Source organism: Pseudomonas reactans, from assembly GCF_013387025.1.
Classification (GTDB): domain Bacteria; phylum Pseudomonadota; class Gammaproteobacteria; order Pseudomonadales; family Pseudomonadaceae; genus Aquipseudomonas; species Aquipseudomonas reactans.
Genome location: NZ_JACAQP010000042.1, coordinates 114,574 through 170,294 on the forward strand (window position 1 = coordinate 114,574; position 55,721 = coordinate 170,294).

At 59.9% G+C, this 55,721-nt stretch carries 54 protein-coding genes and 1 pseudogene (1 of these 55 running past the window's edge); 23 read left to right on the plus strand and 32 right to left on the minus strand.

Going from position 1 to position 55,721, the window contains the following annotated elements; all coding sequences use genetic code 11:
* The 12 genes from atpE to rpmH form a co-directional block, all read right to left on the minus strand.
* Window positions 1–174, minus strand: the 5' portion of a protein-coding gene (atpE, locus tag HX793_RS28575) for a F0F1 ATP synthase subunit C (protein ID WP_002555987.1). It extends 84 nt beyond the left edge of the window; the window shows 174 of its 258 coding nt (coding positions 1–174); the start codon lies at window positions 172–174; its stop codon lies beyond the left edge, outside the window.
* A 134-nt stretch (window positions 175–308) separates the two neighbouring features.
* Entirely contained in the window at window positions 309–1,178 is an 870-nt protein-coding gene (atpB, locus tag HX793_RS28580) for a F0F1 ATP synthase subunit A (protein ID WP_016978714.1), read from the minus strand.
* Window positions 1,179–1,194: 16 nt separating this feature from the next.
* Window positions 1,195–1,602 (minus strand): F0F1 ATP synthase subunit I, encoded by a 408-nt coding sequence (locus HX793_RS28585; RefSeq protein WP_010565865.1) that lies wholly within the window; start codon window positions 1,600–1,602, stop codon window positions 1,195–1,197.
* A gap of 148 nt (window positions 1,603–1,750) precedes the next feature.
* Window positions 1,751–2,623, minus strand: a complete 873-nt coding sequence (locus HX793_RS28590; RefSeq protein ID WP_016970690.1) for a ParB/RepB/Spo0J family partition protein — start codon at window positions 2,621–2,623, stop codon at window positions 1,751–1,753.
* A gap of 9 nt (window positions 2,624–2,632) precedes the next feature.
* Entirely contained in the window at window positions 2,633–3,430 is a 798-nt protein-coding gene (locus HX793_RS28595; RefSeq protein WP_016978715.1) for a ParA family protein, read from the minus strand.
* A gap of 18 nt (window positions 3,431–3,448) precedes the next feature.
* Window positions 3,449–4,093, minus strand: coding sequence for a 16S rRNA (guanine(527)-N(7))-methyltransferase RsmG (rsmG, locus tag HX793_RS28600; protein ID WP_177096654.1), 645 nt, complete (start codon window positions 4,091–4,093; stop codon window positions 3,449–3,451).
* Window positions 4,090–5,982, minus strand: coding sequence for a tRNA uridine-5-carboxymethylaminomethyl(34) synthesis enzyme MnmG (gene mnmG, locus HX793_RS28605; RefSeq protein ID WP_177096656.1), 1,893 nt, complete (start codon window positions 5,980–5,982; stop codon window positions 4,090–4,092). Before mnmG ends, rsmG begins: the two co-directional genes overlap by 4 nt.
* A 551-nt stretch (window positions 5,983–6,533) precedes the next feature.
* The gene (mnmE, locus tag HX793_RS28610; RefSeq protein WP_177053913.1) at window positions 6,534–7,904 is read right to left on the minus strand and encodes a tRNA uridine-5-carboxymethylaminomethyl(34) synthesis GTPase MnmE; all 1,371 of its coding nucleotides are present in this window, start codon (window positions 7,902–7,904) and stop codon (window positions 6,534–6,536) included.
* A gap of 79 nt (window positions 7,905–7,983) precedes the next feature.
* Window positions 7,984–9,666: a membrane protein insertase YidC gene (gene yidC, locus HX793_RS28615; RefSeq protein ID WP_016978719.1), complete on the minus strand. Its 1,683-nt coding sequence runs from the start codon at window positions 9,664–9,666 to the stop codon at window positions 7,984–7,986.
* A 2-nt stretch (window positions 9,667–9,668) separates the two neighbouring features.
* Window positions 9,669–9,914 carry a membrane protein insertion efficiency factor YidD gene (yidD, locus tag HX793_RS28620; RefSeq protein WP_003213574.1) on the minus strand — a complete coding sequence of 82 codons (246 nt, stop codon included), beginning with the start codon at window positions 9,912–9,914 and terminating at the stop codon, window positions 9,669–9,671.
* Window positions 9,907–10,311, minus strand: a complete 405-nt coding sequence (rnpA, locus tag HX793_RS28625; protein WP_016978720.1) for a ribonuclease P protein component — start codon at window positions 10,309–10,311, stop codon at window positions 9,907–9,909. Before rnpA ends, yidD begins: the two co-directional genes overlap by 8 nt.
* A gap of 16 nt (window positions 10,312–10,327) precedes the next feature.
* The gene (gene rpmH, locus HX793_RS28630; protein WP_003213577.1) at window positions 10,328–10,462 is read right to left on the minus strand and encodes a 50S ribosomal protein L34; all 135 of its coding nucleotides are present in this window, start codon (window positions 10,460–10,462) and stop codon (window positions 10,328–10,330) included.
* 584 nt (window positions 10,463–11,046) lie between these two features.
* Here rpmH and dnaA point away from each other — a divergent pair.
* From dnaA to gyrB, 4 genes are read left to right on the plus strand one after another with little or no spacing between them, the layout of a single operon-like run.
* Window positions 11,047–12,564 (plus strand): chromosomal replication initiator protein DnaA, encoded by a 1,518-nt coding sequence (dnaA, locus tag HX793_RS28635; RefSeq protein ID WP_177096658.1) that lies wholly within the window; start codon window positions 11,047–11,049, stop codon window positions 12,562–12,564.
* Between the two features lie 38 nt (window positions 12,565–12,602).
* Window positions 12,603–13,706 carry a DNA polymerase III subunit beta gene (gene dnaN, locus HX793_RS28640; protein WP_016970682.1) on the plus strand — a complete coding sequence of 368 codons (1,104 nt, stop codon included), beginning with the start codon at window positions 12,603–12,605 and terminating at the stop codon, window positions 13,704–13,706.
* A 20-nt stretch (window positions 13,707–13,726) separates the two neighbouring features.
* A complete protein-coding gene (gene recF / locus HX793_RS28645) occupies window positions 13,727–14,830 on the plus strand; it encodes a DNA replication/repair protein RecF (protein ID WP_012721452.1) in 1,104 nt (367 codons plus the stop codon).
* Window positions 14,831–14,834: 4 nt separating this feature from the next.
* A complete protein-coding gene (gyrB, locus tag HX793_RS28650) occupies window positions 14,835–17,252 on the plus strand; it encodes a DNA topoisomerase (ATP-hydrolyzing) subunit B (protein ID WP_016978723.1) in 2,418 nt (805 codons plus the stop codon).
* 106 nt (window positions 17,253–17,358) lie between these two features.
* On the opposite strand, the gene HX793_RS28655 is transcribed toward gyrB, so the two are convergent.
* Complete coding sequence (locus HX793_RS28655) at window positions 17,359–18,081, minus strand: response regulator transcription factor (protein WP_016978724.1); 723 nt, start codon at window positions 18,079–18,081, stop codon at window positions 17,359–17,361.
* A gap of 257 nt (window positions 18,082–18,338) precedes the next feature.
* On the opposite strand from HX793_RS28655, the pseudogene HX793_RS31470 reads away from it, so the two are divergent.
* A pseudogene (locus tag HX793_RS31470) lies at window positions 18,339–18,519 on the plus strand (hypothetical protein); the annotation flags it as partial.
* Window positions 18,520–18,522: 3 nt separating this feature from the next.
* Window positions 18,523–20,802 carry a CHASE2 domain-containing protein gene (locus tag HX793_RS28660; RefSeq protein WP_177053912.1) on the plus strand — a complete coding sequence of 760 codons (2,280 nt, stop codon included), beginning with the start codon at window positions 18,523–18,525 and terminating at the stop codon, window positions 20,800–20,802.
* Between the two features lie 180 nt (window positions 20,803–20,982).
* Here the strand turns inward: HX793_RS28660 and HX793_RS28665 are convergent, their stop codons facing one another.
* The 4 genes from HX793_RS28665 to glyQ form a co-directional block, all read right to left on the minus strand.
* Window positions 20,983–21,753, minus strand: a complete 771-nt coding sequence (locus HX793_RS28665; protein WP_016978726.1) for a lysophospholipid acyltransferase family protein — start codon at window positions 21,751–21,753, stop codon at window positions 20,983–20,985.
* A gap of 82 nt (window positions 21,754–21,835) precedes the next feature.
* A complete protein-coding gene (gmhB, locus tag HX793_RS28670) occupies window positions 21,836–22,372 on the minus strand; it encodes a D-glycero-beta-D-manno-heptose 1,7-bisphosphate 7-phosphatase (protein ID WP_177053911.1) in 537 nt (178 codons plus the stop codon).
* 2 nt (window positions 22,373–22,374) lie between these two features.
* Window positions 22,375–24,429, minus strand: a complete 2,055-nt coding sequence (glyS, locus tag HX793_RS28675) for a glycine--tRNA ligase subunit beta (protein WP_177096660.1) — start codon at window positions 24,427–24,429, stop codon at window positions 22,375–22,377.
* Entirely contained in the window at window positions 24,426–25,379 is a 954-nt protein-coding gene (gene glyQ / locus HX793_RS28680) for a glycine--tRNA ligase subunit alpha (protein WP_003213601.1), read from the minus strand. Before glyQ ends, glyS begins: the two co-directional genes overlap by 4 nt.
* An 81-nt stretch (window positions 25,380–25,460) precedes the next feature.
* On the opposite strand from glyQ, the gene HX793_RS28685 reads away from it, so the two are divergent.
* Both HX793_RS28685 and HX793_RS28690 read left to right on the plus strand, forming a co-directional pair.
* Window positions 25,461–26,018 carry a DNA-3-methyladenine glycosylase I gene (locus tag HX793_RS28685; RefSeq protein ID WP_177096662.1) on the plus strand — a complete coding sequence of 186 codons (558 nt, stop codon included), beginning with the start codon at window positions 25,461–25,463 and terminating at the stop codon, window positions 26,016–26,018.
* Window positions 26,019–26,058: 40 nt separating this feature from the next.
* Window positions 26,059–26,946, plus strand: a complete 888-nt coding sequence (locus HX793_RS28690) for a lysophospholipid acyltransferase (protein WP_010207733.1) — start codon at window positions 26,059–26,061, stop codon at window positions 26,944–26,946.
* A 110-nt stretch (window positions 26,947–27,056) separates the two neighbouring features.
* Here HX793_RS28690 and HX793_RS28695 read toward each other — a convergent pair whose 3' ends face one another.
* The 5 genes from HX793_RS28695 to def form a co-directional block, all read right to left on the minus strand.
* On the minus strand, window positions 27,057–27,368 hold the full coding sequence (locus tag HX793_RS28695) for a tetratricopeptide repeat protein (protein ID WP_016978731.1): 312 nt from the start codon (window positions 27,366–27,368) through the stop codon (window positions 27,057–27,059).
* Between the two features lie 19 nt (window positions 27,369–27,387).
* Window positions 27,388–28,761, minus strand: a complete 1,374-nt coding sequence (trkA, locus tag HX793_RS28700) for a Trk system potassium transporter TrkA (RefSeq protein WP_177058390.1) — start codon at window positions 28,759–28,761, stop codon at window positions 27,388–27,390.
* Between the two features lie 22 nt (window positions 28,762–28,783).
* Window positions 28,784–30,094, minus strand: a complete 1,311-nt coding sequence (rsmB, locus tag HX793_RS28705; protein ID WP_177053909.1) for a 16S rRNA (cytosine(967)-C(5))-methyltransferase RsmB — start codon at window positions 30,092–30,094, stop codon at window positions 28,784–28,786.
* Complete coding sequence (fmt, locus tag HX793_RS28710) at window positions 30,091–31,041, minus strand: methionyl-tRNA formyltransferase (protein ID WP_095014097.1); 951 nt, start codon at window positions 31,039–31,041, stop codon at window positions 30,091–30,093. The genes rsmB and fmt overlap by 4 nt, the downstream gene beginning before the upstream one ends.
* 68 nt (window positions 31,042–31,109) lie before the next feature.
* Window positions 31,110–31,616, minus strand: coding sequence for a peptide deformylase (def, locus tag HX793_RS28715; protein WP_016978734.1), 507 nt, complete (start codon window positions 31,614–31,616; stop codon window positions 31,110–31,112).
* Between the two features lie 135 nt (window positions 31,617–31,751).
* Between def and HX793_RS28720 the strand changes: the two genes are divergently transcribed.
* The 3 genes from HX793_RS28720 (at window position 31,752) to tsaC (ending at window position 34,295) form a co-directional block, all read left to right on the plus strand.
* Window positions 31,752–32,525 carry a hypothetical protein gene (locus tag HX793_RS28720; protein WP_016978735.1) on the plus strand — a complete coding sequence of 258 codons (774 nt, stop codon included), beginning with the start codon at window positions 31,752–31,754 and terminating at the stop codon, window positions 32,523–32,525.
* 63 nt (window positions 32,526–32,588) lie between these two features.
* On the plus strand, window positions 32,589–33,683 hold the full coding sequence (dprA, locus tag HX793_RS28725; RefSeq protein WP_177096672.1) for a DNA-processing protein DprA: 1,095 nt from the start codon (window positions 32,589–32,591) through the stop codon (window positions 33,681–33,683).
* A gap of 54 nt (window positions 33,684–33,737) precedes the next feature.
* Entirely contained in the window at window positions 33,738–34,295 is a 558-nt protein-coding gene (gene tsaC, locus HX793_RS28730; RefSeq protein ID WP_003170728.1) for an L-threonylcarbamoyladenylate synthase type 1 TsaC, read from the plus strand.
* A 72-nt stretch (window positions 34,296–34,367) separates the two neighbouring features.
* On the opposite strand, the gene HX793_RS28735 is transcribed toward tsaC, so the two are convergent.
* Window positions 34,368–35,345 carry an NADPH:quinone reductase gene (locus HX793_RS28735; protein ID WP_177096673.1) on the minus strand — a complete coding sequence of 326 codons (978 nt, stop codon included), beginning with the start codon at window positions 35,343–35,345 and terminating at the stop codon, window positions 34,368–34,370.
* Between the two features lie 159 nt (window positions 35,346–35,504).
* Between HX793_RS28735 and hemF the strand changes: the two genes are divergently transcribed.
* Both hemF and aroE read left to right on the plus strand, forming a co-directional pair.
* Window positions 35,505–36,437: an oxygen-dependent coproporphyrinogen oxidase gene (gene hemF / locus HX793_RS28740; protein WP_177096674.1), complete on the plus strand. Its 933-nt coding sequence runs from the start codon at window positions 35,505–35,507 to the stop codon at window positions 36,435–36,437.
* Window positions 36,437–37,255, plus strand: coding sequence for a shikimate dehydrogenase (gene aroE / locus HX793_RS28745; RefSeq protein WP_177053904.1), 819 nt, complete (start codon window positions 36,437–36,439; stop codon window positions 37,253–37,255). Before hemF ends, aroE begins: the two co-directional genes overlap by 1 nt.
* Before the next feature lie 114 nt (window positions 37,256–37,369).
* Here the strand turns inward: aroE and HX793_RS28750 are convergent, their stop codons facing one another.
* From HX793_RS28750 to betC, 3 genes are all read right to left on the minus strand, one after another.
* Window positions 37,370–38,938, minus strand: coding sequence for a SulP family inorganic anion transporter (locus HX793_RS28750; protein WP_177053903.1), 1,569 nt, complete (start codon window positions 38,936–38,938; stop codon window positions 37,370–37,372).
* Window positions 38,939–39,070: 132 nt separating this feature from the next.
* The gene (gene choX / locus HX793_RS28755; protein ID WP_177096675.1) at window positions 39,071–39,985 is read right to left on the minus strand and encodes a choline ABC transporter substrate-binding protein; all 915 of its coding nucleotides are present in this window, start codon (window positions 39,983–39,985) and stop codon (window positions 39,071–39,073) included.
* A 15-nt stretch (window positions 39,986–40,000) separates the two neighbouring features.
* Window positions 40,001–41,515 carry a choline-sulfatase gene (gene betC / locus HX793_RS28760; protein ID WP_177096676.1) on the minus strand — a complete coding sequence of 505 codons (1,515 nt, stop codon included), beginning with the start codon at window positions 41,513–41,515 and terminating at the stop codon, window positions 40,001–40,003.
* A gap of 103 nt (window positions 41,516–41,618) precedes the next feature.
* Between betC and HX793_RS28765 the strand changes: the two genes are divergently transcribed.
* The 6 genes from HX793_RS28765 to HX793_RS28790 all read left to right on the plus strand — a co-directional run bounded on the left by HX793_RS28765 (window position 41,619) and on the right by HX793_RS28790 (window position 47,288).
* Window positions 41,619–42,569 (plus strand): choline sulfate utilization transcriptional regulator, encoded by a 951-nt coding sequence (locus HX793_RS28765; protein ID WP_177058379.1) that lies wholly within the window; start codon window positions 41,619–41,621, stop codon window positions 42,567–42,569.
* Window positions 42,570–42,600: 31 nt separating this feature from the next.
* Window positions 42,601–42,930, plus strand: a complete 330-nt coding sequence (locus HX793_RS28770; RefSeq protein ID WP_025999921.1) for a DOPA 4,5-dioxygenase family protein — start codon at window positions 42,601–42,603, stop codon at window positions 42,928–42,930.
* 96 nt (window positions 42,931–43,026) lie between these two features.
* Window positions 43,027–43,986, plus strand: coding sequence for a 2-dehydro-3-deoxygalactonokinase (locus tag HX793_RS28775; protein WP_177058378.1), 960 nt, complete (start codon window positions 43,027–43,029; stop codon window positions 43,984–43,986).
* 1 nt (window position 43,987) lies between these two features.
* Window positions 43,988–44,608, plus strand: coding sequence for a 2-dehydro-3-deoxy-6-phosphogalactonate aldolase (locus HX793_RS28780; RefSeq protein WP_016978746.1), 621 nt, complete (start codon window positions 43,988–43,990; stop codon window positions 44,606–44,608).
* Window positions 44,609–44,656: 48 nt separating this feature from the next.
* Window positions 44,657–45,805 (plus strand): galactonate dehydratase, encoded by a 1,149-nt coding sequence (dgoD, locus tag HX793_RS28785; protein WP_003170741.1) that lies wholly within the window; start codon window positions 44,657–44,659, stop codon window positions 45,803–45,805.
* Between the two features lie 178 nt (window positions 45,806–45,983).
* Window positions 45,984–47,288 carry an MFS transporter gene (locus HX793_RS28790; protein WP_177058377.1) on the plus strand — a complete coding sequence of 435 codons (1,305 nt, stop codon included), beginning with the start codon at window positions 45,984–45,986 and terminating at the stop codon, window positions 47,286–47,288.
* 37 nt (window positions 47,289–47,325) lie between these two features.
* On the opposite strand, the gene HX793_RS28795 is transcribed toward HX793_RS28790, so the two are convergent.
* From HX793_RS28795 to trpB, 4 genes are all read right to left on the minus strand, one after another.
* A complete protein-coding gene (locus HX793_RS28795) occupies window positions 47,326–48,984 on the minus strand; it encodes an FAD-binding oxidoreductase (RefSeq protein WP_177096677.1) in 1,659 nt (552 codons plus the stop codon).
* A gap of 153 nt (window positions 48,985–49,137) precedes the next feature.
* Window positions 49,138–49,578, minus strand: a complete 441-nt coding sequence (locus tag HX793_RS28800) for an anti-virulence regulator CigR family protein (protein ID WP_177053896.1) — start codon at window positions 49,576–49,578, stop codon at window positions 49,138–49,140.
* A 135-nt stretch (window positions 49,579–49,713) separates the two neighbouring features.
* Complete coding sequence (gene trpA / locus HX793_RS28805) at window positions 49,714–50,523, minus strand: tryptophan synthase subunit alpha (RefSeq protein WP_177058375.1); 810 nt, start codon at window positions 50,521–50,523, stop codon at window positions 49,714–49,716.
* A complete protein-coding gene (gene trpB / locus HX793_RS28810; RefSeq protein WP_016978751.1) occupies window positions 50,523–51,749 on the minus strand; it encodes a tryptophan synthase subunit beta in 1,227 nt (408 codons plus the stop codon). The genes trpA and trpB overlap by 1 nt, the downstream gene beginning before the upstream one ends.
* 110 nt (window positions 51,750–51,859) lie before the next feature.
* On the opposite strand from trpB, the gene HX793_RS28815 reads away from it, so the two are divergent.
* Window positions 51,860–52,756 (plus strand): LysR family transcriptional regulator, encoded by an 897-nt coding sequence (locus tag HX793_RS28815; protein ID WP_177096678.1) that lies wholly within the window; start codon window positions 51,860–51,862, stop codon window positions 52,754–52,756.
* On the opposite strand, the gene HX793_RS28820 is transcribed toward HX793_RS28815, so the two are convergent.
* On the minus strand, window positions 52,753–53,079 hold the full coding sequence (locus tag HX793_RS28820; RefSeq protein WP_003170746.1) for an ElaB/YgaM/YqjD family protein: 327 nt from the start codon (window positions 53,077–53,079) through the stop codon (window positions 52,753–52,755). The two genes, HX793_RS28815 and HX793_RS28820, sit on opposite strands and share 4 nt — an antisense overlap.
* 156 nt (window positions 53,080–53,235) lie before the next feature.
* Here HX793_RS28820 and HX793_RS28825 point away from each other — a divergent pair, with 156 nt between their 5' ends.
* The gene (locus tag HX793_RS28825; RefSeq protein ID WP_007953919.1) at window positions 53,236–53,451 is read left to right on the plus strand and encodes a dodecin; all 216 of its coding nucleotides are present in this window, start codon (window positions 53,236–53,238) and stop codon (window positions 53,449–53,451) included.
* 115 nt (window positions 53,452–53,566) lie between these two features.
* Window positions 53,567–53,794: a DUF1161 domain-containing protein gene (locus HX793_RS28830; RefSeq protein WP_177053894.1), complete on the plus strand. Its 228-nt coding sequence runs from the start codon at window positions 53,567–53,569 to the stop codon at window positions 53,792–53,794.
* Between the two features lie 186 nt (window positions 53,795–53,980).
* Here HX793_RS28830 and HX793_RS28835 read toward each other — a convergent pair whose 3' ends face one another.
* Window positions 53,981–54,982, minus strand: coding sequence for an LLM class flavin-dependent oxidoreductase (locus HX793_RS28835; protein WP_016978754.1), 1,002 nt, complete (start codon window positions 54,980–54,982; stop codon window positions 53,981–53,983).
* 217 nt (window positions 54,983–55,199) lie between these two features.
* Here HX793_RS28835 and HX793_RS28840 point away from each other — a divergent pair, with 217 nt between their 5' ends.
* Complete coding sequence (locus HX793_RS28840) at window positions 55,200–55,631, plus strand: OsmC family protein (protein ID WP_016978755.1); 432 nt, start codon at window positions 55,200–55,202, stop codon at window positions 55,629–55,631.
* Window positions 55,632–55,721 lie beyond the last annotated feature (90 nt).

Here is a 55,721-nt window from a genome sequence, read left to right on the forward strand (position 1 = left end):
CAGGCCGGCGACGATGAACATTTTAACTTGCAGCATTGGAACCATTTCTGGCTGACGCGCTGCGCCTTCCAGGAACTTGCCGCCCAGCAGGCCGAAACCAATGGCAGTACCCAGGGCGCCCAGGCCGATCAACAGTGCAACAGCGATAGCGGTTAGACCAACTACAGTTTCCATCTTTCCTCCCGACTTTTACGTCGTATGGTTTAGGTTTTTTAGATTTTAAAGCGGTAAAACAAATCGTTTCATAGCCCGGTAGGGCCTACCTTCCCGTTTGACCGGGAAGGACATCAGACTAGTCGAGACTGGTCTTAATGGTTCTCTTCGTGCGCCATCGACAGGTAGACGATGGTCAGCATCATGAAGATGAAGGCCTGCAGGGTGATGATCAGGATGTGGAACACAGCCCACGCCCACTGCAGAACAATGCCCAGGCCGCTAAGCCAGAGCAGGCCGCTGCCGAACATCACAGCGATCAGAATGAACACCAGCTCGCCGGCATACATGTTGCCGAACAGTCGCAGAGCCAGGGAAATCGGCTTGGCGATCAGGGTCACGAATTCCAGCAGGAAGTTCACCGGGATCAGCAGGGCTTGAACGAAGATGTTCTTGCTGCCGAACGGGTGCAGGGTCAGTTCACCGATGAAGCCGCCGATGCCCTTGATCTTGATGCTGTAGAAAATGATCAACGCGAAGACCGACAGGGCCATGCCCAGGGTAGCGTTCGGGTCAGTGGTCGATACGGCACGGAATGGAATGTGCGGGTCGCCGCTGATCGCCATGGCCAGCTGAGGAATCCAGTCAACCGGGATCAGGTCGACGGCGTTCATCAGGAATACCCAGACGAAGATGGTCAGTGCCAGCGGTGCGATCACCGGGCTACGGCCATGGAAGCTGTCTTTCACGCTGCCATCGACGAATTCGACCAGTACTTCAACGAAGTTCTGCAAAGCACCTGGTTGACCGGACGTCGCCTTCTTTGCCGCCATGCGGAAAATGAAGACGAAGATCAGACCCAATGCGACCGACCAGCCCAGAGTATCCAGGTGGAAAGCCCAGAAGCCCATCTCTTTGGCCTCTGCTGCGGAGTGGGCAAAGCCCCAGCCGCCATTAGGAAGCTGACCGAAGGTCAAGTTCTGCAAGTGGTGCTGGATATAGCCCGAAGCGGTTGTTTCTGCCATGGTTGCCTCAAACGCCCTAAGGTTTCGAAAGTCTTGTTTTCATTAGCAGGGGAGCGAACCAGCTGACCAGTTGGGTCAACACGAAGACGCCGAATACAGCCAGCGGCGCCAATGGCTTCACACCTGCAAAGGTCAGTGCAAACAGCACTGCCGTCAAAATCAGTTTCCCTGCCTCGCCGGCATAAAATGACCGGACGATAGCCTGGGCTGCTCGGGCGCCGGAAAACCGAAAGGCCCTGTGAGCAAAATACATATTGGGCAGCAAGGCTATCAGGCCTCCGCAGAGTCCTGAATATCCGGCAACGACTCCATGCCAATACCAAAGCGCCAATGCGGCGATCAGCAAAATGACAAATTGAGCCAATAAAACCGGAAAAACGGCCAAGCGATGGAACGGCAACGTGTTTGGCGTGCGGGTTTCCATCACTCTTGCTCCTCAATGGTCGGCTGCCGGAAATCAATAACTTGGCATAATTTGTGCCGACAAAATGCGCGCAGAGTATAGGGGCGGTTCTGCCCCTATTCAACTGTCGGGTAGTGATTTCCGATCACACGCTACATAAGCAAATGTTTCAGCGGATGTGGGCAAGGACGCCCTGAAGCTCATCGAGCGAGTTATAACCGATGACCAATTGCCCTTTGCCTTTCTTGCCGTGGCGAATTTGCACCGCAGAGCCCAGGCGCTCGGCCAGGCGCTGCTCGAGACGGGCGATATCCGGATCAGGTTTGGCCGTTTCAACCGGTGCAGGTTTGCCGCTGAGCCACTGGCGAACCAGCGCCTCGGTCTGGCGAACGGTGAGCCCCCGTGCGACAACGTGTCGCGCCCCTTCAACCTGTTGATTTTCCGGCAAACCGAGCAAAGCACGGGCGTGGCCCATCTCCAGGTCGCCGTGGGACAACATGGTCTTGATGACTTCCGGCAGCGCAATCAGGCGCAGCAAGTTGGACACAGTCACACGGGATTTACCCACCGCCTCGGCCACTTGTTGCTGGGTCAGCTGGAACTCCTGCTGCAAACGCTGCAGGGCGATCGCTTCTTCGATCGGGTTGAGGTCTTCGCGCTGGATGTTTTCGATCAACGCCATGGCGATGGCGGTTTCATCCGGTACGTCGCGCACCATCGCCGGGATGGTTTCCTTGCCGGCCTGCTGGCTTGCGCGCCAGCGCCGCTCACCGGCGATGATTTCAAAGCGGCCGCCGCCAATCGGGCGCACCACGATCGGCTGCATCACGCCTTGGGCCTTGATCGAATTGGCCAGCTCTTCCAGCGCCTGGGGGTCCATGTCCCGGCGTGGCTGGTATTTGCCGCGCTGGATCAGGTCCAGCGGCAGGTGCTGCAACTCGCGCTCGTCGGCCTGCACCGCTTGTTCTTCAAGCGATGTGACGGTCGGACCACTCAACAGTGCATCCAGTCCACGTCCGAGACCTCGTTTCTTGACGGCCATGGGGATTCCTTAAGTTGGCTGGGCTGCAGCGGTGCGTGAGTTGCGGCGTTGGCGGCGAACCATCTCGCCGGCCAGGGCCAGGTAGGCAATGGCGCCACGCGAGGACTTGTCGTACGCCAGCGCGGGCATGCCGTAGCTTGGCGCTTCGGCCAGACGGATGTTGCGCGGGATCACGGTGTCGTAAAGCTGATCACCAAAGTGTTCCTTGAGCTGCGCCGACACATCGTTCATCAGGCTCAAGCGCGGATCGAACATGGTCCGCAGCAGGCCTTCGATCTGCAGGTTCGGGTTGAGCAACTCGGCGATACGCTTGATGTTATCCACAAGGTCGCTCAACCCTTCCAGTGCGTAGTACTCGCACTGCATGGGGATAATGACCCCATCGGCGGCCACCAGCGCATTCAAAGTCAGCATCGACAGTGACGGCGGGCAGTCGATCAAAATGTAGTCGTAATTCTCGCGGATCGGCGCCAAGGCGCTACGCAGACGGCTTTCCTTCATCTGCATTTCCAGCAGCACCACTTCCGCCGCGGTCAAATCGCGGTTGGCCGGCAGCAGTTGATAACCGCCGTGTTCGGAGTAGTGCATGGCCTGGGCCAGGTCGCACTCGCCAATCAGCAAGTCGTAGACCGAGTTTTCCAGGCCGTGTTTATCCACACCGCTACCCATGGTGGCGTTGCCCTGTGGATCGAGATCGATCAACAGCACCCGGCGCTTGGTGGCGACCAGGGATGCTGCGAGGTTGATGCAGGTGGTGGTTTTGCCCACGCCACCTTTCTGGTTCGCTATCGCGAATACCTTAGCCATTCTTGCTTGTGTTCCCAATCATGCCGTGCGGCGCAGTATCAGCAGATGGCGTTGGCCTTGGCAACCGGGTACAGCCAAGGCGTGTTCGCTATCGAGGTGGAAGTCTGCCGGCAATGCTAACAGCTCATCGCTTGGATGGACGCCCTTCATTGCCAGCCAGCGGGTATCGCGGTCGCCGAGGTGGCGGGTCCAGTTGCTGAAGTTCTCCATGCTGCTGAACGCCCTGGAAACAATTCCGTTGAAAGGCTGTTCAGGCGTGAAGGCTTCGACGCGACTGTGGATAACTTGCAGGTTGTCCAGCTTGAGTTCGAGTTTGACCTGGGTCAGGAAGCGGGTTTTTTTGCCGTTGCTGTCCAGGCAGGTCACTTGGGACTCGGGAAACAGGATGGCCAGGGGAATCCCCGGCATGCCACCGCCACTGCCGACGTCGAGCCAGCGACCGTTCTCGATGAATGGCATCACGCTCAAGCTGTCGAGCAAGTGACGAGACACCATTTCGTCGGGATCACGCACCGCGGTCAGGTTGTAAGCCTTGTTCCATTTGATCAACAACGCCAAATACCCCAACAGCAACTCGTGCTGGGTTTCGGTCAGGTCGACATCCAATTGGCGCGCGCCTGTGGATAACTCTTCTGCGTGTTGCGAGGTGACCAACGAACTCAAGCGCTTTGCTCCAACTGACGGCCCGCGCCGCGTTTTTTCAAATGAATCATCAACAGCGAAATGGCTGCCGGGGTGACGCCGGGAATACGTGAAGCCTGGCCCAATGTCTCGGGACGAGTTATCCCCAGCTTGCTCTGGATTTCTTTCGACAGCCCGGAAATTCCGGTGTAATCGATATCCGCAGGCAGCTTGGTGTCTTCACTGGCGCGCAGGCGAGCGATCTCATCCTGTTGGCGGTCAATGTAACCGGCGTATTTGGTCTTGATTTCGACCTGCTCGGCGACCTGTGGATCTTCTGCGCCCTGGCCGGTCACTTCGACCAGACCAGAGTAGTCGATTTCCGGACGGGACAGCAGGTTGAGCAAGTTGTATTCGTGGGTCAGCGGCGTGCCGAATTTTTCAGCGATCGCGTCGCCTTGTTCAGTGCCAGGTCGAACCCAAGTGCTTTTCAGGCGCTGCTCTTCCAATGCAATGCTTTCGCGTTTTTTGCAGAAGGCTTCCCAACGCACATCATCGACCAGTCCGAGTTCGCGACCTTTTTCGGTCAAGCGCAGGTCGGCGTTGTCTTCACGCAGGATCAAACGGTATTCCGCCCGGGAAGTGAACATCCGGTACGGTTCCTGGGTGCCCAGGGTAATCAGGTCATCGACCAATACGCCGATATACGCTTCGTCGCGACGCGGGCACCAGCTGTCTTTGCCCTGTGCACGCAATGCAGCGTTGGTCCCGGCCAGCAAACCTTGGGCGCCGGCTTCTTCGTAACCGGTGGTGCCGTTGATTTGGCCGGCGAAGAACAGCCCGCCAATCACTTTGGTTTCCAGGCTGTACTTCAGGTCGCGCGGGTCGAAATAGTCGTATTCGATGGCGTAGCCCGGACGCACGATGTGTGCGTTTTCCATGCCGCGGATCGATTGCACGATCTGGATTTGCACGTCGAACGGCAGGGAAGTCGAAATGCCGTTCGGGTACAGCTCATGGGTGGTCAAGCCTTCGGGCTCGATGAACACCTGGTGGCTTTCCTTGTCGGCAAAGCGGTGGATCTTGTCTTCGATCGACGGGCAGTAACGCGGGCCGATACCTTCGATCACCCCGGAGTACATCGGCGAACGATCGAGGTTCGCGGCAATGATTTCGTGGGTGCGGGCATTGGTGTGGGTGATCCAGCAGCTCACCTGTTTCGGGTGCTGCTCTTTGGAGCCCATGAACGACATGACCGGAATCGGCGTATCTCCGGCTTGTTCGGTCATCACCGAGAAATCCACAGAACGCCCGTCGATACGCGGCGGAGTCCCGGTTTTCAGGCGGCCGACACGCAGCGGTAATTCACGCAGGCGTTTTGCCAAAGCAATCGACGGCGGATCACCAGCGCGACCGCCGGAATAGTTCTGCATACCAATGTGGATAAGTCCGCCGAGGAACGTGCCGGTGGTCAACACCACGGATTCCGCGAAGAAACGCAGGCCCATTTGCGTGACAACACCGCGTACCTGGTCTTGTTCGACGATCAGATCATCTGCGGCTTGTTGAAATATCCACAGGTTCGGCTGGTTTTCCAGGGTTTCGCGCACGGCCGCCTTGTACAGGATGCGGTCGGCTTGAGCTCGGGTAGCCCGTACGGCTGGGCCTTTGCGGCTGTTGAGCACACGAAATTGAATACCACCCTTATCGGTGGCCATAGCCATCACGCCGCCAAGGGCATCGATTTCCTTGACCAGATGGCTTTTGCCGATCCCACCAATAGCGGGGTTGCAACTCATTGCACCGAGGGTCTCCACGTTGTGCGTGAGCAACAGGGTTTTTACGCCCATGCGTGCTGACGCCAGTGCTGCCTCGGTACCGGCATGACCGCCGCCGATGACGATCACTTCAAAACGGGAAGGGAAATCCACCACGCACCTCGTGCCTGCTTATGTAGGTAATCAGGAATTGTCTGTTGAAAGAGTTTTAGAGCTTTGGCGGCAAGTATAGGGACTTAGCCCTTCCTAAAGAACCCTTTGCACAAAATTTAACCAGCTGTGGATGAATCACAGACAATAGAAATTAAAAGAGAGAAATTTATTAGATCTTTGTTTTTATGTTTATTTCTATGTAGCTACCTTTCTGTGGATAGATCTCTACAGGCCTTTGTTCACCTTGTGTACAGCGATTCAAAAGTCTGTGGTCATGTGCCAATGAGGGGCTTGGATAAGTGCTTTAAGCCTGTGGATTAAACAGGCGCTTATCCACAGGCGGGTTTTTACTCAGGTTTCAGGCCCTGTTATCAACTGGGCACAGAGGCGGTTATTCACAGGGCTTAATCCACAGAAAAGTGCCAACACGACCAAATTACGCCCACGCAAAAGCCGCCACAACCTGGGTGGTCATTCAAAAAATGGATTGGAATGCCCTGAAGTGGGCGAAATAGACAGGCGCGAATGGCCTGTCTATGGGAAACGAGGGGTTATTTACCGATGCAGAAGCTGGAAAAGATCCGCCCCAGTAAATCGTCGGAGCTGAATGCACCGGTGATTTCACCCAATAGCTGCTGCGCCTGACGTAAATCTTCAGCCAGCAGCTCCCCTGCGCCCGCCAAGGTCAGCTGTGCCCGGCCGTGCTCCAACGCTGCGCTCGCATGGCGCAACGCCTCCAGATGCCTGCGGCGTGCACTGAAGCTGCTTTCTGAGGTCTGCTCGTAGCCCATGCAGGCCTTGAGGTGCTCGCGCAGCAGTTCCAGGCCATCCCCCGCTGCTTTAGCGCTCAGGCTGATGGTGACATGGCCATCAGTGCTGGTTTCCATGGCAATGGCTTCCCCGGTCAGGTCGGCCTTGTTACGGATCAAGGTGACTTTGGCGGGGTCCGGCCGTTGCTCGAGGAATTCCGGCCACAGTGCAAAAGGATCCACAGCCTCGGGCGCGGTAGCATCGACCACTAACAGCACTCGATCCGCCTCGCCAATGGCTTTGAGCGCACGTTCCACGCCTATCTTTTCCACCTGGTCATCGGTATCACGCAAGCCGGCGGTGTCGACCACGTGCAGGGGCATGCCATCGATGTGGATATGTTCACGCAAGATATCCCGCGTCGTGCCAGCAATCTCGGTGACGATCGCCGCTTCACGCCCCGCCAGGGCGTTGAGCAGGCTGGATTTGCCGGCATTGGGCCGACCGGCAATCACCACGGTCATGCCATCGCGCAACAAAGCGCCCTGCCCGGCTTCACGCAGTACTGTGGATAACTCATCGCGCACTTTATCCAGCATCGCCAAGACGTGGCCATCAGCGAGAAAGTCGATTTCTTCCTCCGGGAAATCAATCGCCGCCTCGACGTAGATACGCAGGCTGATCAACTGCTCGGTCAGGTTATGCACACGCAGGGAAAACGCGCCCTGCAGCGAACGCAGTGCATTGCGTGCCGCCTGTGCAGAACTGGCTTCGATCAAGTCAGCAATGGCTTCGGCCTGGGCCAGGTCGAGTTTGTCGTTCAGGAAGGCGCGTTCACTGAACTCTCCTGGGCGAGCCAAGCGGCAGCCCAATTGCAGGCAACGCTGCAACAACATATCCAGCACCACCGGGCCGCCGTGACCTTGCAGTTCCAGGACATCTTCGCCAGTGAATGAGTTTGGTCCAGGGAAGTAAATGGCCAGCCCCTCATCCAACACACTTTTGTCGACATCGAGGAATGGCCCGTAATGGGCATATCGCGGCTTCAATTCGCGGCCGCTGATAGCCTCGGCCGCCTTGCCGGCGAGCGGTCCGGAGATACGTACGATACCGACACCGCCGCGACCTTGAGCGGTAGCGACAGCAGCGATGGTTTCACGAGGAGCGCTCATCAGCAGGTTCCAGAACTAAAGTGACGGAAAGCAAAACGCCCCACTAGGGGGCGTCTTGAGTGGTTATCCACAGAGTAAATTACGCAGAGGCTTTTGCGGTAGCCGCTTCGATTTTACGCGTGATGTACCACTGTTGAGAGATCGACAACACGTTGTTGACCACCCAGTACAGAACCAGACCCGCTGGGAACCACAGGAAGAAGAAGGTGAAGATGATTGGCATCATTTTCATCACCTTGGCCTGCATCGGATCCGGCGGAGTCGGGTTCAAACGCTGCTGGATGAACATGGTCGCGCCCATGATGATCGGCAAGATAAAGAACGGGTCTTTGATCGACAGGTCAGTTATCCACAGCATGAACGGTGCCTGGCGCATTTCCACGCTTTCCAGGAGTACCCAGTACAGCGACAGGAATACCGGCATCTGCACCAGAATCGGCAAGCATCCACCCAGCGGGTTGATCTTCTCTTTCTTGTACAGCTCCATCATGGCCTGCGACATTTTCTGCCGGTCATCGCCATGTTGTTCTTTCAGCGCCGCCAGTTTCGGGGCCACGGCACGCATGCGCGCCATCGACTTGTAGCTGGCTGCCGACAGAGGGAAGAAGATCCCCTTGATCAGCATGGTCAGGAAGATGATCGAGAAGCCCCAGTTACCCACAATGCTGTGGATATGTTGCAGCAACCAGAAAATCGGCTGGGCGATGAACCACAGGAAGCCGTAATCCACAGTCAGTTCCAGACCTGGGGACAACTCTTTCAGCACAGCCTGGCTTTTCGGGCCGGCGTACAGGGTAGCGCTGGTTTCAGCCTTGGCACCGGGTGCGACGGTCAACGCCGGGCCAGTGAAGCCAATGATGTAGTTGCCTTGGCTGTCCTTGCGGGTTTGAACCAGGTTCGCGTCACCCTTGCTCGGGATCCATGCGGTCACGAAGTAGTGTTGCAGCCAGGCTACCCAACCACCTTGGACGGTTTCTTTCAGCGAGCCCTTGTCGATATCTTTCATCGACACTTTTTTGTACGGCTCGTTACTTGTCCACAGGGCGGCGCCCAGGTAAGTCGCGGTGCCGGTGGCAGTGCTGGAAGAAGGATCGGAACTGGCGTCACGCTTGAGCTGGGCAAACAGGTTGCCGCTCCATGGTTTGTCGCTTTCGTTGTCGATCAGGTAAGTGACCTTCAAGTCGTACAGACCACGGGTAAAGCTGAAACGCTTGATGTAGTTGACGCCGTCGAGGCTGAATTTCAGGTCAACGTTCAACTGGTTCTGGCCATCAGCCAGTTGATAAGTCTTCTGCTCCGTCGAATAAACCGGACGACCGGTAGCACGAGCATCTGGACCGTTGGTGCCGGTCAGGCCACTTTGCGCCAGATAAGTACGTTCACCACCGTTATCGAACAGTTGGAACGGAACATCCGGATGGTCTTGGCGACGTGGATACAGCGGCAGTTTCAACTGCGCGATATCACCACCTTGTGGGTCGATAGCCAGGTCAAGCACATCCGTTTTGACATGGATGAGGTCTTTATTGGTGACCACTGGCGTTTCTAAAGGGGCGCTTGTCTCGCCATTCGCGCTGGGAACATCGGCACTCGCGGACGCATTGTTACCCAGCGGGGTGTCCGGAATAGCCGGCGCAGCCTGATTGGTAGCAACATTCTGAGTCGGCAGGGCAGCTTGGCCATAGTCCTGGTTCCACTGAAGAACCATGACGTAGGACACGATTGCCAGGGCGACGATCAGGATCGTGCGTTTAATATCCATGATTACTCGGCCATCGAAGAAGAACGGGAGGTAGGGATAGGTGGAACCGGGTCATAACCACCGGGATTCCACGGATGACAGCGACCTAAACGACGAAAGGTCAGCCAGCCACCGCGCAGAAGACCATGATTTTCTATGGCCTCTAACGCGTAGCAGGAACAACTGGGATAGAAACGACAGTGGTTGGCCATCAGAGGACTAATGGCATAGCGATAAAACTGGATCGGAACGAGGGCCAGTTTACGCATCGGTACTGTCTACCCCTACAGTTTCGGTGTTGGCTACTGGAGCTGGTTTGTTGGTACGCGCCAGACGTTTCCAGAGCTTGCCGAAATGCTGAATCAATTCGGGGTTTTCTACATCACCCAAGCCTTTGCGCGCGACGATAACAATATCCCAACCAACCAGAGTGTCCTGGTGGAGGCGAAACGATTCGCGCATCAGACGCTTGAGGCGATTGCGCTCAACGGAGAGCTTTACGCTCTTCTTGCCGATCACCAACCCGAGACGGGGGTGATCAAGATCGTTGTTACGCGCAAGGAGCAGGAGATTTTTCCCCGGAACCTTGCCGGTGGGGGAGTCAAAGACTGCCTTGAAATGCCGGGGGGTTAGCAGACGCTTTTCCCGACTGAAGTCCTGACTCACCACCAGTACCGGATTATCAAACTGCCAGACGCGCACGACCTTTGGCGCGGCGACGCGACAGGACAGCACGGCCGTTCTTGGTGGCCATGCGAGCACGGAAGCCGTGGGTACGGGCGCGTTTGATGGTGCTTGGTTGGAAAGTACGTTTCATGGCGTTGTTACCTGGTTCGTCCACAACGGGCCGGAATGGCCCCCGTTTTAAGAGACCGGCGATTCTAGAGAAAGCAAGCCTCTAGGTCAATTTCCAACCAGCTTTTCCTTTAATTAGATATCTACCGCCCATCTGCCTTTTCTGTCCGCTCGGCTTTCCCTGGTCAGGGCATAGATATAAAAATAAAGAAGGAAGTTATTTAAAGCTTTTCTGTAAAGCTTATAAAAGCTAGGCAGGCCCTCATCTGTGGATAACTGCCTTGAGGCCATATTCCACCTGATGTACAGAGAATGACAACACGGGGGAGAAACGGTGCTCTGCCTGTGCTGCGCTGTCGGATAAGCTGTGTGTGGAATGGGTTGTTATCCACAGGCCAGTTACCCACATACTTTCGCCCCCACTTGTACAACGACCTTAGGTAGGCTTATCCACAGAGCTTATGCACATACCATTGGTCGCCTTTATTACCGTTAAGACGTTGATTTTGGCCGGCCTGTGATCAAGCTACATGTGGATAAGTGGGCGGCTCGCCGCTACAATGGCGGCTGTTTTTGCCTCACCGGCTTTCAACTTAGGGGATATCCGTGTCAGTGGAACTTTGGCAGCAGTGCGTGGAGCTTTTGCGCGAAGAGCTGCCTGCCCAGCAATTCAACACCTGGATCCGTCCGCTACAGGTCGAAGCCGAAGGCGACGAGTTGCGTGTCTACGCGCCCAATCGTTTTGTTCTCGACTGGGTCAACGAGAAGTACCTGAGCCGCGTTCTCGAATTGCTCGATGAACATGGCAACGGCCTCGCGCCTGTTCTCTCTTTATTAATAGGCAGCAAACGTAGCTCGGCGCCTCGCGCTGCGCCGAATGCGCCATTGGCCGCGGCTGCGTCGCAAGCCCAGGCGGCAGCAGCACCTGCTGTCAGTGCGCCGACGCCTGCACCAGTGCCCTCCAAGTCTTCTGCGCAAAAAAATGCAGTAGAGAATGAAGAGCCGTCTCGCGACAGCTTCGACCCGATGGCAGGCGCAGCCTCCCAGCAAGCCCCGGTCCGCGCCGAGCAGCGCACCGTGCAGGTCGAAGGCGCGCTCAAGCACACCAGCTACCTGAACCGCACCTTTACCTTCGAGAACTTCGTCGAAGGTAAGTCCAACCAGCTGGCTCGCGCCGCCGCCTGGCAGGTCGCCGACAACCCCAAGCACGGTTACAACCCGCTCTTCCTTTATGGCGGTGTTGGCTTGGGTAAGACCCACTTGATGCACGCTGTGGGTAACCACCTATTAAAGAAGAACCCGAATGCCAAGGTCGTGTACCTGCACTCGGAGCGCTTCGTGGCTGACATGGTCAAGGCCTTGCAGCTCAACGCCATCAACGAGTTCAAACGGTTCTACCGCTCGGTTGATGCGTTGCTGATCGATGACATTCAATTCTTTGCCCGCAAAGAGCGTTCCCAGGAAGAGTTCTTCCACACCTTCAACGCCCTGCTCGAAGGTGGCCAACAGGTCATCTTGACCAGCGACCGTTATCCGAAAGAAATCGAAGGCCTGGAAGAACGTCTGAAATCTCGCTTCGGCTGGGGCCTGACCGTTGCGGTAGAGCCGCCGGAGCTGGAAACCCGCGTTGCGATCCTGATGAAAAAAGCCGACCAGGCCAAGGTCGACTTGCCCCACGATGCGGCGTTCTTCATCGCTCAACGCATCCGCTCCAACGTGCGTGAGTTGGAAGGCGCGCTCAAGCGGGTCATCGCGCACTCTCACTTCATGGGCCGCGACATCACCATCGAGCTGATTCGCGAATCCCTGAAGGACTTGCTGGCACTGCAGGACAAACTGGTGAGTGTGGATAACATCCAGCGCACCGTGGCCGAGTACTACAAGATCAAGATTTCCGACTTGCTGTCCAAGCGCCGTTCGCGCTCGGTGGCACGTCCTCGGCAGGTGGCCATGGCGCTCTCCAAAGAGCTGACCAACCACAGCCTGCCGGAAATCGGTGATGTGTTTGGCGGACGCGACCACACTACTGTCTTGCACGCGTGCCGCAAGATCAATGAACTTAAGGAATCCGACGCGGATATTCGCGAGGACTACAAGAACCTGCTGCGTACACTGACCACTTGATGACACCAGCGCAGCTTATTAAGGCAAGGGACTAGACCATGCATTTCACCATTCAACGCGAAGCCCTGTTGAAACCCCTGCAACTGGTCGCAGGCGTCGTCGAGCGCCGACAGACCTTGCCGGTGCTTTCCAACGTATTGCTGGTAGTCGAAGGCCAGCAATTGTCCTTGACCGGTACTGACCTGGAGGTCGAGCTGGTTGGTCGTGTGCAGCTGGAAGAGCCCGCCGAACCCGGCGAGATCACCGTTCCGGCGCGCAAGCTGATGGACATCTGCAAAAGCCTGCCGAACGATGCGCTGATCGACATCAAGGTCGATGATGCGAAGTTGGTGGTCAAGGCCGGCCGCAGCCGTTTCACCCTGTCCACGTTGCCGGCGAATGATTTCCCGACAGTGGAAGAAGGCCCTGGCTCGCTGACCTGCAGCCTGGAGCAGAGCAAACTGCGTCGTTTGATCGAGCGCACCAGCTTCGCCATGGCCCAGCAGGACGTGCGTTACTACCTCAACGGCATGCTGCTGGAGGTGTCGGAAGGCATCATCCGCGCCGTGGCTACCGACGGTCACCGTCTGGCCATGTGCTCGATGCGCGCCGATATCGGTCAGCCGGACCGTCACCAGGTGATCGTACCGCGCAAAGGTATCCTTGAACTGGCACGCCTGCTCACCGAGCCGGAAGGCAACGTCAGCATCGTGTTGGGCCAACACCACATTCGCGCGACCACCGGTGAGTTCACCTTCACCTCCAAACTGGTTGACGGTAAATTCCCGGATTACGAGCGCGTGCTGCCTAAAGGTGGCGACAAGCTGGTACTGGGTGATCGTCAGGCGCTGCGTGAAGCGTTTAGCCGTACCGCGATTCTGTCCAACGAGAAGTACCGTGGTATTCGCCTGCAACTGGCCAATGGTCAGCTGAAAATCCAGGCGAACAACCCGGAGCAGGAAGAAGCGGAAGAAGAAGTGGGCGTCGACTATAACGGTGGTTCCCTGGAAATCGGCTTCAACGTGAGCTACCTGCTGGATGTACTGGGTGTGATGACCACCGAACAGGTTCGCCTGATTCTGTCGGACTCCAACAGCAGCGCCCTGGTACAGGAATCCGACAACGACGACTCGGCGTACGTTGTCATGCCGATGCGCCTGTAATCATGTTCAGCAGAAGCTAGATGTCCCTCAGTCGCGTCTCGGTCACCGCGGTGCGCAATCTGCACCCGGTGACCTTCTCCCCCTCCCCCCGCATCAATATCCTCCACGGCGCCAACGGCAGTGGCAAAACCAGCGTGCTGGAAGCCATTCACCTGCTGGGGCTTGCCCGATCCTTCCGCAGCGCTCGCTTGTTACCGGTGATTCAGTACGAGCAATTGGCGTGCACTGTGTTTGGCCAAGTCGAACTCGCTGAAGGTGGGCACAGCAGTCTGGGGATATCCCGTGATCGCGGCGGAGAGTTCCAGATTCGCATTGACGGGCAAAATGCACGCAGTGCTGCGCAGTTGGCAGAGATCCTGCCGCTGCAATTGATCAACCCCGACAGTTTCCGTCTGTTGGAAGGCGCACCAAAAATCCGCAGGCAGTTCCTCGACTGGGGAGTGTTCCACGTGGAACCGCGTTTCATGGCCACTTGGCAGCGCCTGCAGAAGGCCCTGCGGCAGCGGAACTCATGGCTGCGGCATGGTACACTTGACGCCGCTTCGCAAGCGGCCTGGGACCGGGAACTGTGCCTGGCCAGCGATGAAATAGATGAATACCGCCGTGCCTATATCAAAGCCTTGAAACCAGTCTTTGAACAGACCTTGAGTGAGTTGTTGGATCTTGAGGGGCTGACGCTGAGTTACTACCGTGGTTGGGATAAAGAACGTGAGCTGAGTGCAGTGCTCGCGACGTCCCTGCAGCGGGATCAGCAAATTGGCCATACCCAGGCCGGACCCCAACGGGCTGATTTGCGTCTTAGATTAGGTGCTCACAATGCCGCGGACATCTTGTCCCGTGGTCAGCAGAAGTTGGTGGTGTGTGCATTGCGTATCGCCCAGGGCCATCTGGTTAGCCAGGCCCGACGCGGTCAGTGTATTTATCTGGTGGATGACTTGCCGTCGGAGCTCGACGAGCAACACCGCCGCGCACTATGCCGCTTGTTGGAAGAATTACGCTGCCAGGTGTTTATCACCTGTGTAGACCACGAATTATTGAGGGAAGGCTGGCAGACGGAAACGCCAGTCGCTTTGTTCCACGTGGAACAAGGCCGTATCACCCAGACCCACGACCATCGGGAGTGAAGGCATGAGCGAAGAAAACACGTACGACTCGACCAGCATTAAAGTGCTGAAAGGTTTGGATGCCGTACGCAAACGTCCCGGTATGTACATTGGCGACACTGATGACGGTAGCGGTCTGCACCACATGGTGTTCGAGGTGGTCGACAACTCCATCGACGAAGCTCTGGCCGGTCACTGCGACGACATCAGCATCATCATCCACCCGGATGAGTCGATTACCGTGCGCGACAACGGTCGCGGCATTCCGGTAGACGTACACAAAGAAGAAGGCGTTTCGGCGGCAGAGGTCATTATGACCGTGCTCCACGCAGGCGGTAAGTTCGACGACAACTCCTACAAAGTCTCCGGTGGTTTGCACGGTGTAGGTGTGTCTGTGGTGAACGCCCTTTCCGAAGAGCTGATCCTGACCGTGCGCCGCAGTGGCAAGATCTGGGAACAGACCTACATCCACGGTGTTCCAAAAGAGCCGATGAAAATCGTCGGTGACAGCGAAACCACCGGTACGCAGATCCACTTCAAGCCATCGGCAGAAACCTTCAAGAATATCCACTTCAGCTGGGACATCCTGGCCAAGCGGATTCGTGAACTGTCCTTCCTTAACTCCGGTGTGGGTATCGTCCTCAAGGACGAACGCAGCGGCAAGGAAGAGCTGTTCAAATACGAAGGCGGCCTGCGTGCGTTCGTTGAATACCTGAACACCAACAAGACTGCGGTCAACCAGGTGTTCCACTTCAACATCCAGCGTGAAGACGGCATCGGCGTGGAAATCGCCCTGCAGTGGAACGACAGCTTCAACGAGAACCTGTTGTGCTTCACCAACAACATTCCTCAGCGCGACGGTGGTACTCACTTGGTGGGTTTCCGTTCCGCACTGACGCGTAACTTGAACACCTACATCGAAGCCGAAGGCTTGGCCAAGAAGCACAAAGTCGCCACCACCGGTGACGATGCGCGTGAAGGCCTCACCGCGATTATCTCGGTAAAAGTGCCGGATCCCAAGTTCAGCTCCCAGACCAAAGACAAGCTGGTGTCTTCCGAAGTGAAGACTGCCGTGGAACAGGAGATGGGCAAATACTTCTCCGACTTCCTGCTGGAGAACCCGAACGAAGCCAAGCTGGTCGTCGGCAAGATGATCGACGCCGCACGTGCCCGTGAAGCCGCGCGTAAGGCCCGTGAGATGACTCGCCGTAAAGGCGCGCTGGATATCGCCGGCCTGCCAGGCAAACTGGCTGACTGTCAGGAGAAGGACCCTGCCCTCTCCGAACTGTACCTGGTGGAAGGTGACTCTGCTGGCGGTTCCGCCAAGCAGGGTCGTAACCGTCGCACCCAGGCCATCCTGCCGTTGAAAGGTAAGATCCTCAACGTCGAGAAGGCTCGCTTCGACAAGATGATTTCTTCCCAGGAAGTCGGCACCTTGATCACGGCATTGGGCTGCGGTATTGGCCGTGACGAGTACAACATCGACAAACTGCGTTACCACAACATCATCATCATGACCGACGCTGACGTCGATGGTTCGCACATCCGTACCCTGCTGCTGACCTTCTTCTTCCGTCAGTTGCCGGAGCTGATCGAGCGTGGCTACATCTACATCGCTCAGCCGCCGTTGTACAAAGTGAAAAAGGGCAAGCAAGAGCAGTACATCAAAGACGACGACGCCATGGAAGAGTACATGACGCAGTCGGCCCTTGAAGATGCCAGCCTGCACTTGAACGACGAAGCACCGGGCATTTCCGGTGAGTCGCTGGAACGTCTGGTAAACGACTTCCGCATGGTGATGAAGACCCTAAAGCGTCTGTCGCGCCTGTACCCTCAGGAACTGACCGAGCATTTCATCTACCTGCCGGCCGTCAGCCTTGAACAGTTGGGCGATCACGCAGCGATGCAAGATTGGCTGGCTCAGTACGAAGTGCGCCTGCGTACTGTCGAGAAGTCTGGCCTGGTGTACAAAGCCAGCCTGCGTGAAGACCGTGAACGTAACGTCTGGCTGCCAGAGGTCGAGCTGATCTCCCATGGCCTGTCGAACTACGTCACCTTCAACCGCGACTTCTTCGGCAGCAATGACTACAAGACCGTGGTGACCCTGGGCGCTCAACTGAGCACCCTGTTGGACGACGGCGCTTATATTCAGCGTGGCGAACGCAAGAAGCAGGTCAAGGAATTCAAGGAAGCCCTTGATTGGCTGATGGCGGAAAGCACCAAGCGCCACACCATCCAGCGATACAAAGGTCTGGGTGAAATGAACCCGGATCAGTTGTGGGAAACCACTATGGACCCGGCACAGCGCCGCATGCTGCGTGTGACCATCGAAGACGCCATTGGCGCGGACCAGATCTTCAACACCCTGATGGGTGATGCGGTCGAGCCTCGTCGTGACTTCATCGAAAGCAATGCCCTGGCGGTGTCCAACCTGGACTTCTGATCCCGGTAAGCCTGCCAAACTAAAAAGGCCAACGCTTAGCGTCGGCCTTTTTTATTGGGTAACAGTCAGCGAAATTGAAAATGCTCCACGTGGAACATCAGCGTAATCAGCCTTGAGAAGCTGCCGCCACACTCTCCAATCGATACCCATACCCATAGATCGTCAGCAGCTGCCAACCCCGATCCGCCGTCAGCCCCAGCTTGTTTCGTAGCCGGTAGATATGCGTATCCAGCGGCCGTGAAGACACCATTTCTTCATGGGTCCAGAACCGCTCGTAGAGGTATTCGCGAGAAAGGGGGCGTGCCAGGTTGGCAAACAGACAGCTAGCCAAACGGTACTCACGCTCCGTGAGGTTGATGGGTTCACCCGCGCGGGTCACGGTCAATTCAGCATCATCAAAGGTCAAGTCATTGAAACTCTGCACTTCGTGGGTGGCAGACTTTTGCAGGCCATGCCGACGTAGAACCGCCGCGACCCGTGCTTTCAGTTCATTAGGACGGAAAGGTTTGCTGACGTAATCATCGGCGCCACTGTTGAGCGCGGTGACGATGTCGCTCTCGGCATCACGGCTGGTGAGCATGATGACGGCGGGCGGCGACTCCATGTGTTCGCGGGTCCAGCGCAGCAATGCGATCCCGGTGATGTCCGGCAATTGCCAGTCGAGTATCAGCAGGTCGAAGGTTTCCCGGCGCAGTTGGCGGAGCAGGTCTTCTCCACGTTCGAAGCAATGCAGGGACCAGGGCTGTTCGGTGGTGCTGGGGATTTGTCGCAGTGTCTGTTCCACCCGGCGCAGTTCGGCGGGCTCGTCATCCAGTATTGCGACACGCATGGGTGGGTCCTTTCATTTGAAGAGTGCGGCAGCCGTCGGCCAGTGTTTGAATCTGAAGAATTGTGCGCAGATTCATCGACCCCTCGGATCTCTCTATACGCTGGGATCAATGAGCGGTTAACCCATTGAAAGTCCTCGATACCAATGTGGGAAAGATACCGGCTCCTGACGCTGAGGAAAAGGATCAGCCGACGCATGCGCTGCCGTAAACTCTTGTGCACTGATGTCCGATATCCGCTGGGATTGGCAGCGCCCCCACCGACAGAGCCTTTATGAACATCCAGCAGAAAACTTTTCCAGCATGCCGAAAATGAGCTTCACTGGGCTCAAAGCCTCGTTCTTCACGTGCGCTTGTCGGCTTACGACGAAAACGGCCTTGAGGGAGAAACCGGGGTCTATGACATCTTCTACTACACACCCACTGCTCAGGTGCGTTGACCGATGATGCTCTGGGGCAAGGCCGAGAAACGCCAACCCACCCATGCTCAGCGCTTGTTCCACGGACTGGTGCGCGAGTGGTTGTGGATAGGTTTGCTGCTGCTGCCTATCACCGCCTACCTGTCGCTGAGCCCTGGCCTTGCCTTGAATAATCCGTTGTACGACAGCCTGCGTCGCCTCACGCCACTGCCAGTCGATCCGCGTGTCTTGCTGGTGACGATCGATGACTCCAGCCTGAAAAAGCTCGGCCGATGGCCTTGGCCACGCAGCGTGCACGCCGACCTGATCGACCGCCTGAGCGCCGCGCAGCCCGCAGGCATTTTGTTCGATGTGATCTTCAGTGAGCCTGGAGATCCTGCCAATGACAAACGCCTGGCCGAGTCGGTCTGTAACGCTGGCAATGTCTTGCTGCCTCTGGTGCGTGAAGGGGCTGCGAACTATAGCCAGCCGGACACGCAGGTGATGCCGCTGCTCAAATGCGCCAAAGGCTTGGGCCATATCAATGTTGAAGCGGACAGCGATGGCGTGGTCCGCAGCCTCTACCTGCGCGAAGGCCCGGCCGAGGCCACGGCGCCGCAATTGGCCTGGTTGGCCTATGAGATGAGTGGCGAGTTGTCCGAAATGCCGGGTGAGCCTCTGCAATCGCTCACTGAGCACTGGCATCGGGAACACGCTATTCGCATCCCGTTTATTGCCACCCATACCCATTTTCCCAGCGTGTCCTACGCCAGCGTACTACGCGGTGAAGTCGCTCCCGAGCAACTGCGTGGTCGTCTGATTCTAGTGGGGTCGACAGCATCCGGTATGGGCGATCGTTTCGTCACACCTGTGTCTTCAACGATTGGCACCACGGCAGGCGTAGAGATCCAGGCCAACGTGCTGAATGGCTTGCTTCAAGGCCGCAGCATCGTTGATCTGCCTGGCTGGCTCGCGGCCTTGATGGCGACCTCGTTGGTGGCATTGCTACTGGGCCTGCTGCTCTATCGCCCACGCTATGCGTTATGGATGACGCTGGGCTGCATGGCCGTCGCATTACTCGGTTCCCTGGCCCTGTTGCGCCTGGGGCACTGGTGGTCGCCTGCGGCCTGTCTGATTGGCTTGCTGCTCAGTTACCTGATCTGGAACTGGCGCCGCCTCAGTGTGATCCTCGCCTACTTCGGCTGGGAACTGGCACGTCTGGACAACGAACCCAAAGTCCTGCCCGAACGCCGCCGTGCACCCGCCAGTAAAGGCGACGTGCTGCAGGCGCGTATCTTTGCCCTGGAGCAAGCTGTAAGCCGTACGCGTGACACACGGCGCTTTATGGCCGATGGCCTGGAGTGCCTGCCGGTGGCGACGCTGATTACCGATCCCAAGGGCAATATCCTGCTGGCCAACCGCATTGCGCGGGAAGTTTTCGGTAATGAGCTGGTTACCCATAACCTGCTGGAGCAGCTGGCCGATCTGGGCTACCCGCCGCTGCACAATGGCGTGCGCCCTGCCCTATCAGTGCTGGAGCTTGTGGAATTCCGAGACATCCACCAACGCAGCCTGCGCATGGAGCTTGCACCCTTGCTGCCGGCTGAAGGCGACGTCGCCCTCGGTTGGCTGCTGAGCCTGACGGATTTGAGTAAGGAGCGCGAAGCCCAGCAACACCGCGAGACGATGTTGCGGTTTCTCTCTCACGACCTGCGCGCCCCCCATTCAGCGATCCTTGCGCTGCTGGATGTGCATAACGGTGAATCCCCAGTTTTTGCCCAAATCGAACAGCAGGTTCGTCGGGCCTTGGGCCTCACCGAATCCTTCGTGCAACTGGCGAAAGCCGAGGCTGACGGTTACCAGTTCCAGCCGACGCTGTTTGCCATGCTGGTCATGGATGCCTTTGACCAAGTGGCGCTGATTGCCCAGCTCAAGGGGATTCATCTGGTTCACGACTTGGACGAGGCGGATGAAGGCATGGTGTCGGCTGATCAGTCACTGCTCACGCGGGCGTTGTTCAATGTGCTGGAGAACGCCATCAAGTATTCACCTTCCGGGACGACCGTGAGGTTGAGGCACAGCAGTGCAGAAGGCTGGTTGGAGTGCGGTATCAGTGACCAGGGCCCGGGGATTGCTGCAGAGGACCTGCCGGAGCTGTTCAGCCAGTACCGTCGCTTCGATTCGGCCCAGGGCAGCGAAGGCTTGGGGTTGGGGCTGACGATGGTCAAGGCCGTGGTAGAGCGTCACGGTGGTCACATCGTTTGCGAAAGTGTGGTGGGTAAAGGCACCACATTCAGCATTCGACTGCCGTTGCTGGAAGACTGAAAAACGTACTTTATGCTGTGCATAAAAAACCGGTCGCAAGGACCGGTTTTTTTATGCGAAAAAAACTTATGCACCTTTTCCGCGATTTTATGAGCTTGGGAAATATGTAGGTAAATCAGCTTCTTATAAGACAAAAAAGCTGATTCGCCAACAAACCGTGCACAGGTTATCCACAGATGCTCAGATGACCGGCGTGTCGACTACAACCGGCTCCGGCGGCAGCGAACCCATGGCCCGTTGCTGGGCTTCATTCCACGCCTGGGCACGGTCATTCAACGCGGCGATGGCGCGAGGTCCTTCACCTTCGGCGTACATCGGTTCGCCAATCACCACGGTAATGGTGCCTTCGCGTTTAGCCCAGCCGGTCTTTGGCCAAAACTTGCCGGCGTTATGCGCAATTGGCAGCACCGGCAGATGCGCGTTGACCGCCAATGCTGTACCCCCGCGTGAGAACTTACCTACCGTGCCGTAGGGCACACGTGTGCCTTCGGGGAAGATCAGCACCCAAACACCATCCTTGAGCAGCTCGTCGCCCTTCTTGGCCACGTGCTTGAGCGCGGCCTTGGGGTTATCACGGTCGATGGCGATCGGACGCAGCATGGCCATGGCCCAGCCGAAGAACGGCACGTACAACAGCTCACGCTTGAGCACCTGGCTCAGCGGCGAGAAGTACGCCGACAGGAAGAACGTCTCCCAGGTGCTCTGGTGGTTCGACAGAATCACGCAAGGCTGGTCCGGGACATTTTCCGCACCCTTGACCTCGAAACGGATGTTCAGGAACACCTTGGTCAGCCACAACGCGCAGCGGCACCAGTAGACGTTGATAAAGCGATAGCGCGCCTTGAATGGCAAAAAGGGCGCAATAAAAAAGCTCAGGGTGCACCAGAGAAACGAACTGGTGCCCAGCAGCAGGTAAAAGAAAAAGGTTCTGATGGCCTGCAAAATCGACATGGCGGCATTTACCGTTGCGGGACACGGCCCGCCTGCTAAAAGCGCACTCCCGAGCAATCCTTGTTCAGGAAGTCGAGGGTGGCTAGTTGTTGATAAGTTCTGCGGCAACGGCCGCCAGATCGTCAAAAATCAAGGTGCCTACCGGCAGGTTTTTCGCCTGGGTCTTTTCGCCTTTTCCGGTCTTAACCAAAACTGGCTGAGAGTCGACGGCTTTGGCCGCCTCCAGGTCACCGAGGCTGTCCCCGACGAACCATATCCCAGCTAACGGCACCTTGTAATGTTCTGCAATGGTTTTCAACATGCCCGGCTTGGGTTTGCGGCAATCGCAGCCCTCATCCGGCCCGTGGGGGCAATACACCACCAACCCCACCTGACCGCCCTGCTCGGCCACCAACGTGCGCAGGCGCGCGTGCATGGCGTCCAGGGTGTCGATGCCGTAGTAACCACGGGCGATGCCGGACTGGTTGGTGGCGATGGCCACCGTCCAGCCGGCTTTGCTCAACTGCGCGATGGCCTCGATCGAGCCGGGCAGTGGAATCCACTCCGCCACCGACTTGATGTAAGCGTCGGAGTCGTAATTGATCACCCCGTCCCGATCGAGAATCAGCAGTTTCAACATGGTCAGCTCAGCGTCGAAATGTCAGCGATATTGACGAACAAGCCACGCAGGCGCGCCAGCATGGCGTAGCGGTTTTTCCGCACGCCAGCATCGTCGGCATTGATCATCACGGCTTCAAAGAACGCATCCACCGGCTCACGCAAGGTCGCCAGGCGCGCCAGGGCTTCGGCGTAGTTACGCTCAGCGATCAACGGTTTCACCGCGTTCTCAGCCTTGGCGATGGCCGAGTTCAGCGAGAACTCCTTGGCATCGGCAAACAGGCCAGGGTCGACTTCTGCGTTGCCCAGGCCTTCGGCCTTGCTCAGCAGGTTCGACACACGCTTGTTCACGGCGGCCAGGGCATCGGCTTCCGGCAGTTTGCGGAAGGCCTGCACGGCTTGTACGCGCTGGTCGAAGTCCAGCGCCGAACCCGGCTGCAGGGCACGTACCGACAGGTACACCGACACATCCACGCCTTCGTCTTCGTAGCGCGCACGCAGGCGGTCGAACACGAACTCCAGCACTTGCTCGGCCAGGCCGGCTTGCTTGACCTTGGCACCGAACTGGCCGACGGCAAACACCACGGCCTGGGTCAGGTCGAGGTCGAGCTTCTTGTCGATCAGGATACGCAGCACGCCCAGGGCCGCACGGCGCAGGGCATACGGGTCTTTGCTGCCGGTTGGCAGCATGCCGATACCGAAGATACCCACAAGGGTATCCAGCTTGTCGGCGATGGCCACCGCAGCGCCGGTCAAGGTGCTTGGCAGTTCAGCACCGGCACCGCGCGGCATGTACTGCTCGTTCAGGGCCAGGGCCACATCGTCCGGCTCGCCGTCGTTGAGGGCGTAGTAGTAGCCGGCAACGCCTTGCATCTCCGGGAACTCGCCGACCATCTCGGTGGCCAGGTCGCACTTGGACAGCAGGCCTGCACGCGCAGCCCAGGCCGAATCGCCACCAATGCGTGGCGCAATGTAGGCGGCCAGCTTGGAAACCCGCACAGCCTTGTCGTAGACGCTGCCGAGTTTTTCCTGGAACACCACGTTCTGCAGGCGCAGGTTAAAGTCTTCCAGCTTCTGCTTCTTGTCTTGCTTGAAGAAGAACTCGGCGTCAGTCAGGCGCGGGCGAACGACTTTCTCGTTACCGGCGATGATCTGCTGCGGGTCCTTGCTTTCGATGTTGGCCACGGTGATAAAGCGCGGCAGCAACTTGCCGTCCACGTCCAGCAGGCAGAAATACTTCTGGTTGTCCTGCATGGTGGTGATCAGGGCTTCTTGCGGCACATCGAGGAAACGCTCTTCGAACGAACACACCAGCGGTACCGGCCATTCAACCAGCGCGGTCACTTCGTCGAGCAGGCTTGGCGGCACGATGGCGGTGCCTTCCTGCAGGCGGGCCAGCTCTTCGGTACGCTTGCTGATCAGCTCGCGACGCTCGTTGGCATCGGCCAGCACGTAAGCAGCACGCAGGTCGGCGGCGTAGTTGGCCGGCGAGGTGATGCGTACAGCTTCAGGGTGATGGAAGCGGTGGCCGCGGGAATCACGACCGGCTTTCTGGGCAAGGAGGGTGCAATCGATGACCTGGTCACCGAGCAGCATCACCAGCCACTGGGTCGGACGTACGAACTCTTCCTTGCGAGCGCCCCAGCGCATGCGCTTGGGGATCGGCAGGTCGTTCAACGAGTCTTCAACGATGGTCGGTAACAGGCTGGCGGTCGGCTTGCCGGTGATGACCTGGCTGAAACGCAGTTTCGGGCCGCTCTGGTCGATCTCGCTCAGCTCGACGCCACACTTCTTGGCAAAGCCAAGGGCGGCCTGAGTCGGGTTGCCTTCGGCATCGAAAGCCGCCTGGCGCGGTGGGCCGTCGAGGTTGATGCTGCGGTCCGGCTGCTGGGTTTCCAGCGCGGTCAGCAACACGGCCAGGCGACGCGGCGCGGCGTAGACTTTTTTCGCGGCGAATTTCAGGCCAGCGGTCTGCAGGCCTTTTTCGATACCGGCCAGGAACGCATCGGCCAGGGTGTTCAGTGCCTTGGGTGGCAGCTCTTCGGTGCCCAGTTCAACCAGGAAATCTTGAGCACTCATTGTGCAGCCTCCAGCTTAGCCAACACTTCATCACGCAGGTCCGGGGTTGCCATCGGGAAGCCCAGCTTGGCGCGAGCCAGCAGGTAGGCTTGGGCGACGGAACGCGCCAAGGTGCGTACACGCAGGATGTACTGCTGGCGCGCGGTGACCGAGATGGCACGGCGGGCATCCAGCAGGTTGAAGGTATGGGAGGCCTTCAACACCATTTCATAGCTTGGCAACGGCAGCGGCTGGTCGAGTTCGATCAGCCGCTTGGCTTCGCTTTCATAGAAATCGAACAGTTCGAACAGCTTCTCGACGTTGGCGTGTTCGAAGTTGTAGGTGGACTGCTCCACCTCGTTCTGGTGGAACACGTCGCCGTAGGTCACCTTGCCGAACGGGCCGTCAGCCCACACCAGGTCGTAGACCGAGTCCACGCCTTGCAGGTACATGGCCAGGCGCTCCAGGCCGTAGGTGATTTCGCCGGTCACCGGGTAGCACTCGATGCCGCCCGCTTGCTGGAAGTAAGTGAACTGCGTCACTTCCATGCCGTTGAGCCAGACTTCCCAGCCCAGGCCCCAGGCGCCCAGGGTCGGCGATTCCCAGTTGTCTTCGACAAAACGGATATCGTGGACCAGTGGGTCGAGGCCCACGTGCTTGAGCGAGCCCAGGTACAGTTCCTGGAAGTTGTCCGGGTTCGGCTTCAATACCACCTGGAACTGGTAGTAGTGCTGCAGACGGTTCGGGTTTTCGCCGTAGCGGCCATCAGTCGGGCGACGACTGGGCTGCACATAAGCGGCGTTCCAGGTTTCCGGGCCGATGGCCCGCAGGAATGTAGCGGTGTGGAAAGTGCCGGCGCCTACTTCCATATCGTAGGGCTGAAGTACCACACAACCTTGCTCGGCCCAGTATTGCTGGAGGGCGAGGATCAAGTCTTGGAAGGTACGCACGGCTGGCGTAGGCTGGCTCACGAAATTCACCTGTTACTTGGGCTGCGATTTAAAGAGCGGGAGTATACCCGATTCGGCCGCGCCACCATCCCCTGGAGCCTTATGCCACGCTGCTTTTGGTGTTCTGAAGATCCGCTGTACATGGCTTATCACGATCAGGAGTGGGGAACGCCGCTGCGCGATGCGCAGGGTTTGTTCGAGTTACTTTTACTCGAAGGGTTCCAGGCGGGCCTTTCCTGGATCACCGTTTTACGCAAACGCGAGCATTATCGAAAGGTCTTGTTTGGTTTTGATGCTCAGCGGTTGGCGCGGTTGACCGATGCTGAGATCGAAGCGCTGATGCAGGATCCGGGCATCGTGCGCAATCGCCTGAAGCTCAACGCCACCCGCCGCAATGCCGCCGCCTGGCTGGCGCTGGAGGACCCGGTGGGGCTGCTCTGGTCCTTTGTTGGTGGCCATCCCAAGGTCAATCACTTCAAGGACCGCAGCGAAGTGCCGGCGATTACACCCGAGGCCGAAGCCATGAGCAAAGCCCTGAAAAAAGCCGGTTTCACCTTCGTCGGGCCGACCATTTGCTACGCGTTCATGCAGGCCTCGGGCATGGTCATGGACCACACTCAGGACTGCGACCGTTACGCGGACTTGGTCAACGCCGGTTAGAATGCCGGCTTTGCGCACCACACACGATCAGGAGTGACCTGTGGAAAAGTTGAAAGGCGCCTTGCTGGTAGGCGCTCTCCGGTTGTTTGCCCTGCTGCCCTGGCGCGCTGTCCAGGCGGTCGGCACGGCGATTGGCTGGATCATGTGGAAAACCCCCAACCGCTCCCGCGACACGGTGCGGATCAACCTGTCCAAATGCTTCCCGGACATGGACCCCGCCGAGCGTGAAGCTTTAGTCGGCCGCAGCCTGATGGACATCGGCAAGTCCCTGACCGAAAGCGCCTGCGCCTGGATCTGGCCGGCCCAGCGTTCCATTGACCTGGTGCGTGAAGTCGAAGGCCTGGAGGTACTGCACGAAGCCCTGGCCTCGGGCAAAGGCGTGGTCGGCATCACCAGCCACCTGGGCAACTGGGAAGTGCTGAACCATTTCTATTGCAGCCAGTGCAAGCCGATCATTTTCTACCGGCCGCCCAAGCTCAAGGCGGTTGACGAATTGCTGCGCAAGCAGCGCGTGCAACTGGGCAACCGCGTGGCGGCGTCGACCAAGGAAGGCATCCTCAGCGTGATCAAGGAAGTGCGCAAGGGCGGCCAGGTGGGCATCCCGGCGGATCCTGAGCCGGCGGAATCCGCAGGGATCTTCGTGCCGTTCTTTGCCACCCAGGCGCTGACCAGCAAGTTCGTGCCGAACATGCTCGCCGGCCACAAGGCCGTGGGCGTGTTCCTGCACGCCCTGCGGCTGCCGGACGGTTCGGGTTACAAAGTGATCCTGGAAGCGGCGCCGGAAGACATGTACAGCACCGACACTGCTACGTCCTGTGCGGCGATGAGCAAGGTGGTGGAGCGTTATGTCGGCGCTTATCCGAGCCAGTACATGTGGAGCATGAAGCGCTTCAAGAAACGCCCGCCGGGTGAAGCGCGGTGGTACTGACGGCTACCCGCACACTGTAGGAGCGAGCTTGCTCGCGAAGATCTCTAACGATAACGCGTACACGCTGAATGCTCGCGGTGCTTTTGAGTTCTTCGCGAGCAAGCTCGCTCCTACAGTTGTTTTTCCAACTTCTTGAGAAATACGGTCATCTCTTTCTCGGCCTGTTTGTCGCCATGGGCCTGGGCCGCTTCGATGCCCTTCTCCCACGCCAGCCGCGCCGCCGCACGATCTTCCAGCCCCAGCTGTGCCTTACCCAACAACTTCCACGCCGCCGAATACTTCGGATCGAACTCCACGCATTTCTGCAGATGCTCGGCCGCCTTGGCGTTGTCCTTCAGGTCCAGATAACCCTTGCCCAAACCAAAACGCAGCAGTGAGTTATCCACACCCTTGGCGAGCATTTTTTCCAGGGATTCGAGCATGCAGGCGTACTCCGTTGTGTCAGAAAAAGCTCAGGCCCACGTGGAACAGTTTCTCCACATCGCGGATATGTTTCTTGTCCACCAGGAACAAGATCACATGGTCCCCGGTTTCGATCACCGTATCGTCGTGGGCAATGATCACCTCTTCGTCGCGAATGATCGCGCCAATGGTGGTGCCCGGCGGCAAGCCGATATCGCGGATGGCCTTGCCGATCACCTTGCTCGACTTTGAGTCGCCATGGGCAATGGCCTCGATGGCTTCTGCCGCACCCCGGCGCAGGGAGTGCACGCTGACGATATCGCCACGGCGTACGTGGGCCAGCAAGGTGCCGATGGTCGCTAACTGCGGGCTGATGGCGATGTCGATATCGCCGCCCTGGATCAGGTCCACGTAGGCGGGGTTGTTGATGATCGTCATCACTTTTTTCGCGCCCAGCCGCTTGGCCAGCAACGACGACATGATGTTGGCTTCGTCATCGTTGGTCAGTGCCAGGAAGATATCTGCGTCGGCGATGTTCTCTTCCATCAGCAGGTCGCGGTCCGAGGCACTGCCTTGCAGTACGACGGTGCTGTCGAGGGTGTCGGACAAATGCCGGCAACGTGCTTGACTCATCTCGATGATCTTCACCTGGTAGCGGCTTTCGATGGCTTCGGCCAAACGCTCGCCGATCTGCCCGCCGCCGGCGATGACGATGCGTTTGTAGGTCTCGTCGAGGCGGCGCATTTCGCTCATGACGGCACGAATATTCGCTTTGGCGGCGATGAAAAATACTTCGTCGTCGGCCTCGATCACCGTATCGCCCTGAGGCAGGATCGGGCGGTCACGCCGGAAAATCGCCGCGACGCGGGTTTCCACATTGGGCATGTGCTCGCGCAATTGGCGCAATTGTTGGCCCACCAGCGGGCCGCCGTAATAGGCCTTTACCGCGACCAGTTGCGCCTTGCCGCCGGCAAAGTCGATCACCTGCAAGGCGCCCGGAATCTCGATCAGGCGCTTGATGTAGTGGGTCACCACCTGTTCCGGGCTGATCAGCACGTCGACCGGAATCGCATCGTTGTCGAACAGCCCGGCGCGGGTCAGGTACGCCGCCTCGCGCACGCGGGCGATCTTGGTCGGGGTGTGGAACAGGGTGTGGGCGACCTGGCACGCGACCATGTTGGTCTCGTCGCTGTTGGTCACGGCCACCAGCATGTCGGCGTCGTCGGCACCGGCTTGGCGCAGCACCGTCGGGAACGACGCGCGGCCTTGCACAGTGCGGATGTCCAGGCGGTCGCCGAGGTTGCGCAGGCGCTCGCTGTCGGTGTCGACCACCGTGATGTCGTTGGCTTCGCTGGCCAAATGCTCGGCCAGCGTGCCGCCGACCTGCCCTGCCCCAAGGATGATGATTTTCATCCGGTCACTCCCTTAAAACCATTCAGCCGCGCGCGGCGGCGATCTTGATCAGTTTGGCGTAGTAGAAGCCATCGTGTCCGCCTTCTTGCGCGAGCAGTTGACGACCGTGGGGCTGCTTGATACCGGCCGAGGTGGCGAGGTCCAACTCCCGGGCGCCGCTGGTGCGGGCAAGGAAGGCTTCGATCACCTCGGTGTTTTCCGTTGGCAAGGTGGAACAGGTGGCGTAGAGCAGGATGCCGCCGACTTCCAGGGTCGGCCACATCGCGTCGAGCAGCTCGCCTTGCAGCACGGCCAGGGCGGCGATGTCGTCGGGTTGGCGGGTGAGCTTGATGTCCGGGTGGCGGCGGATCACGCCGGTGGCGGAACAGGGTGCATCGAGCAGGATGCGCTGGAACGGCTTGCCGTCCCACCAGGTGGCGGTGTCACGGCCGTCGGCAGCGATCAGCTCGGCGCTGAGGCCCAGGCGCGCCAGGTTCTCGCGCACGCGCACCAGACGCTTGGCCTCCAGGTCGACTGCGACCACACCGGCCAGGTCTTTTTCGACTTCCAGGATGTGACAGGTCTTACCGCCTGGCGCGCAGCAGGCGTCAAGCACGCGCTGGCCCGGCGCCAGGTCGAGCAGGTCGGCGGCCAGTTGCGCGGCTTCGTCCTGCACGCTGATCCAGCCCTCGGCAAAGCCCGGCAGGCTGCGCACGTCAGTGGCGGCTTCGAGCACGATGCCGTCGACGCTGTACATGCATGGCGTGGCGTTGATGCCGGCCTCGTTGAGCAATTGCAGGTAGGCGTCACGGCTGCGATGACGACGGTTGACCCGCAGGATCATCGGCGGGTGCGCATTGTTCGCTGCGCAAATGGCTTCCCACTGCTCAGGCCAGAACGCCTTCAGGGATTTTTGCAGCCAGCGCGGATGGGCGGTGCGCACGACGGGGTCATGTTCCAACTCGGCCAGCAGCGCTTCGCTTTCGCGTTGGGCGCGGCGTAGCACGGCGTTGAGCAGCGCCTTGGCCCAGGGTTTTTTCAGCTTGTCGGCGCAACCGACCGTTTCTCCGATAGCGGCGTGGGCGGGCACGCGGGTGTAGAGCAGTTGATAGAGGCCCACCAGCAGCAGCGCCTCGACATCCGCATCGGCCGCCTTGAATGGCTTTTGCAGCAACTTGGCCGCCAGTGCCGACAAACGCGGCTGCCAGCGTGCTGTGCCAAAGGCCAGGTCCTGGGTGAAACCGCGATCGCGGTCCTCGACCTTGTCCAACTGAGTCGGCAACGAACTGTTCAGCGAAGCCTTGCCTTGGAGGACGGCAGCGAGAGCCTTGGCGGCGGCCAGACGTGGGTTCATTGGGCGGCCCCGAGGAGAGTACCCACGGCAAATTTCTCACGACGGCTGTTGAACAAATCGCTGAAATTGAGCGCCTTGCCACCGGGTAGTTGCAGACGGGTCAGGCACAACGCCTGTTCACCGCAGGCGACCAACAGGCCGTCCTTGCTGGCGCCGATGATCTCACCGGGAGCGCCTTTGCCCTCGGCCAAGGTGGCGGCCAACACTTTCAAGGCTTCGCCGTTGAGCGTGCTATGGCAGATCGGCCACGGGTTGAAGGCGCGCACCAGGCGCTCCAGCTCCACGGCCGGGCGGCTCCAGTCGATGCGTGCTTCGTCTTTGTTCAGCTTGTGGGCGTAGGTGGCGAGGCTGTCGTCCTGCACTTCGCCTTCCAGGGTTCCGGCGGCCAGGCCGGCGATGGCCTGTATCACAGCAGGTGGACCCAGCTCGGCAAGGCGGTCGTGCAGGCTGCCGCCAGTGTCTTCGCCAGTGATGGGGGTGGTGACCTTGAGCAGCATCGGGCCGGTGTCCAGGCCTGCTTCCATGCGCATCACGGTCACGCCGCTTTCGCTGTCACCGGCTTCCACGGCACGTTGGATCGGCGCCGCGCCGCGCCAGCGTGGCAGCAGCGAGGCATGGCTGTTGATGCAACCCAGGCGCGGAATATCCAGCACCGCTTGCGGCAGGATCAAGCCGTAGGCCACCACCACCAGCAGGTCCGGCTTCAGCGCCGCCAGTTCGGCCTGGGCCTCGGCATTACGCAGGGTCGGCGGTTGCAGCACGGGAATGTTGTGCTCCAGCGCCAGTTGCTTGACCGGGCTCGGCATCAGTTTTTGCCCACGACCGGCCGGGCGATCCGGCTGGGTGTACACCGCGACGATGTCATAAGGGCTGGCAAGCAGGGCCTTGAGGTGTTCGGCGGCAAATTCGGGAGTGCCGGCAAAAACAATGCGCAGTGGCTCGGTCATGGGAGGTCTCGGTTAAAAGCAGTCACAAAAGAAAAAGGCTTGCCGCAGCAAGCCTTTGGAAGGGGGCATCAAGCTTGCTGGCGATGCTTTTTTTCCAGCTTCTTCTTGATCCGGTCGCGCTTGAGCGTGGACAGGTAATCGACAAACAGCTTGCCGTTGAGGTGGTCGCATTCGTGCTGGATGCACACTGCCAGCAGGCCTTCGGCAATCAGCTCGAACGGCTTGCCGTCGCGGTCCAGGGCCTTGATCTTCACGCGCAGCGGGCGCTCGACGTTCTCGTAGAACTCCGGCACGGAGAGGCAGCCTTCCTGGTATTCGCCCATCTCGTCGGTCAGTGGTTCGAACTCCGGGTTGATGTACACCATCGGTTCGCTGCGATCTTCCGACAGGTCCATGACCACGACGCGCTGATGCACGTTGACCTGGGTCGCGGCGAGGCCGATGCCCGGGGCTTCATACATTGTTTCAAACATGTCATCGACCAACTGACGAACCTTGTCGTCCACTACGGCCACCGGTTTGGCGATCGTGCGCAGGCGCGAGTCGGGGAATTCGAGGATGTTCAAAATAGCCATAAGCGTAATTGCTGCACATGTGAGGTAGAGGCAAATCGGCGTTGGGATGGACCCACACGACCGGTGTGAAACCCTTAAAAGCCGCGAAGGCCAAGGCGTTTCACGCGAACGCACATAATAAAGGAGATTCACCCCATGAGGAAATCGCTACTCGTCTTGCTGCTGTGGGCCCCGTTTTCCATGGCCCTGCTGCCCCAGCCCATCCAGCGCCTGGAACAACCGACGCAACAGGCTATCCAGCGATTCCTGCTGCATAACCGCATCCTTGATACACCCCAGGACCTGGACAACGCGCCGTACATCGTCGCAGCCGAGGCTGGTCGCGTGCTCGGCGCCAATGGCGAGCGGGTGTTCGCCAGGGGCGATCTGGACCCCTCCCAGCCCAACTACGGCATATTCCGGCGTGGCAAGGTCTACACCGACCCGCAGACCCGAGAGCTGTTGGGGATCAACGTCGACGACATCGGCACCGCCCGTTTTGTCACCGCAGGCGACCTCACTACCCTGGCTGTGCAGCGTGTTACCCAAGAGGTGCGTCCCGGTGACCGCCTGTTGCGTGCACAACCTCCCGCCGCGGCAGCCCTGGCAGTGTCGCCAACCACGTCGTTTATCGAAGGGCAGATCATCGATATCCCCAAAGGCGTGACCCAGATCGGCGTGCTGGATGCCGTAACCCTGGACAAAGGCCGTCGTGACGGCCTGGTCGAAGGCCAACTGCTCAGCGTGATCAAGGCCGGTGCCACCGTCCGCGACACCCTCACGGGCGCTCCGACAAAACTTCCTGATGAACACGCCGGCACCCTGCTGGTATTTCGCACGTACGAAAAGCTCAGTTACGGCCTGGTCCTTAAGGCCTCACGCCCACTGGCTGTGATGGACCGTTTCGAGACTGCCCATCAAAGACAATAAATAGCCTGCTAAATAAGTTACCAACAGAGTTATCCACAGCTTGTTACGGTCAAGGATGATCAGATGTATCCGACAAACAACCATGAAATATCTCCGTCAGAACTGGAAGCGCGTCTACGCTTGCACAGGCTGCCGGAATTGGGTCCGAAGCGTTTTCGTTTGTTGATCGAAGCGTTTGGCTCTGCCTCAAAAGCCATCAGCGCGCCTGCCAGCGCCTGGCGTTCGCTGGGGCTGCCGGCCATCAGCGCCGATGCCCGGCGCAGTCATGAAATTCGCGATGCTGCCAGCGAGGCTTTGGCCTGGCTGGCCTGCCCGGCCCAGCATTTGCTGATGTGGGACCAGCCGGACTACCCCGCGCTGCTTGCCCAGATCGATGACGCGCCGCCGCTGTTATTCGTCGCCGGTGACCCTGCAATCCTGGAAAAACCGCAACTCGCGATGGTGGGTAGTCGTCGTGCATCGCGTCCCGGCATGGACACGGCGGCAGCATTTTCGCGCAGTCTGGCGAGCGCCGGTTTTGTCATCACCAGCGGCCTTGCGTTAGGCATTGACGGTGCTGCCCATCAAGCGGCCTTGGATGTCGGAGGCCAGACAATCGGCGTGCTCGGCACCGGGCTTGAAAATTTTTATCCACAGCGCCATCGGCGGCTGGCAGCGGCGATGATTGAGCAAGGCAGCGCCGTGGTTTCCGAATTCCCCCTGGATGCGCCGCCCCAGGCGAGTAACTTTCCCCGACGCAATCGGATCATCAGTGGCCTGTCTCTGGGTGTACTGGTGGTGGAAGCCAGCATGGCCAGCGGATCGCTGATCACAGCGAAACTGGCGGCGGAGCAAGGGCGCGAGGTGTATGCGATCCCGGGTTCCATCCACCATCCCGGTGCTAAGGGATGCCACCAATTGATCCGTGACGGCGCGGTTCTAGTGGAGACGATCGAGCACATCCTGGAAGGTTTACGTGGCTGGCAGGCATTGTCCCGCCCAGCGCCGATGCCGGTTGTGCATCCGCTGGTGACGTTGCTGCACGCGGCGCCCCACACCAGTGAAGCCTTGGCGATTGCCAGCGGACGGCCGTTGTCCCAGGTGCTGGCGACGCTTACCGAACTGGAGCTGGAAGGTCAGGTCATCTGCGAAAGCGGGCGCTGGCTTGCGCGCTGCTAGGTTTTGTAAAGAAGATCGGTAAACTGCGCAGAGCTTTAGTCTGGAGAGTGAACAATGGTCAACCGGTGGCGTGTGCTGGAAACCGCACGAGAAATTCGCGCAGGCGCGGTGATTGCCTATCCAACCGAAGCGGTTTGGGGCTTGGGCTGCGACCCGTGGAACGAAGAAGCAGTAGACCGTTTGCTCGCCATCAAGAACCGTTCGGTGGACAAGGGCCTGATCCTGGTGGCGGACAACATCCGTCAGTTCGACTTTCTGTTCGAAGACTTCCCGCAGGATTGGATCGACCGCATGGCCAGCACCTGGCCGGGGCCGAACACCTGGCTGGTACCGCACCAGGATTTGCTGCCGGAATGGGTAACGGGTGTGCACGACACCGTGGCGCTGCGCGTGACGGACCATCCACTGGTGCGCGACTTGTGCTCGCTGGTGGGGCCGTTGATTTCCACCTCGGCCAACCCGCAGGGCCGCCCGGCGGCACGCACGCGGATTCGCGTGGAGCAATACTTCCGTGGCCAGGTGGACCTGGTGTTGGGTGGCGCCCTGGGTGGGCGCAAGAACCCGAGCTTGATTCGCGACTTGGTGACGGGTGAGGTCGTGCGGCCTTCGTAACGCGGTTGTGGCGAACGGGCTTCTTGTGGCAAGCCCGCTCGCCACAAGAAGCTCCCTCGCCACAAAGGTCGGTCAAGGCAGCAAAATGGTTGAGCCAGTCGTCCGCCGCCCCGACAACTCCGTCTGCGCCTTCGCCGCTTCCGCCAGCGCATACCGCTGGTTGATATCAATACGAACCTTGCCGCTCTTGATCATCGAGAACAGGTCATCCGCCATCGCCTGCAGGTTCTGCGGGTTGTTGGCGTAGGTCGCCAGGGTCGGCCGGGTGACGTACAGCGAGCCCTTGGCCGCCAGGATCCCCAGGTTCACCCCATCCACCGCGCCCGACGCATTGCCGAAACTCACCACCAGCCCACGTGGAGCCACGCTGTCCAGCGAGGTCAGCCAGGTGTCTTTGCCGACGCCGTCGTACACCACCGGGACTTTTTTGCCGTCGGTCAATTCCAGCACGCGTTGTGCGACGTCTTCCTTGCTGTAGTCGATGGTTTCCCAGGCGCCGAGGGATTTGGCCAGGGCGGCTTTTTCCGGCGAACTGACCGTACCGATCAGCTTCACGCCCAGGGCCTTGGCCCATTGGCAGGCCAGGGAGCCCACGCCACCGGCAGCGGCATGGAACAGGATGGTTTCGCCGCCCTTCAGTTCGTAGGTCTGGCGCAGCAGGTACTGCACGGTCAGGCCCTTGAGCATGGCACCCGCAGCTTGTTCGAAGCTGATGTCGTCCGGCAGGTGCACCAGGTTGGCGGCGGGCAGAACATGCAATTGGCTGTAGGCGCCCAACGGGCCACTGCCGTAGGCCACACGGTCGCCGACCTTGAATTGAGTGACTTCGCTGCCGACCGCGTCGACCACCCCAGCGCCCTCTGCGCCCAACCCCGATGGCAACGCGGGCGGTGCATACAGGCCACTGCGGAAATAGGTGTCGATGAAGTTCAGGCCAATCGCTTCGTTACGCACGCGAACCTGCTGCGGGCCGGGATCTGCCGGCGTGTAGTCCACATACTCAAGCACTTCGGGGCCGCCATGGGCGCTGAACTGGATACGTTTGGCCATCTGCACTTCTCCTGGGTTCGAATCGCGTAGCCCCCTATCGGACTCCTAAGCTTGATCTTCGTCAACTGCGGCGCAACCGGGTGCAGTGGTATCCTGTGCGCCCATTTGCCGCCGACGCCCAATGGCCTCGCGTAGCTTTGCCCGATTCAAGGTGATGCCATGACTACCCGCACCGAGGCTGTAAAGGCCTACCTGCTTGACCTGCAAGACCGCATTTGCAGCGCCCTGGAAACCTTCGAGACGGACACTCGCTTTATCGAAGACGCCTGGACCCGGCCTGCCGGCGGCGGCGGACGCACCCGTGTGATCGAAAACGGTTCGGTGATCGAAAAAGGCGGCGTCAACTTTTCCCACGTGTTTGGCAGCGGTCTGCCACCGTCCGCCAGCGCGCATCGGCCTGAGCTGGCCGGCCGTGGCTTTGAGGCCTTGGGGGTGTCGCTGGTGATTCATCCGCACAACCCACATGTACCGACTTCCCACGCCAACGTGCGCTTTTTCATCGCTGAAAAAGAAGGCGAAGAGCCGGTGTGGTGGTTCGGTGGTGGTTTCGACCTCACGCCTTACTATGGCAACGACGAAGACTGCATCCACTGGCACCGCGTGGCCGAGCAGGCCTGTGCGCCGTTCGGCCCGGACGTGTATTCGCGCTACAAAGCCTGGTGCGACACCTACTTCCACATCAAGCACCGCAACGAACCGCGCGGCATCGGCGGCCTGTTCTTCGATGACCTGAACGAATGGGACTTCGACACCTGCTTCGCCTTCATCCGCGCCATCGGCGACGCTTACATCGACGCCTACCTGCCGATCGTGCAGCGCCGCAAGGCCACCGCCTACACCGAGCAGCAGCGCGAATTCCAGGAATTCCGTCGCGGGCGCTACGTTGAGTTCAACCTGGTCTACGACCGTGGCACCCTGTTCGGCCTGCAATCGGGCGGGCGCACCGAGTCGATCCTGATGTCGTTGCCGCCGCAAGTGCGCTGGAGCTACGACTGGAAAGCCGAGGCCGGCAGCGAAGAAGCGCGCCTCACCGACTACTTCCTGCAAGACCGCGACTGGCTGGGCCTTACCGTGCCCAAGGCGGCTGTCTGATGGACCGCTATGTCGTGTTCGGCAACCCCATCGGCCACAGCAAGTCGCCGCTGATCCATCGCATGTTCGCCGAGCAGACCGGCGAGCAACTGGACTACAGCACCTTGCTGGCGCCGCTGGAGGATTTCACTGGCTGTGCCCGTGAGTTTTTTCAACAAGGCCGTGGCGCCAACGTCACCGTACCGTTCAAGGAAGACGCCTACCGCTTGGCCAACACCTTGACCGAACGCGCCCAACGCGCGGGCGCGGTGAACACCCTGAGTAAGCTGGCCGATGGCAGTCTGTTGGGCGACAACACCGACGGTGCGGGCCTGGTGCGCGACCTGACGGTCAACGCCGGGTTGAGCCTGCAAGGCAAACGCATCCTGTTGCTGGGCGCTGGTGGCGCGGTACGTGGGGCGTTGGAGCCGCTGCTGGCCGAACAACCTGCTTCGCTGATCATCGCCAACCGCACCGTGGAAAAGGCCGAAATGCTCGCTGAGTTGTTCGACGACTTGGGCCCGGTGTCCGCCAGTGGTTTCGACTGGCTGCGTGAGCCAGTGGATGTGATCATCAACGCCACCTCCGCCAGCCTGTCAGGCGATGTACCGCCGATTGCCGGCAGCCTGATCGAGCCAGGCAAGACGTTTTGCTACGACATGATGTATGCCAAGGAACCGACGGCGTTCTGCCGCTGGGCCGCTGAACAAGGCGCATCCGTGGCGATGGATGGCTTGGGCATGCTGGTGGAACAGGCGGCGGAAGCGTTCTTCCTATGGCGCGGTGTGCGCCCGGACTCGGCGCCCGTACTGGCTGAACTACGCCGCCAACTGGGCTGATACAGAACTAAATGTGGGAGCGGGCTTGCTCGCGAATGCGGTGGTTCAGCTAAGTAATTTTTGGCTGACATACCGCATTCGCGAGCAAGCCCGCTCCCACATTTTTAACTGCGTTCAATCCTGAAAATTGATAGGGCAGCTGTCAGCCCCTTCCAGCTTTTTCAACTCTTCTACTACCTGCGGCCTGGCCCGGCGCAATGTCAGGCTGCGCCCCAACCCCCGCAACCGCCGCGCTTCCTGGTGCAGCATCTCCACCCCGGAATAGTCGATAAAGTTGATCTGCTGCGCCTCGATCACCACCCGTTCGCCCTGCAGGCTTTGCAGGCGTACTTGCAGGTAGTGGCTGGCGCCGAAAAAGATCGAACCGCCCACGCGCAGCACATCTTCATCGCCATCGCGCCACTGCTGTACCCGTGGCTGCGAAGTGCGCTTGAGGTAGAAAAACAGCGACGCCAGCACCCCGGCGTAAATCGCTGTTTGCAACTCCAACAGCAAGGTGGCGACGCAGGTCAGGCTCATCACCACGAACTCGGCGCGACTGACGCGGAACAACGCGCGAATGCCGCGACGGTCCACCAGCCCCCAACTGATCAGCAAGATGCTCGCCGCCATGCTCGGGATCGGAATATGGGCGATCAATGCCGCGCCAAACAGCGCAAACAGTGCCACCCACAATGCGGAAAACACGCCCGCCAAAGGCGAACAGGCGCCCGCCTCGTAGCTGAGGCCGGAGCGTGTGAACGAACCGGCTGACAAATACCCGGAGAAAAATCCGCCAACGATGTTGGATAAACCCTGAGCCCGCACTTCCTGGTTGGCATCGAGCAATTGCTGCGAACGCGCCGACAGCGAGCGGGCAATCGACAAGCTGGTCACCAGCCCCAGCATGCCCACCGCCACGGCGCTCGGCAGCAGGCGCAGGATCACGTCCAGGTCCATGGGCAACGGGCTGAACGGCGGCAGTTTGCCGATAAACGAACTGACCAGCGCCACGTGGCCGAACATCGCCGGCCACAGCCACGCCACCAGGCTACCCAGCGCCAAGGCGATTAACAGGGTCGGCCAGCGTGGTACGAGGTATTTGAGCAGTGCACCCACCAGCAAGGTGCCGAGTCCGAGAACGAGGGACGCGTGGTCCCATTCACCGCTGTGGTGGATCAGTGTCAGCAGACTATTGATCGCCGTGGCCTGGCTCGGTAAATCCAGCCCCAGCATATTGGGCAGTTGCCCGAGCGCAATCACCACGGCGGCACCCAGGGTGAAACCGAGCACCACCGAATGGGAAACAAAATTCACCAGCGCGCCAAAGCGCAGCATGCCCAGCAGCCACTGGAAAACCCCGGCGAGGAAGGTGAGCAACAGGATCAGGGTGATGTAGTCCTGCGACCCCGGCACGGCCAAGGGGCTGACGCTGGCGTAGAGCACAATGGAAATCGCCGCCGTGGGGCCGCAGATCAGGTGCCAGGAGGAACCCCAGAGGCAGGCGATCAGCACCGGGATGATTGCGGCGTACAGGCCGTATTCGGGTGGGAGACCGGCAATCAGCGCGTAGGCAATTGACTGTGGCAAGGCGAGAACCGCGCCACTGAGGCCCACCATCGCATCCCGGCCGACGCTGGCGCGGGTCTGGCGCGGGAGCCAGGCGAGGAAGGGGAAGAGTGTATGGCGGTTGGGCCGGGGCATGGGGCGCTCGGAATACTGTAGGAGCGAGCTTGCTCGCGAAGAGGGGTAACGATAACGCGGGTTGTCTGAAAAGACGCGGCGTTTTCGAGTTCTTCGCTGGCAAGCCAGCTCCTACAAAGAGGAGTGTGATCTTCAGAGTTTGGCTTTTACGGCCGCCAGCGCGTCCTTGCCATCTACGGTCTTCACGCCCTCCAGCCATTTATCCAATACCGCCGGGTTGGCCTTGATCCACGCCTTCGCCGCATCGGCATTGCTGACCTTGTTGTTGGCCACCTCGGCCATGATGCTGTTTTCCATTTCCTGGGTAAAACTCAGGTTGGTCAGCAGTTTTCCTACGTTCGGGCAGGCCTGTGCGTAGCCCTTGCGGGTCAAGGTATACACGCTGCCGGTGTCACCAAAATATTTCTCGCCGCCCTTGAGGTAGTGCATTTTCAACTGCACGTTCATTGGGTGCGGGGTCCAGCCGAGGAAGGTCACGAATTTCTGCTTCTTAACGGCGCGCGACACTTCGGCGAGCATCGCTTGTTCGCTGGACTCCACCAACTTCCACTGGCCGAGCGCGAAGTCGTTCTTCTTGATGATTTCCTGCAACGAAATATTCGCCGGTGCGCCGGAGCCGATGCCGTAGATCTTCTTGTCGAACTTGTCGGCAAATTTGTTCAGGTCGGCAAAGTCATGCACCCCGGCGTCCCACACATAGTCGGGCACGGCGAGGGTGAACTCGGTGCCGTCGAGGTTCTTCGCCAATTGCACCACGTCGCCGTTGGCCACGAACTTGTCATAGAAGCCCTGCTGCGCCGGCATCCAGTTGCCCAGGAACACGTCTACCTGGCCATCCTTGAGGCCACCAAAGGTGATCGGCACCGCCAGGGTGTCGACCTTGGGTTTGTAGCCCATGCCCGTCAGCAGAAAACCGGTGATGGCATTGGTGGCCGCGATGTCGCTCCAGCCCGGATCGGCCATCTTTACCGTTTCACAACTGGCGTCTGCGTAAACATTGGCGCTTCCCAGCGCCAGGAGCCCCAGCATGACAGTCAACTTTTGCATGGCCTTCCCTCAATGTTATTGGTTTTGGCAGGGTTGTGGATAACGTGCCTTGCGCTCCAGGTCATCGAGGTCGATATGGTTGCGCATGTATTGCTGACTGGCGTCCACCAGTGGCTGGTGATCCCAGCTCTTCAGCTTGCCCAGGGTCAGTGCTTCAAACACCAGACGGCGGCGGCGTTGGCTGGCGAGCACCTGTTGGTGGATCGCCGGGATGTCCCATTTGGCCCGCGCCTCGTCCAGGAAGGCTGCAAACAGCGCCCGGTGTTGCGGCGACTGGCTGAGGTCTTCCTGCTCCCGTGGGTCGTTGTGTACATCGAACAGTAGACAAGGGTCGTCTTCGCTGTAGATGAATTTGTAGGCGCCCCGGCGAATCATCATCAGCGGGCTGATGGTGCCTTCGGCCATGTACTCGCCAAACACTTCGTCATGCCCGCCCTGCCCTTGCAAGTGCGGGACCAGCGAGCGGCCGTCCAGCGGCAGGCGCGGGTCCAGCTCGCCGCCGGCCAGTTCCACCAGGGTCGGCAGCAGGTCGGCGGTGGACACGGCTTTGCTCACGCGGCCCGCCGCAAACTGCCCCGGCGCACTGACCAGCAGCGGCACGCGGGCGGCCATTTCAAACCAGTGCATTTTGTACCAGAGGCCACGTTCGCCGAGCATGTCGCCGTGGTCGCCGGAGAACACGATGATGGTGTCGTCGGCCAGGCCGGTGTCTTCCAGGGTTTGCAGGAGTTTGCCGACGTTGCTGTCGATGTAGCTGCACGCGCCGAAATAGGCGCGGCGTGCGTCGCGGATCTTATCCACAGGCAGCGGCTTGTCCCACAGGTCGTAGACCTTGAGCAGGCGCTGGGAATGCGGGTCGAGATCGCCTTGCGCTGGCGTTGTAGGCAAAGGGATGTCGGCATCGTCGTACAGGTCCCAGAACGGTTTGGGAATGGTGTACGGGTCGTGAGGGTGAGTCATCGATACCGTCAGGCAGAACGGCTGGTCGCCGTCCTCGCGGATATGGTCGAACAGGTATTGCTGGGCCTTGAACACCACCTCTTCGTCGAAATCCAGCTGGTTGGTGCGCACACACGGCCCGGCCTGCAGCACCGACGACATGTTGTGATACCAAGTGGGGCGCACGTCCGGCTCGTCCCAGTTCACCGCCCAGCCATAGTCGGCGGGGTAGATGTCGCTGGTCAGGCGTTCTTCGTAGCCATGCAACTGGTCGGGACCGCAGAAGTGCATCTTGCCCGACAGCGCAGTGCGGTAGCCGAGGCGGCGCAAGTAGTGGGCGTAGGTCGGCACATCGGCGGGGAAGTCGGCGGCGTTGTCGTAAGCGCCGATCTTGCTCGGCAACTGGCCGCTCACCAGGGTGAAACGCGACGGCGCACACAACGGGCTGTTGCAATAGGCGGCATCGAACACCACGGCCTGCTCGGCGAGGCGACTCAGGTTGGGCAACTTGATAGGCGAAGAACCGTAGAACGGAAGCAACGGGGTGGCCATTTGATCGGCCATGATGAAAAGAATGTTCTTGCGCTTCATGATCTATCGGCATTCCATAGGCGGTGTTTATGCCAATGAGCATGCAGCCCACGAAAACTGGGGTAAAGCCCATGAAAAGCAATGTCTAGGATAAGCACAGCTTATGTATGAAGCCCTTGGTGACCTGTCCCTCGATTTGCTGCGTGCCTTCGAAGCCGCCGCACGCCATCGCAGTTTTACCGCCGCCGCGATGGAACTGGGCACCACCCAACCGGCCATCAGTCAACAGATCAAGCGTCTGGAGGAACAGTTGGCGATCCGCCTGTTTGATCGCATCTACCGGGGCATCGAACTGACCGACGCCGGCGCCCTGTTGTTCGAGCATGTGCAGGGCGGTTTGCAGGGCATCAACCAGGGCCTGAGCCTCATTACCCAGCAGGACCAGCATGAAGTGCTGCAAGTCGCCACCGACTTCGCCTTCGCCGCTTATTGGCTGATGCCGCGCCTGCATCGATTTCACCAGGCCAACCCGCAGGTCGATGTCAGCCTGGTGACCAGCGAGCGCAACCACGCCACCTTGCGCAGCGATATCGACGTGGCAGTGTTGTTTGGTGACGGCCGTTTCAAGCAGGGCGACAGCCTTTGGTTGTTCAATGAGGAAGTGTTCCCGGTGTGCAGCCCGCAGTGGCTCAAGGACCAGGCCACGCCGCTGACTGTGCAGAATTTGCACGATTTCCCGCTGCTGCACCTGCGCCAAGAAAACAACAGCCAGTGGTTCGACTGGAGCGGCGTGTTTCGCGAACTGGGCATCGCCAGCGTACCGACGCCGGGCCAACTGCGCTTCGACAACTACACCCTGTTGATCCAGGCGGCGATCGCCGGCAAGGGTGTGGCCATCGGCTGGCGCCATCTTGTGGATAACCTGCTGGAACAGGGCTGGTTGTGCCGGCCGGTCAGCGACACGGTGATCTCGCGCTTTGGCTATTACGTGGTGCAACCCCAGCGCAAACGTCGGGGGCAGTTGGTCGAGCGCTTCGTCGACTGGTTGGTGGCAGAACAAGCCAGCAGCGCCCAGTCGCTGACCGGGCTGGCTCTGCCGTCCATTGCGGTCTAGCATCGGGCGCATATTGGATCCGGAGTCCGCCATGCAACGTATCAAGGGCTACCACGCCCATATCTACTTCGACGCCAGCACGATCGAACAGGCGCGCAGCCTGTGCGAAGACGCCGCCAAACTTTTCCCGCTGCGCATGGGCCGTGTGCACGAACGGCCGGTGGGCCCGCACCCGGATTGGAGCTGCCAGCTGGCGTTCGATCCTGAGTACATCGGTGTGGTGCTGCCATGGTTGGTGATCCATCGCAACGGGCTGGTGGTGTTCCTGCACCCCGAAACCGGTGATGACCTGAAGGACCACACTGACTATGCCGTCTGGATGGGGGCGATGCGGGAGCTGAACCTGTCAGCCTTTTCTTAAATGCAGTCCCTAAATGTGGGATTGATATTTATATATTGAGACTTTCGTTCGCGTAGGTTTATATTCGCTGCATCCGCTCAGAACTCAGGTGAAGCGATGCAGGCGCAATTGATCGCGCTCGATTGGGGAACCAGCTCCCTTCGTGCTTATAAACTCGGCCCCGCAGGCACAGTGCTGGAACAGCGCTCGCTGGCGTGGGGCATCATGCATTTGCCCAGCGAGCCCCGGGACATTGTCGGTGTGCGTTGCAGCAACGGCTTCGAGTTGGCGTTCGACGCGGCGTGCGGGGATTGGCTCGACGCCGAGCCGGGGTTACCGGTGATCGCCTGTGGCATGGTCGGCAGCGCCCAGGGCTGGAGCGAAGCGGCCTATCGCAATACCCCGGTCGATGTCGCCAGCCTCGGCCAGGCGCTGCATCAGGTGCACAGCCTGCGCGGCGTGGACGTGCACATCGTGCCGGGCGTGATCGAGCAGGTCGGCTTGCCCAACGTGATGCGTGGCGAAGAAACCCAAGTGCTGGGCGTGCTGCAAGGGCTGGGCGCCGATGTGTTGATCGGCCTGCCGGGCAGCCATTCCAAGTGGGTCGAGGTGGTCGAGGGCTGTATCACGCATTTCGATACCTTCATGACCGGCGAACTGTTTGCGGTGTTGAGCAAACACAGCATCCTTGGGCGTACTCAGCTGCCGTCCGAACAATTCCAGGTCGAAGCCTTCGACCGAGGCGTGCACGTGGCGCTTTCCGAAGACGGCCAGCGCGGCGTGCTGTCCACCTTGTTCAGTGCCCGCACCCTGGGGCTCACCGGCGAACTCGCGCCTGACCAGCAGCCCGATTACCTCTCCGGCTTGCTTATCGGCCATGAACTCGCCGGTCTGCCCGACAACGCCAAACACAAGCCGATCATCCTGGTCGGCGCCGCGCCCCTTTGCGCCCGTTATCAACGTGCCCTCGCCCTTTGCGGCTTTGCCCACGTCAGCCTGGCGCAGGAAGCCACCGAGCGCGGCCTGTGGCAACTGGCCGTGGCGGCCGGGCTCACTCAACCTGTATTGGAGGCCTGACATGCTCAAGCAAGCACTCGCGCAAAACGGTTTGATCGCCATCCTGCGCGGCATTCGCCCGGACGAAGCCCAGGCTGTCGGCCAAGTGCTGTACCAGGCGGGGTTTCGGGTGATCGAAGTCCCGCTGAATTCGCCCGACCCTTACACCAGCATCCGCACCCTGCGCGACAGCCTGCCCGCTGATTGCCTGATCGGTGCTGGCACGGTGTTGACGCCGGAGCAGGTTGAGCAAGTGAAGGCTGCCGGCGGACAGGTGATCGTCATGCCCCACAGCGATGCCAAGGTATTGCGCGCCGCCAAAGCCGCGGGCCTGTTTCTGTCGCCGGGCGTGGCCACGCCGACCGAAGCCTTCGCCGCACTGGCCGAAGGTGCCGACGTGCTGAAGCTGTTCCCCGCCGAGCAAATGGGCCCTTCGGTGATCAAGGCGTGGCTGGCGGTATTGCCAGCCGGCACCTTGCTGCTGCCGGTGGGCGGCATCACCCCGGACAACATGCAGGTCTTCACCGACGCCGGCGCCAAAGGTTTCGGGCTGGGTTCCGGGTTGTTCAAACCGGGTATGACCGTGGATCAGGTAGCGAGCCGCGCCCAGGCTTATGTCGCCGCCTGGAAAGCCCTCAGCTGAATCAAAGTTTCGCGCCCACAGGCGCCGCATCTATAAGAGAGATAACAGATGAAAATCACCAAACTGACGACCTTTATCGTCCCGCCGCGCTGGTGCTTCCTCAAGGTCGAGACCGACCAGGGCGTGACCGGCTGGGGTGAGCCTGTTGTAGAAGGCCGCGCCCACACCGTGGCCGCTGCCGTTGAAGAACTGTCCGACTACCTGATCGGCAAAGACCCACGCAATATCGAAGACATCTGGACCGTGCTCTATCGTGGCGGCTTCTACCGCGGCGGCGCCGTACACATGAGCGCCCTCGCCGGCATCGACCAGGCGCTGTGGGACATCAAGGGCAAGGCCCTCGGTGTGTCGGTCAGCGATCTGCTCGGCGGTCAGGTGCGTGACAAGATCCGCGTTTACTCGTGGATCGGCGGCGACCGCCCCGCAGACACCGCCCGCGCCGCCAAAGAGGCAGTGGCCCGTGGCTTCACCGCGGTGAAGATGAACGGTACCGAAGAACTGCAGTTCGTCGACAGCTTTGAAAAAGTCGACCTGGCCCTGGCCAACGTTGCTGCCGTACGGGATGCGGTGGGACCCAACGTCGGCATCGGCGTCGACTTCCATGGCCGGGTGCACAAGCCCATGGCCAAGGTGCTGATGAAGGAACTCGACCCGTACAAATTGATGTTCATCGAAGAGCCGGTGCTCAGCGAGAACTACGAAGCGCTGAAAGAGCTGGCACCGCTGACCAGCACGCCGATTGCCCTGGGCGAGCGCCTGTTCTCGCGTTGGGATTTCAAGCGTGTGCTCAGCGAAGGCTACGTCGACATCATCCAGCCGGATGCGTCCCATGCCGGTGGCATCACCGAAACCCGCAAGATCGCCAATATGGCCGAAGCCTACGACGTGGCCCTGGCCCTGCACTGCCCGTTGGGCCCGATTGCCCTGGCGGCGTGCCTGCAACTGGACGCGGTCTGCTACAACGCGTTTATCCAGGAGCAAAGCCTGGGCATTCACTACAACGAGAGCAATGACTTGCTCGACTACGTGCGCGATCCGGGTGTGTTCGACTACGACCAAGGCTTCGTGAAGATCCCCAACGGGCCGGGCCTGGGCATCGAGATCAACGAAGAATACGTGATCGAACGCGCGGCCATCGGCCACCGCTGGCGCAACCCGATCTGGCGCCACGCCGACGGCAGCTTCGCCGAGTGGTGATATTCCTCTGAAGGAACGCGATCAAAAAATGTGGGAGCTGGCTTGCCTGCGAAGGCGGTGGGTCAGCTTGCATCTCTGGCACTGATACACCGTCTTCGCAGGCAAGCCAGCTCCCACACTGACCGTGTTCTGACAGTGAAGACCTGTCCTCAACAAACATAAGAAGAGGCAACCCCCCATGCACCCTGAATCCTTCACCGGGCAGGCGTCTTTAGTCACGCCTACCCGAAAGCGTTTTTTCATCATGGTGTTGCTGTTCATCACCGTGGTAATCAACTACCTCGACCGCAGCAACCTGTCCATCGCCGCACCGGCACTGACCAGCGAGCTGGGGATCGATCCCGTGCAGGTCGGATTGATTTTCTCCGCGTTCGGCTGGACCTACGCCGCCATGCAGATCCCCGGCGGCTGGCTGGTGGACCGCGTGCCGCCGCGCATTCTCTATACCGCCGCGCTGATACTGTGGTCCATCGCTACTGTGATGCTTGGCTTCGCTGCCAGCTTCATCGCGTTGTTCGTGCTGCGCATGGCGGTGGGTGCGTTGGAAGCCCCGGCCTATCCGATCAACAGCCGCGTGGTTACAACCTGGTTCCCCGAGCGCGAACGCGCCACGGCGATTGGCTTCTACACCTCCGGGCAGTTTGTCGGGCTGGCGTTTCTCACGCCGGTGCTGGCCTGGCTGCAACACGCCTTTGGCTGGCACATGGTGTTTGTCGTCACCGGTGGCGTTGGCATCCTGTGGGGGGTCATCTGGTATGCGGTGTACCGCGAGCCGAAGGATTTCAAAGGCGCGAACGCTGCTGAAATCGAGCTGATCCGTGAAGGTGGCGGCCTGGTAGACATGCAGGAAAAAGCCGCCAAGGCGCCGTTCAGCTGGGTCGACCTGGGCATCGTGTTGAGCAAGCGCAAACTGTGGGGCATCTACCTGGGGCAGTTCTGCCTCAACTCCACGCTGTGGTTCTTCCTGACGTGGTTCCCGACCTACCTGGTGAAATATCGCGGCATGGACTTCATCAAGTCCGGCCTGCTGGCGTCGTTGCCATTCCTGGCGGCGTTTGTGGGCGTGCTGTGTTCCGGGATCTTTTCCGATTGGTTGATTCGCCGCGGCGCGTCGGTGGGGTTTGCGCGCAAGTTGCCGATCATCGGCGGGCTGCTGATTTCCACGGCGATCATCGGCGCCAACTACGTGGACTCGACGGCGTGGGTGATTGCGTTCCTGGCGGTGGCGTTCTTTGGTAATGGGTTGGCCTCGATTACCTGGTCGCTGGTCTCGACCCTGGCACCGGCCCGCCTGTTGGGGCTGACCGGTGGGGTGTTCAACTTCATCGGCAACCTGTCGGCGATTGCCACGCCGATCGTGATTGGCTTTTTGGCCAGCGGCGATTCGTTTGCGCCGGCGATTACCTATATCGCGGTGCTGGCGTTGCTCGGGGCGCTTTCCTATGTGTTGCTGGTGGGCAAGGTCGAGCGGATCGAGTTGTAAGAAAAGCGGGCGACCTTGGGGTCGCCCTTTTTTTGGATTACGGCACCGACATCTCGTTGCGAAACACGTTGTGCGGGTCCCAGCGTAGTTTGGTATCCCTCAAGCGGCGCTCGATGACAGTGTTGGGGAAGAAAATCCCATACCAGGACGGGTTTTTTGGATTGGTGGGGTCGCCCCCTAGGTGCGTCATGTCGAGGTCGGGGTAATTGATGTAGCAGCCCTCGAACTCGGCATTGACCGGCACACCCTTATCATTGGCGAAAGCCTTGAAAAACAGCCCCTGGATCCAGCGCGCGTGGGCCTGGTCCGCCGCCTCGCTGGCCCCGCGCCAATAACATTGCGGTTGCCACTTCAAATAGGAAGAGCGCTGCGCCGCCGAGGTTTCGCGGCGCACGGCCGGGTCTGGCTCATTAATGCGCCCACCGAAGGACTGGATCTGGATCAGGCTTTGGGTCAGGTGGTTATCGGGGTCATCCAAGGTCAGGGTGTCCCAGATGGCCTGCAGTACCTGCGGGGTGAACACACCTTTCTGGTAGGCCGACTTATAGCGCCCACGCTGGTTATCTCCCGAGCCATTCAAGGTCTGCTGGCACACCAGCCAGTCCAGGTGCTGGGTGGCGTCTTGGGCAGATGCTAGCGAGTTGATGGTGCGCCCGGTGGCGCTGCCGCGTGGCAGATGGGTCACGTAAAACGGCACCAGCGACTCGCTGGCAGGCAGTGCAATGGCAGTGAGCATTTTGCTGACGAAATCGTCGAAGTACGTCCGGTCGTCCGACGCTCCGTCCTTGTCCACATAGTGAATGCCCAAAGTCACATTGCCGGTGTGCTGGTGGCGCATTTCCAGCTTGGTCGCCAGGCCCCAGGTGTCCGGGTTGCTTTGATTGTCGGCGAACCAGGCTTGGTAGGCCGCTAGCAGGTTGTCGAGAGCGGTCTTGGTTAACACGGACCAATCCCATTCCAGCACCAACCACAGCACTTCCGTGGGGGCGTCCGGCAATGTCTTGAAGTAATAGCTGGTGATAATGCCGAACTGCCCGCCCCCTGCCCCGCAGCAGGCAGCGAACAGGTTGAGCTCGTCGGGGCCGGTGCTGTGGCGTGATACGTGTACCGGTATCAAACCGTTGCCCTGGGCGTTGGGAACTAGCATATCGACGCCATCCAGCCAGTCGCACACTAAACCGTGTTTGCGCGACAGCAAGCCGTAGCCGCCTCCGCAAATATGCCCGCCCAGTCCGACCGAATAACACGAGCCGCCGGGCAAGGTCTTGTTGGCCAGCTTGTACAGCGCAACATAGGCATCCCAGTTCTGGCCACCGGATTCCAGGCGAACGGTGTAGCGCTCGGGCTGGCTGGGGATCAACGTGGAACCGATGTGCCCGTTGGCATCGTAGGTCAGGTGGTTCATCGGACTGATGTCCAGGATCGACAATACTTCATTGGGGCTGCCGGGCATCTTGTTGGCGACAAAGCCTTCGTAGCAGTGGCCGCCGCTGCGCACCGTGACCCGGCCATTGGGAACAGCCAATGCTTGGGCAGCGGCGTCGATAACGTCCTGAGGGCTATGGCAGATATAGATGCGGTCGGCCCCATTGGGCGACGACTCACCCTGCACATTGCCCAGGGGCCAGCGCAGGTTGAAACCCTTTTGCAGCGTTGAATGACGACGGTCAGAGGGGGTAATGAGATCAAATGCCATGATGTACTCCTGGGAGCCAAGGATGACTTCTGATGCGGCTAACTTAACGACCGGAGGGCAAGGAATACGAGGCTTGCGGGGAGGTTAGACGGCAATAGGCATGAGGTGGTCAAGGGGTGACGGGATGTCACCCCTCAAGCCTAGTGCAAGAAATCAGTTCAGCACGCCATCGAGGATTTCATAAACAATGCCGGTGCCTACGGCGATCAACACCACGTCCGGCCCCGAACGGCGCCATTCATAACCGGGATACACCGGCAGGCGCTCCAAGGCGCGGCGGTCGAGGCGCTCGCCGTAGTAGCCCCGGGGCAGCGGCTGGCCACGCACCAGGCGTACATTCGGCGGTGGCGGTGCGCCACGGGCGAACTGGCCGTGGTTGTCGTGGATGATCTGCCGAACCGGGCCGAAATCCTGGGGCGGGCCGCCGCGACGGTTGTCCTGCGGGCCGCGATGGTCGTCGCCGCGTGGTTCGTGCTGGCCCTGTGGGCCGCCACGGTCGGGGCCACCTTGGTCATACGGCGCGGCCTGCACCAGGGCGCTGGCGCCAAGCACCAGCACGCCAAGGCTGGCAATCACGGTTTTGGGCATTTTCATCGGGTATTCCTCAGGGCACGCAAACAAAAAGGGATTTCGAACGAGGTTCGAAATCCCTTGGTCTTGCTGTTTAGGCCGTGCCCGGGCGGGTTGATTCCTCTGTATCAGGAACTTTACCTACTGCTTACGGGGCCCTTACTTACGCGCGTTACGCACGCCTTCCGACAATGCCGCACACAGGCTCAACACGCCGTCGATGGCTTGCTGGTCATTCTTGGCATTGGCGATGTGGTCGATCAATGCCGAGCCTACGACCACACCGTCAGCCAGGCGGGCGATGGCCGCCGCTTGTTCCGGGGTGCGGATACCAAAACCGATGCTGATCGGCAGGTCGGTATGGCGACGCAGGCGGGTCACGGCTTCTTCGACATGCTCCAGGGTCGCAGCGCCGGCGCCGGTTACACCGGCCACCGACACGTAGTACACAAAGCCGGAGCTGCCATTCAATACCGTCGGCAGGCGCACGTCATCGGTGGTCGGCGTGGTCAGGCGGATGAAATCAATGCCAGCCGCCTGGGCCGGGTCGCACAGTTCGCCGTTATGTTCAGGTGGCATGTCGACCACGATCAGGCCGTCCACGCCGGCTGCCTTGGCGTCGGCGATGAACTGCGGCACGCCGTATTTGTGGATCGGGTTGAAGTAGCCCATCAACACCAGCGGCGTGTCGTTGTTGTCCTGGCGGAACTCGCGGACCATCTGCAGGGTTTTCAGCAGGTTCTGCTTGGCGTTCAACGCGCGGATGTTGGCCAGTTGAATGGCCGGACCGTCGGCCATCGGGTCGGTGAAGGGCATGCCCAACTCGATCACGTCGGCACCGGCGGCCGGCAAGCCTTTGAGGATCGCCAGCGAGGTGTCGTAGCCAGGGTCGCCAGCGGTAACGAAGGTCACCAGAGCGGCGCGGTTCTGTTCTTTAAGCTGGGCGAAGCGGGTTTGCAGGCGGCTCATCAGTGTTTCTCCTGCTGAGAGGTTTCCATGTGGTGCATCACGGTCTGCATGTCTTTGTCGCCACGGCCGGACAGGTTGACCACCATCAGGTGATCCTTCGGCAGGGTCGGTGCGCGTTTGAACACTTCGGCCAGGGCGTGGGCGCTTTCCAGGGCCGGAATGATCCCTTCCAGGCGGCAGCATTTGTGGAAGGCGTCGAGGGCTTCATCGTCGGTCACCGAGGTGTACTGGACGCGACCGATGTCATGCAACCACGCGTGTTCCGGGCCGATGCCGGGGTAATCCAGGCCAGCGGAGATCGAATGGGCGTCGATGATCTGGCCGTCGTCATCCTGCAGCAGGAACGTACGGTTGCCGTGCAGTACGCCGGGTACGCCACCGTTGAGGCTGGCGGCATGCTTGCCGGTCTCGATGCCGTGGCCGGCGGCTTCAACGCCGATGATTTCGACACTGGTGTCGTCCAGGAACGGGTGGAACAGGCCCATGGCGTTGGAACCACCGCCGATGCACGCCACCAGGCTGTCCGGCAGGCGGCCTTCCTGGGCTTGCAACTGGTCGCGGGTTTCCTTGCCGATCACGGCCTGGAAGTCGCGCACCATCGCCGGGTACGGGTGCGGGCCGGCCACGGTGCCGATCAGGTAGAAGGTGCTGTCGACGTTGGTCACCCAGTCACGCAGGGCTTCGTTCATCGCGTCTTTCAGGGTGCCGGTGCCGGCAACTACCGGGATCACTTCCGCGCCCAGCAGCTTCATGCGGAACACGTTGGCTTGCTGGCGCTCAATGTCAGTGGTGCCCATATAGATCACGCATTGCAGGCCGAAGCGTGCGGCCACGGTGGCAGTGGCCACGCCGTGCATGCCGGCGCCGGTCTCGGCGATGATGCGTTTCTTGCCCATGCGCCGGGCAAGCAGGATCTGGCCGATGCAGTTGTTGATCTTGTGCGCGCCGGTGTGGTTCAGCTCTTCGCGCTTGAGGTAGATCTTGGCGCCGCCGCAGAATTCGGTCAGGCGTTCGGCGAAGTACAGCGGGCTTGGGCGTCCGACGTAGTCGCGTTGGAAGTAGGCCAATTCCTCTTTGAATGCCGGATCTTCCTTGGCCGCTTCGTATTCGCGGGCCAGGTCGAGGATCAACGGCATCAGGGTTTCAGCGACGTAACGGCCGCCGAACGCGCCAAACAGGCCGTTGGCGTCTGGGCCGTTGCGTAGATCGGTCTGGGACTGAGTCATGGGACGCTCCAGGAAAGAAGGGGTGTGGGAAGCAATGAGGGCCACTCTACCCCTGACGTTCTACGCTGAAAACCGATAAGATCGCCGCAACCTGTCAGGAAAACTCACAGATGAGCCGAGACCTTCCGCCCCTCAACGCCCTGCGTGCCTTTGAAGCGACTGCGCGCTTGAACAGCGTCAGTCAGGCCGCCGAGCAATTGCATGTGACCCACGGTGCCGTCAGCCGCCAGTTGAAGGTGCTGGAGGAGCATTTGGGGATCAGCCTGTTCGTCAAGGAAGGTCGCGGCCTTAAACTCACAGATGCGGGCGTTCGGCTGCGGGATTCCAGCGCCGAGGCCTTCGAGCGATTGAGGGATGTGTGTGCCGAGCTGACTCAGGCCAGCGCCGACGCGCCTTTTGTACTCGGTTGTTCGGGCAGCCTGCTGGCGCGCTGGTTGATCCCGCGCCTGGGCCGCTTGAATGCGGACTTGCCGGACCTGCGCCTGCACCTGTCGGCGGGTGATGGGGATCTGGACCCGCGCCGCCCAGGCTTGGACGCTCTGTTGGTGTTCGCTGAGCCGCCATGGCCGGCGGATATGCAGGTGTATGAGCTGGCCAGTGAACGCATCGGCCCGGTGATGAGCCCGCGCTTTGCCGGCTATGAGCGCTTGCGCGAGGCGCCCGCCGAGGCCTTGTGTGGTGAAAAGCTGTTGCACACCACGTCACGCCCGCAAGCTTGGCCCAGTTGGGCGGCGCAGCACGGCATCGAGCCCGGCGCGCTGAAGCACGGTCAGGGGTTTGAGCATTTGTATTATTTGCTGGAAGCGGCAGTAGCAGGATTGGGCGTGGCGATTGCCCCGCAGCCGCTGGTGGCCGAGGACTTGCGTGCGGGTCGCCTGGTGGCGCCGTGGGGTTTCAGCGAAACCCCGGCGCACCTGGCGCTGTGGCTGCCCAAGCGCGCCGCCGATGGGCGCGCCGGGCAACTGGCGCAGTGGCTCAAGGCTGAGCTACTGCGCGAACCGGTTTAATCGCCGCGTTTGCACAGCAGATAAGCCGCGAGCAGGCCCAGCGCACCGACAGCAACGCCGGCTGTAGTCCATGGGTGCTCTTGTGCGTAGTCCCGGGTTGCAACACCGGTTTCGCGGATTTTGACTTTGCTTTCTTCGTAGGCGTCGCTGATCAGGTGGCGGGAATGCTTGAGGGCATTCTCGGCATTGCTTTTCAGGGCCTTCAAGGTTTTGCGCGACTCGTCGGATGCATCGTCCTTGAGGCTTTCCAAAGACTTGAGCAGGCTCGAAATCTCGGCTTCCATGCTTTCCAGCGACGCTTTGCGTAAAGAAGTGTTGGCCATGTGGACTCTCCTGAAGTGATTGAGTGGCATGTGTAGATACCGACTGCGGCCGTTTCAGAAAGTGCAGTAAATCTGAACTTTCGGGTACGAACAGTCGCCAGAAGCAGTACGAACATTGACTGCTACGCTTGCTTAACGACCCTTAGGAGAACTGCCATGAGTGATCATCATACCTACAAGAAAGTTGAACTGGTGGGCTCGTCCACCTCCAGCATCGAAGACGCCATCAACAATGCGCTGGCCGAGGCCAACAAGAGCATCAAGCATCTGGAATGGTTCGAGGTGACTGAAACCCGTGGGCACATCAAGGACGGCAAGGCCGCGCACTTTCAGGTCACCCTCAAGGTGGGGTTCCGAATTGCCAGTAGTTGATCGCATCGGTTGAACTTGCTGACTGGCCGATTGCCATAACCTGCGCTACAACCAATGGGTGCCGATGCCACAAGCGTCGGCACGCTCTTTTCGATCAGCGCAAGGAAAGTAACGGATGAAGAAGTTCCTGTTAGCGGTAGGTTTGTTGAGCATTGCAGGCACGGCCCTGGCGGCGGGCAAGCCTTGTGAAGAGCTCAAAAGCGAAATTGCAGCGAAAATCGACGCCAAGGGCGCTTCCGGTTATTCGCTGGAAGTGGTGGATAAAGGCGCTGCAGCCGAAGGTTACAAAGTAGTCGGTAGCTGCGAAGCCGGTACCAAGGAAATTGCTTACAAGCGCGGTTAATCCCGTGCTCCAGACATGAACCGACGCTCTTGTGGCGAGGGAGCTTGCTGTGGCGAGGGAGCTTGTCGAATCGTCGAACCGTCCCGTTCGACAGCGCAGCTGGAGCCGGCTTTTTCTGGGGCCGCTACGCAGCCCAGCGGGAGCAAGCTCCCTCGCCACAGCGTCGGTTTTTTTCGTCTGAAGGTTTTAGCCCTTCATCACCTGCGCCAGCAGTTCGTAGGAATGAATCCGGTCGGCGTGTTCGTACAGGTCGCTGGTGAAAATCAGCTCGTCGGCGCCGGTCTGCTCGATCAACACCTCCAGCTTGGCGCGGATCTTTGCCGGGCCGCCGACCATTGCCAGGCCCAGGAAGCTGCCGACCGCGTCTTTTTCATGGGGCAGCCACAGGCCGTCCATGGTTTTTACCGGCGGGCGCTGCACCAGGCTTTGCCCGCGCATCAGCGCAAGGATGCGTTGGTAGACGGAGGTAGCCAGGTAGTCCGCTTGCTCGTCGGTATCTGCCGCGACCAGGGGAATGCCGAGCATCACGTAGGGTTTATCCAGCACGGCTGACGGTTTGAAGTGATTGCGGTACACGCGAATCGCCTCATGCATCAGGCGGGGTGCGAAATGCGAGGCGAAGGCGTAGGGCAAACCGCGTTCGCCTGCCAGCTGTGCACTGAACAAGCTGGAGCCGAGCAGCCACACCGGTACGTTGGTGCCGGTGCCAGGCACGGCGATGATCCGTTGGTCGGGGGTGCGAGGGCCCAGGTAAGCCATCAGCTCAGCCACGTCTTCCGGGAACTCATCCGCGCTGCCGGAGCGTTCACGGCGCAGGGCGCGTGCGGTCATCTGGTCGGAGCCAGGGGCGCGGCCCAGGCCCAGGTCGATACGGCCGGGGTAGAGGCTCTCCAAGGTGCCGAACTGTTCGGCAATCACCAGCGGCGCGTGGTTGGGCAACATCACACCGCCGGAACCGACACGAATCGTCGAAGTGCCACCTGCCAGGTAGCCCAGCAGCACCGAAGTGGCCGAACTGGCGATACCGTCCATGTTGTGGTGCTCGGCCACCCAGAAACGGTTGTAGCCGAACTTTTCCACGTGCTGGGCCAGGTCCAGGGAGTTGCGCAACGATTGCGCCGGGCTGCCATTGGCGCGCACGGGCACCAGGTCGAGGGTTGAAAACTTTACGTCGGACAGCGATTTCATAAGCCTGCTTCTCCAAGGGGGCCGCAGGCTTTTTAGACGAACCAAAACCTGCCGCTTCATGTGCATACCCATGCAATAAGGGCATATACCCGAGATTCAATAGCACGCTAGGAAAATTCCTACTGTATTGCTAGGTTTCTCCGACAGGATGAACTTTGCCAGTCCGACTACTCTCAGAACCCTTACTGACGCAAAACCACCGTTCGAGGAGACCGCTATGAGTATCGTGAAAAAAGCATCCGCGCATTGGGAAGGTGACCTGAAGACGGGCCTGGGTTCCATTTCCACGGAGACCGGCGTGCTACGTGAAGCGCCCTACGGCTTCAAGGCGCGTTTCGAGGGTGGCAAGGGCACCAACCCGGAAGAACTGATCGGTGCGGCCCACGCCGGCTGTTTCTCCATGGCCTTCTCCATGATTCTCGGCGATGCCGGGCTCAAGGCTGACAGCATCGACACCCAGGCCGAAGTGACCCTGGACCAGGTCGACGGTGGTTTTGCGATTACCGCCGTGCACCTGATCCTCAAGGCCAAGATTCCGGGTGCAAACCAGGCGCAGTTCGATGAATTGAGCAAAAAGGCCAAGGAAGGATGCCCGGTGTCCAAGGTGCTGAATGCGAAAATCAGCCTGGATGCCACGCTGGTCGGCTAATCCCTCTACTTCAGGAGCGAGCACGCTCGCTCCTGAAGCCCCAAATGTGATCGAATAGCCTCCAGCCTAGGCGCACACCCGTGCGCAGTG

What these genes read in the sequence shown, in the direction of transcription:
- HX793_RS28775 (WP_177058378.1), top strand. Translation starts at nt 43,027, where the DNA reads ATGCAGGCGCAATTGATCGCGCTCGATTGGGGAACCAGCTCCCTTCGT.
- aroE (WP_177053904.1), top strand. Translation starts at nt 36,437, where the DNA reads ATGGACCGCTATGTCGTGTTCGGCAACCCCATCGGCCACAGCAAGTCG.
- mnmE (WP_177053913.1), bottom strand. Translation starts at nt 7,904, where the DNA reads ATGAGCGCTCCTCGTGAAACCATCGCTGCTGTCGCTACCGCTCAAGGT.
- trkA (WP_177058390.1), bottom strand. Translation starts at nt 28,761, where the DNA reads ATGAAAATCATCATCCTTGGGGCAGGGCAGGTCGGCGGCACGCTGGCC.
- gmhB (WP_177053911.1), bottom strand. Translation starts at nt 22,372, where the DNA reads ATGTTGAAACTGCTGATTCTCGATCGGGACGGGGTGATCAATTACGAC.
- def (WP_016978734.1), bottom strand. Translation starts at nt 31,616, where the DNA reads ATGGCTATTTTGAACATCCTCGAATTCCCCGACTCGCGCCTGCGCACG.
- HX793_RS28820 (WP_003170746.1), bottom strand. Translation starts at nt 53,079, where the DNA reads ATGGCCAACACTTCTTTACGCAAAGCGTCGCTGGAAAGCATGGAAGCC.
- HX793_RS28655 (WP_016978724.1), bottom strand. Translation starts at nt 18,081, where the DNA reads ATGCGTGTCGCAATACTGGATGACGAGCCCGCCGAACTGCGCCGGGTG.
- HX793_RS28695 (WP_016978731.1), bottom strand. Translation starts at nt 27,368, where the DNA reads ATGCTCGAATCCCTGGAAAAAATGCTCGCCAAGGGTGTGGATAACTCA.
- atpB (WP_016978714.1), bottom strand. Translation starts at nt 1,178, where the DNA reads ATGGCAGAAACAACCGCTTCGGGCTATATCCAGCACCACTTGCAGAAC.
- hemF (WP_177096674.1), top strand. Translation starts at nt 35,505, where the DNA reads ATGACTACCCGCACCGAGGCTGTAAAGGCCTACCTGCTTGACCTGCAA.
- HX793_RS28735 (WP_177096673.1), bottom strand. Translation starts at nt 35,345, where the DNA reads ATGGCCAAACGTATCCAGTTCAGCGCCCATGGCGGCCCCGAAGTGCTT.
- HX793_RS28830 (WP_177053894.1), top strand. Translation starts at nt 53,567, where the DNA reads ATGAAGAAGTTCCTGTTAGCGGTAGGTTTGTTGAGCATTGCAGGCACG.
- choX (WP_177096675.1), bottom strand. Translation starts at nt 39,985, where the DNA reads ATGCAAAAGTTGACTGTCATGCTGGGGCTCCTGGCGCTGGGAAGCGCC.
- fmt (WP_095014097.1), bottom strand. Translation starts at nt 31,041, where the DNA reads ATGACCGAGCCACTGCGCATTGTTTTTGCCGGCACTCCCGAATTTGCC.
- HX793_RS28815 (WP_177096678.1), top strand. Translation starts at nt 51,860, where the DNA reads ATGAGCCGAGACCTTCCGCCCCTCAACGCCCTGCGTGCCTTTGAAGCG.
- tsaC (WP_003170728.1), top strand. Translation starts at nt 33,738, where the DNA reads ATGGTCAACCGGTGGCGTGTGCTGGAAACCGCACGAGAAATTCGCGCA.
- betC (WP_177096676.1), bottom strand. Translation starts at nt 41,515, where the DNA reads ATGAAGCGCAAGAACATTCTTTTCATCATGGCCGATCAAATGGCCACC.
- gyrB (WP_016978723.1), top strand. Translation starts at nt 14,835, where the DNA reads ATGAGCGAAGAAAACACGTACGACTCGACCAGCATTAAAGTGCTGAAA.
- HX793_RS28790 (WP_177058377.1), top strand. Translation starts at nt 45,984, where the DNA reads ATGCACCCTGAATCCTTCACCGGGCAGGCGTCTTTAGTCACGCCTACC.
- HX793_RS28660 (WP_177053912.1), top strand. Translation starts at nt 18,523, where the DNA reads ATGATGCTCTGGGGCAAGGCCGAGAAACGCCAACCCACCCATGCTCAG.
- HX793_RS28585 (WP_010565865.1), bottom strand. Translation starts at nt 1,602, where the DNA reads ATGGAAACCCGCACGCCAAACACGTTGCCGTTCCATCGCTTGGCCGTT.
- rsmB (WP_177053909.1), bottom strand. Translation starts at nt 30,094, where the DNA reads ATGAACCCACGTCTGGCCGCCGCCAAGGCTCTCGCTGCCGTCCTCCAA.
- HX793_RS28795 (WP_177096677.1), bottom strand. Translation starts at nt 48,984, where the DNA reads ATGGCATTTGATCTCATTACCCCCTCTGACCGTCGTCATTCAACGCTG.
- HX793_RS28665 (WP_016978726.1), bottom strand. Translation starts at nt 21,753, where the DNA reads ATGTCGATTTTGCAGGCCATCAGAACCTTTTTCTTTTACCTGCTGCTG.
- HX793_RS28835 (WP_016978754.1), bottom strand. Translation starts at nt 54,982, where the DNA reads ATGAAATCGCTGTCCGACGTAAAGTTTTCAACCCTCGACCTGGTGCCC.
- HX793_RS28825 (WP_007953919.1), top strand. Translation starts at nt 53,236, where the DNA reads ATGAGTGATCATCATACCTACAAGAAAGTTGAACTGGTGGGCTCGTCC.
- HX793_RS28590 (WP_016970690.1), bottom strand. Translation starts at nt 2,623, where the DNA reads ATGGCCGTCAAGAAACGAGGTCTCGGACGTGGACTGGATGCACTGTTG.
- HX793_RS28685 (WP_177096662.1), top strand. Translation starts at nt 25,461, where the DNA reads ATGCCACGCTGCTTTTGGTGTTCTGAAGATCCGCTGTACATGGCTTAT.
- HX793_RS28840 (WP_016978755.1), top strand. Translation starts at nt 55,200, where the DNA reads ATGAGTATCGTGAAAAAAGCATCCGCGCATTGGGAAGGTGACCTGAAG.
- yidC (WP_016978719.1), bottom strand. Translation starts at nt 9,666, where the DNA reads ATGGATATTAAACGCACGATCCTGATCGTCGCCCTGGCAATCGTGTCC.
- rpmH (WP_003213577.1), bottom strand. Translation starts at nt 10,462, where the DNA reads ATGAAACGTACTTTCCAACCAAGCACCATCAAACGCGCCCGTACCCAC.
- dprA (WP_177096672.1), top strand. Translation starts at nt 32,589, where the DNA reads ATGTATCCGACAAACAACCATGAAATATCTCCGTCAGAACTGGAAGCG.
- glyS (WP_177096660.1), bottom strand. Translation starts at nt 24,429, where the DNA reads ATGAGTGCTCAAGATTTCCTGGTTGAACTGGGCACCGAAGAGCTGCCA.
- HX793_RS28720 (WP_016978735.1), top strand. Translation starts at nt 31,752, where the DNA reads ATGAGGAAATCGCTACTCGTCTTGCTGCTGTGGGCCCCGTTTTCCATG.
- HX793_RS28765 (WP_177058379.1), top strand. Translation starts at nt 41,619, where the DNA reads ATGTATGAAGCCCTTGGTGACCTGTCCCTCGATTTGCTGCGTGCCTTC.
- HX793_RS28750 (WP_177053903.1), bottom strand. Translation starts at nt 38,938, where the DNA reads ATGCCCCGGCCCAACCGCCATACACTCTTCCCCTTCCTCGCCTGGCTC.
- HX793_RS28770 (WP_025999921.1), top strand. Translation starts at nt 42,601, where the DNA reads ATGCAACGTATCAAGGGCTACCACGCCCATATCTACTTCGACGCCAGC.
- HX793_RS28800 (WP_177053896.1), bottom strand. Translation starts at nt 49,578, where the DNA reads ATGAAAATGCCCAAAACCGTGATTGCCAGCCTTGGCGTGCTGGTGCTT.
- dnaN (WP_016970682.1), top strand. Translation starts at nt 12,603, where the DNA reads ATGCATTTCACCATTCAACGCGAAGCCCTGTTGAAACCCCTGCAACTG.
- trpA (WP_177058375.1), bottom strand. Translation starts at nt 50,523, where the DNA reads ATGAGCCGCCTGCAAACCCGCTTCGCCCAGCTTAAAGAACAGAACCGC.
- HX793_RS28780 (WP_016978746.1), top strand. Translation starts at nt 43,988, where the DNA reads ATGCTCAAGCAAGCACTCGCGCAAAACGGTTTGATCGCCATCCTGCGC.
- HX793_RS28595 (WP_016978715.1), bottom strand. Translation starts at nt 3,430, where the DNA reads ATGGCTAAGGTATTCGCGATAGCGAACCAGAAAGGTGGCGTGGGCAAA.
- trpB (WP_016978751.1), bottom strand. Translation starts at nt 51,749, where the DNA reads ATGACTCAGTCCCAGACCGATCTACGCAACGGCCCAGACGCCAACGGC.
- dgoD (WP_003170741.1), top strand. Translation starts at nt 44,657, where the DNA reads ATGAAAATCACCAAACTGACGACCTTTATCGTCCCGCCGCGCTGGTGC.
- recF (WP_012721452.1), top strand. Translation starts at nt 13,727, where the DNA reads ATGTCCCTCAGTCGCGTCTCGGTCACCGCGGTGCGCAATCTGCACCCG.
- yidD (WP_003213574.1), bottom strand. Translation starts at nt 9,914, where the DNA reads ATGCGTAAACTGGCCCTCGTTCCGATCCAGTTTTATCGCTATGCCATT.